Raw genomic sequence first — 56,923 nt, forward strand, 5'->3', positions numbered from 1 at the left:
TAACACTAAGTTTTACAACCTACTTTCTTAAACTAGAAAGAGTTGGCGTCCCATAGGGGGTTCGAACCCCTGTTACCGCCGTGAAAGGGCGGTGTCCTAGGCCTCTAGACGAATGGGACACATCATTTGTTTCCGCAGAAACGCCCTCTTTCGAGGATTTCTCACAAGGAGAAAATGGAGCGGGAAACGAGGCTCGAACTCGCGACCCCAACCTTGGCAAGGTTGTGCTCTACCACTGAGCTATTCCCGCATATTGTCACGTTGTTTTACAACTACGTTAAGTTGGCGTCCCATAGGGGGTTCGAACCCCTGTTACCGCCGTGAAAGGGCGGTGTCCTAGGCCTCTAGACGAATGGGACACATCGTTTGCTTCCGTAGAAGCGCCCTCTTCTGTGAAGAGGAAATGGAGCGGGAAACGAGGCTCGAACTCGCGACCCCAACCTTGGCAAGGTTGTGCTCTACCACTGAGCTATTCCCGCATAACTACTTATGTTTTACACCTGTAAGTTAGGTGGCGTCCCATAGGGGGTTCGAACCCCTGTTACCGCCGTGAAAGGGCGGTGTCCTAGGCCTCTAGACGAATGGGACACATCATTTGTTTCCGTAGAAACGCCCTCTTCTATTAAGAGGAAATGGAGCGGGAAACGAGGCTCGAACTCGCGACCCCAACCTTGGCAAGGTTGTGCTCTACCACTGAGCTATTCCCGCATATTGTCACGTTGTTTTACAACTACGTTAAGTTGGCGTCCCATAGGGGGTTCGAACCCCTGTTACCGCCGTGAAAGGGCGGTGTCCTAGGCCTCTAGACGAATGGGACACATCGTTTGCTTCCGTAGAAGCGCCCTCTTCTGTGAAGAGGAAATGGAGCGGGAAACGAGGCTCGAACTCGCGACCCCAACCTTGGCAAGGTTGTGCTCTACCACTGAGCTATTCCCGCTTTAAGCTTTCACAAACATCAGCTAAGCTACTCTGGTTTTGCCAATCCGTAGATTGGCGTCCCATAGGGGGTTCGAACCCCTGTTACCGCCGTGAAAGGGCGGTGTCCTAGGCCTCTAGACGAATGGGACACTGTAGCGCCTTGCTGTGTAAGCGGGGGCGTATATTACTGTTACCAAACGGAAAATCAACAACTTTTTTTAAATATCTGTATTCTAAGCGAAAAAAAATGGCTTCCAGCACAAAAACCAATCAAGAGACACCCAACATGAGAACATTCTTACTAGGATCGGTTATTTTTGCAGCAGTTGCGCTACAGGGCTGCTCTACTACTCATACTATTAACATCGCCCCAACTGGCATGGCCGCCTCACAACAATATACCAACCAACAGCAAATTAATTACTCAGTTAAGCCTTTTGCCAGCAAAACCATAGGTGAAATTGAAACAGGCTTGCGTGAGCGTGCAAAAATCGTCATTGGCAATGACACTCGCGATGCATTAGACAGCTATATTGGTCAGAAATTGGAAGAATATGGCCTTACCCCAAACCGAGGAAACCAACCAGCAACGATTTTAATGTTCGACCTGACACAATTAAGCTACCAAACCCACACTATTGCTTTAAAGACTGAAGCAAAACTGGTGGCAGAACTTCAAGCAACGGTTGTTAAAGGTGAGCAACGCTACACTGCAAAGTTTAAATCAGAAAAGATCGATCAATATGGCACCCTACCAGATCGGGAAGCTGTTGAGCAGGAGATCAATAAGCTGTTAGGGAAAACGGTGGATCGAGCACTAAATGACGGCAAACTAATTCAGATGCTGAGCCACTAATAAGAAGGTTGAAGCAGCACTGACTATAAAGCTACTTATATAGTCAGTGCTTTACGATGTAGAAGTAAGACTAGTCCTTGGCTTTGAACGCCATTGAAGCTGAGTTAACACAGTAGCGAATCCCCGTTGGCTTAGGACCATCAGGAAACACATGCCCCAGATGGGCTTCACATTGGCTACAAACAATCTCAACGCGCTGCATGCGCCAAGAGTTGTCCTCTACCTCTTTAATGTTGTGTTTGTCGGCATCATAGAAGCTCGGCCAACCAGAACCAGAGTTGTATTTAGCATCTGAATCAAACAAGTGGGCGCCACAGCACACACAATAGTAGCTACCCTCTTCATAAAACTTATCATAACGACCAGTAAATGCTCGCTCAGTGCCTTTCTTGCGCACTATTTGATACACTTCTTCAGGCAGACGTTCTTTCCAATCTTCGTCGGTAAGTGCCTTGTATTGAGAAGTTTTTTGATCATCGCTCATAATGAAGACTCCGAATTAACGTCCCAGAATTATAACTGATTCCATCACTAGATATGAGGAAGCGTGGTGCAAATACGTAAATCTAACAAACTCGCTAATATTTGCTACGAAATTCGCGGGCCAGTTCTTAAAGAAGCCATGCGCATGGAAGATGAAGGCCACCGCATTCTTAAGCTGAACATTGGCAACCCAGCGCCATTTGGCTTTGAAGCACCGGACGAAATCCTTGTAGACGTTATCAAGAACCTACCTAACGCCCAAGGCTACTGCGAATCTAAAGGCTTATTCTCTGCCCGTAAAGCCGTGATGCAAAAATACCAAGCCCTAGGCATTCGCTCTGCTGACGTAGAAAACGTATGGATGGGCAACGGCGTCAGTGAACTAATCGTGATGGCCATGCAGGCACTGTTAAATGACGGTGACGAAATACTCATCCCAGCACCGGATTACCCACTATGGACCGCTGCAGCGACATTATCAGGCGGCTATGTACGTCATTACCTATGTGATGAAGCCGCTGGCTGGCAACCCGACATCGCCGATATCAAGTCTAAGATCACCAACAAAACCAAAGCCTTGGTTATTATCAACCCGAACAACCCAACGGGCGCGGTGTACTCTGAAGCAATCTTGAAAGAGTTGGTCGACCTAGCTGAGAAGCACGGTCTACTGCTTTTCTCTGACGAGATCTACGACAAGATTTTATATGATGGTGCGAAACACATCCCTACAGCGACATTAACAGAAGGTCGCGTGCCTTGTGTGACCTTTGGCGGCCTATCTAAGGTCTACCGTACCGCAGGTTTCCGCTCTGGCTGGATGATCATTACTGGCCCACGCTCTGGCATTGATGACTACATCTCTGGTATCGACATGCTAAGCTCTATGCGTCTGTGTGCCAATGTCCCCGCTCAACATGCCGTACAAACGGCGCTAGGTGGCTATCAAACCATTAATGAGCTGACTGCTCCCGGTGGTCGCCTTTATGAACAACGTAACTTAGCGTGGGAAATTCTGGAAAGCATCCCTGGTGTGTATTGTCACAAGCCTGAGGGCGCCATGTACTTATTCCCGCGCCTAGATCCTAAGATGTACAACATCAAAGACGATGTGGATGTGGCACTGCGCTTCTTAAAAGAAGAAAAGGTACTTCTTGTTCACGGCACTGGCTTTAACTGGCCGACCCCGGATCACTTGCGCATTGTCTTCCTACCCCATGTTGAAGAACTGCAACCCGCCATGGAGCGCTTTGCTAAGTTTTTATCACGCCTACGCAATTAATTCCTACTTGAAAAGGAACTAACTGCCCCTATGATGCTCCATAGTATTTTCACTCTGGAGCATCTCTAACATGCGTATATTGTTATTCCTTTTAACCAACATTGCGGTACTGGTTGTAGCCAGCATCGTGCTGAGCGTTTTAGGCGTTGAGCGCTACATCTCTGGTAGCGGCTTGAACTTAACTTCTCTATTGATCTTCTGTGCGGTATTTGGCTTCACAGGCAGCATCATCTCCCTATTACTCTCAAAGAAAATGGCTAAATGGGGCTCAAAAGCGCAAGTCATTGAGCAACCACGTAACCACAAAGAGCAATGGTTGCTAACAACAGTACAAGAACTCGCAAAAGAAGCCGGCATCAAGATGCCTGAAGTGGCGATCTTCCCGGCCCATGAAGCGAACGCATTCGCCACTGGCTGGAACAAGAATGACGCCCTAGTGGCCGTATCAAGCGGCATGCTAGATCGCTACCCACCGGATGAAATCCGTGCGGTCATGGCACACGAAATCGGTCACGTGGCAAACGGTGACATGGTAACCCTGTCGCTAATCCAAGGCGTTGTGAACACCTTTGTCATGTTCTTTGCCCGTATCGCGGGTTACGCCGTTGATCAATTCCTACGCCGTGATGACGAGGAAGGTGAAGGCTCTGTTGGCTGGGGTTACTACATCGCTACCATGGTGTTTGAAATCCTATTCGGCATCTTGGCAAGCATGATCGTGATGTGGTTCTCCCGTTACCGTGAATTCCGTGCCGACGAAGCCGGTGCACGCCTAGCAGGCAAAGGGGCGATGATTGCCGCTCTAGCACGCATCCAAAGCGAACATGAGATGTCTCATATGCCAGACAGCATGGTGGCATTCGGTATCCGCCGCGGCCGCAAATCAAGCTTTGGTGAGCTGTTCTCAAGCCACCCGCCGATCAATGATCGTATTGCCGCATTGCAGCAGCTGTAATTCGGAAACACTAGTTATTAAAAAAGGCCCGATTGGGCCTTTTTTTTATTGCTGCTAATTTTTGTCTTCTAGCGCTGTTTTTTCGAGATCGTATCGAGAATATAAGCCAACAGAGGAATCCCCTGCTCCTTTTCGACATCATTAAACTTAATGCCGTAGACATACATGTACTCAACCCCCATGCGGGACAAGAAAGCATTATCAGCAATCGTTGATTGCAATTGCTCAAGCATTTGAATCTCTTGATTACGTATCTCACACTCCAGTTTTAGGATGTGCTTGAATTCGCCAATGACAAGATTCAAGGCGATGCGCATGGTTTGATTCACAAAACCAAAATCTTCTTTAGAAACGATTTTACAACCGCCGGTACTCAAGTCGATCACCACACCAGTAGAATGGGCTGCAATGGGCTGCGCACCAGAGGGCTCCAGTGAACAAATCAAGCGCGCTTCAACACGTACTGCCTGACGCACTTCAGAGGTTTCCACGTACTCAGGATAGGCAATGTGCAGATGCCCAGCTGGCTCTAAGTAGCTTTTCGCCACTTTTGAAGAAAAGGCACACACATTGGTCGCCGACATCAAACGCACATTGACCACCTGGCTATCACGCACGATGATATTTTTACCATTCACTCGAGGGCAGGAAACGATCAACGAGCGACCTGGAATGCGCCCTAGCACTTTCACTGTATAACGACCAGGAGGCGAAATAAACTCAACTTGGACGTTCGAGCCCATCGGCACCGACACATCACTGAAATCTATCTGTTTAACTTCCGCCATCTCAACTCCTAGTGGCTGTGCTGAAGAAACCCTAACGCCTCAAATTCATGGGCAAACTTAGTATGCTTTACCATTGTTGTATTGAATTCATCGCGCTCAACGTAATTTTTACGCAACCAGTCAAAGCCCTTATCCGTAACAAAGCTCGACATCACATGCTTGAAGCGCGCACTGTCCCGAGCGACGTCAAAACAAGCTTGAATAGCACGGGCCAGCGTTTCGTCACGATCTAGCCCTGAATTCATTTTTATTTCACAAATACTACCCTGACTGATCGCATCCGCAAAGCTACTTTTTGTCGCAATATCAAAGAATTGACACAAAGACTGGTAAATATACCAAGTGCCCTTCTCGCGCCCCTGCTTACTGTAACCAGCAATGTGCGGTGTGGCGATATCACATAATGCCGCCAGCTCCATATTCGGGTGCGGCTCACCTAACCAAACATCCAAGGCCAAGTTAAGCTGTCCTTCAAGGACATGAAACTGCTTAATCAATGCATGCTCATTGATCACACCGCCACGGCCTGCTGAAACAATGGTTTGACCCGCCTTCAACTTAGCCACGTATTCGTCATTGATCATATCAAAGCTTGGATAAGGGCCAGTTTTGGTCAGCGGCGCATGCAAACAGATCACATCGGAATCCATCACATCTTTTAGCGATGTCAGGGTCACACCCGGCACACTCTTTTGCAAGAATGGGTCGTAGGCAACCACCTCACAGCCAAGCGCCACAAAACGCGCCGCCACACAGCGCCCCACGTTACCCTGTCCAACCACACCAATGCGAGCACCTAACCAGCGCACACCCTTGGTCATATATAAGTAGGACAAAGCACTGAAAACATAATCTGCCACGGCGTCCGCATTACAGCCTGGCGCACTGTTAAAGCCAATTCCTTGAGCCGTCAAATACTCCGTATCAATATGGTCCGTACCAATGGTGGCACTACCAACATACTTGACCGGTGTGCCACTTAGCAATGCCTCGTTCACTTTCGTCACTGAGCGTACCAACAATACATCGGCATCCAGCAACTGTTCCGCACTCAGCGTACGACCATTTACAAGTGTGACCTCCCCTAGATCACTGAACAAATCGACAACATTTGGCATGTTCTCATCGGCAATAATTTTCATGACACTCTCTTAGATGGGATAACAAACTTGCTGCGGGAGCTTGGTAATGATTCACATAAAGCGCTGTAGCGTAGGCCAACACACGCTCAGGTATACCGTTTTCAATTAATTCTAGCGCACGTTGAAGCACAGCGTTTCTAAAGGGCGAGGCATCATAATCGGGCAAAGCCAAATTATCGACACTGACATCAAAGCGCATGCCACAGGACCAATGCAATAAACACTCGTAGGCCTGCGGCTGTACTTCAAATTTCTCAAACTCTTTTTGCTGCTCTAGACTGCGACCGTCTTCAGCATACCAATAACCAAAGTCGTCTTGTTGGCGTCGCTGTGGACCAGCAACGCACCAATGACTCACCTCGTGTAGAGCACTCGAAGGATAATCATAGCGATATTGGATTTGACTGATACCTTGCGGGTCTTGCGCTAAATAGAATGGCTCTTCAAAGCCACCTTTTAAAACGGTGTTATAAGCAGAAAAAAAGACGTCGTGAAACGTCTTTTCTAAAAATCTTGCGTTCACATTCTCTCTCTAAGTCTAAGCCCCCGTACCCATACGACGGCTTAGGCATGGACTATGAATTAGCCACGGTAGTAACGTGATGGGAAGAAAGGCATTTTCGCTGGAGTAAGTGGGATAAGTTTACCACGTAATGAAGCGAAAAGCGGCTGATCCATTGCAGCAGTTTGGACATAGGCCATGACAATGGGTTTTTCCAAAGAAGGTGCAAAACCGCCACTGGTGACCGTACCGACCAATTGACCATCTTCCGTTACAACTTCTACGCCTTCACGTACTGGCGCTTTACCTTCGACGATAAAGCCAACGCGCTTGCGAGATACACCTTCAGCGAAGTTAGCCAGAACGACGTCTGCGCCCACGAAGTTACCTTCGCGCTCACCGCCTGCACGACGAACTTTTTGAATCGCCCATGTGATTGATGCTTCAACTGGCGTTGTCGATTGGTCAAGATCGTGACCGTATAGACACAGACCTGCTTCAAGACGTAGCGAGTCACGCGCACCAAGACCGATCCACTCCACTTCTTCTTGTGCCGTTAGTGCCGTACAGAAGGCTTCCGCTGATTCGTTTGGCACAGAGATTTCGTAACCGTCTTCACCTGTGTAACCAGAACAGCTTACCCATAGCTCAACGCCATTCCATTCAAGCTTGGTAGATTGCATGAATAGCAGATCTTTTAGTTCAGGAAGTAAACGTGCAGCCGCCTCACGTGCTTTAGGACCTTGCAATGCCACCAAGGCACGATCTACGACTTCAACTTTAGACGTCGGCAGGTTTGTTGTTAGGTGGGCAACGTCTTGCTCTTTACAGGCAGCATTCACCACCATGTAGATTTCTTCGTCACCCCAGTTAGTGAACATAAGGTCATCAGAGATGCCGCCGTTCGCGGTGGTAAAAATACCGTAACGCTGATGATTGACTTCCAAGCCTTTAACATCAACTGGTAACAGCTTCTCTAGCTCGTCTTTCACATTTGCGCCAGTTAGAATAACTTGACCCATGTGTGAAACGTCAAATAGACCCGCCGCTTCACGCGTCCATAGGTGCTCTTTTTTCACCCCCATTGGATATTGCACTGGCATCTCGTAGCCAGCAAATTCGACCATGCGCGCGCCGGCATCAACATGTGCTTGGTATAAAGGAGTACGTTTCATGAGCACCTCTGGTTAACATTAAATCAAAATGGGATGTTTCGGGATGTTTCCAATCGGAAACAAAGTATCTTCGTTAATTTAACTCATTGCAACTATATGATGGTGGAAGCCAGAGAATTTGCGCAATGCTTTAGGGTCTATACGATATAGACAAGATAATTGACCGAAGAGTCGATTTTTCCTTTTGCGACATTTTTGTCTAAACTTGATATTTTGTTTTCGTAGACGTGTTTCCAATCGGAAACTTTTTGTTTATGATGCCAGAATCTCATAACAATGCAGATGATTAGTACGAAAGGTGAGATGATCTTTTTTCACGTCATTTAACTGTACAAATGATAGAATTAAGCTCGTTTCTTTGTGTCATCGACATGAATTTCAATCAAGAGGATCTCAAAAATGGCTAACACTGAAGCCTTTTTCAGCCAAGCGCTTAAAGACCGTGATGCTGAGCTATACGCTACAATTACTGAAGAGCAACACCGTCAAGAAACTGGTATCGAGCTTATCGCTTCTGAAAACATCGTTTCTAAAGCAGTAATCGAAGCTCAAGGCTCTGTACTGACTAACAAGTACGCGGAAGGCTACCCAGAAAAACGCTACTACGGTGGCTGTGAAGCAGTTGACGTAACTGAGCAACTAGCAATCGATCGTGCTAAGCAACTTTTCGGTTGTGACTTCGTAAACGTTCAACCACACTCTGGTGCGCAAGCAAACGGTGCTGTATTCCTAGCACTTCTACAACCAGGCGACACTATCATGGGTATGTCACTGTCTTCTGGCGGTCACTTGACTCACGGTGCAGCTCCAGCTCAGTCTGGCAAATGGTTCAACGCTGTTCAGTACGAAGTTAGCCCAGAAACTCTATTGATCGATTACGATGCACTAGAAGCTAAAGCTGTTGAATGCCAACCTAAGCTAATCATCGCTGGTGGTTCTGCAATTCCACGTCAAATCGACTTCGCACGTTTCCGCGAAATCGCTGACAAAGTTGGCGCATACCTAATGGTTGACATGGCGCACATCGCAGGTCTAGTTGCGACTGGCGTTCACCCATCTCCATTCGGTCACGCACACGTTGTAACAACTACAACTCACAAAACTCTACGTGGCCCACGTGGCGGTATGATCCTAACTAACGATGAAGCCATCGCTAAGAAGATCAACTCTGCTGTATTCCCTGGTTACCAAGGTGGCCCACTAATGCACGTTATCGCTGGTAAAGCGGTTGCATTCGGTGAAGCTCTTAAACCAGAATTCAAAGAGTACATCCAACAAGTAGTTGCTAACGCTAAAGCTCTAGCGGAAGTAATGGTTGAGCGTGGTTGTGACATCGTAACTGGTGGTACTGACACTCACCTAATGCTTGTAGACCTACGTCCTAAAGGTCTTAAAGGTAATGCTGCAGACGCTGCTCTAGAGCGCGCTGGCATCACTTGTAACAAGAACGGTATCCCGTTTGACACTGAAAAACCAATGGTAACTTCTGGTATCCGTCTAGGTACTCCAGCAGCGACTTCTCGTGGTTTCGGTGAAGAAGAATTCCGTAAAGTTGGTCACCTAATCAGTGACGTTCTAGACGGTCTAGTAGCAATGCCAGAAGGCAACCCAGAAGTAGAAGCTCGCGTAAAAGCAGAAGTACAAGAGCTTTGCGCACGCTTCCCTCTATACCGCTAATTCGCTCTCGCCCGAGGTGATCCCTCGGGCAACATAAATAGGAAAGATCGCCATGAGCAACATTCCATCAAACTTGAAATATGCAGACTCACACGAATGGGTTCTAGACAACGGTGACGGCACTGTAACAGTGGGCATCACAGATCACGCTCAAGAACTATTGGGTGACGTTGTTTACGTAGAACTTCCAGAAGTGGGTGCTGAAACGACTGCTGCAGAGCAATTCTCACTAGTAGAATCTGTGAAAGCCGCTTCAGATATCTATGCACCAGTATCCGGTGAAGTAGTTGAAGTTAACGAAGCACTGGATGATTCTCCAGAGCTGATTAACGAATCTCCTTTCGGTGATGCATGGATTGCAAAAATCAAGCTTAGCGATCCTAGCGAACTAGACAAGCTATTGGACGCAGACGCGTACGCTAGCTCTATCGAGTAATCGATACCCAACACCCCTCACCCATGAGGGGTGTTTTACTTTCCCCATTTATCTTGCAATTTCTTTTATAGGTGACTTTACCATGACTTCGTGTATCCGCGATTTGCTAGGCAAAGACGAATTCATTGCACGCCACATCGGTCCTGATGTGAACGAACAATCATCGATGCTCAGCGCTCTTGGCTTTGACTCTTTAGACCACTTGATCGAGAACACTATTCCAAACGCCATTCGCTTGGCCAACCTCGACATGTCTAAGCAGCCCGTTAGCGAAAACGAAGCTCTATCGCAACTAAAAGAAATTGCAGGTCGCAACAAGGTAGCACGTAGCTACATCGGTATGGGCTACCACGATACATTCGTGCCAACGCCGATCCTGCGCAACCTGCTAGAAAACCCAGGCTGGTACACTGCGTACACGCCTTACCAACCAGAAATCTCTCAAGGTCGTTTGGAAGCTTTGTTGAACTTCCAACAAGTGATCATTGATTTGACTGGCATGGAAATCTCTAACGCTTCGCTACTAGACGAAGCGACTGCCGCTGCAGAAGCCATGACGCTGATGCAACGTTCAAGCAAGAAAAAAGTTAACAGCGTATTTGTTGCAAGCAACGTACTGCCACAAACCATCGACGTTGTAAAAACTCGTGCTGAACTACTGGAGTTTGAAGTCATCGTAGACGATCTAGAAAACCTAGGTAACTACGACGTATTCGGCGTAATCGTGCAATACCCAGGCATCGACGGCGTTGTAAGCGATCTGACAGACGCCATCGCTCAGGCGCACGAACAAGGTGCATTAGTCACGACTGCGGTTGACCTACTGTCTCTAGTACTACTGAAATCCCCTGCTGATATGGGCGCTGACATCGTTGTCGGTAGCGCACAGCGTTTCGGTGTACCAATGGGCTTTGGTGGTCCACACGCAGCATTCCTTGCAACCAAAGACAAATTCAAACGCTCTATGCCTGGTCGTGTTATCGGTGTGTCAAAAGACAGCCACGGCAAACCAGCACTGCGTATGGCGATGCAAACCCGTGAGCAGCACATCCGTCGCGAGAAAGCGACGTCCAACATCTGTACTGCCCAAGCACTACTAGCGATGATGGCGGGCTTCTACGCGGTTTACCACGGCCCTAAAGGCCTGAAGAAAATTGCTTCTCGTGTAGCTGGCTTCACTAATATCTTCGCCAAAGCCCTACAAGGCTCTTTCTCTTACAACGGCACTTACTTCGACACATTAGTCGTTAAGACGCTAGATAAGACTGAAGAGATCTTCAAGAGTGCTGCAGACAAAGGCATCAACCTTTACCACGTGAGCAGCACTGAGCTATCACTGTCGTTCAGTGAAACTAGCACCATCGAAGATCTGTACAACCTAGCAAGCAGCTTCGGCGTTGAACTGACTGACGACATGCTAGCAGCAGAAGTTGGCTTCGGGATCGAAGACAGCATGCTACGTACTGACGACATCCTAACGCACCCAGTGTTCAACTCGCACCACAGCGAAACTGAACTAATGCGTTACCTACGTCAGCTAGAAGTAAAAGACATTGCACTGAACCAAAGCATGATCCCACTAGGCTCATGTACGATGAAGCTTAACTCTGCATCAGAAATGATCCCTGTCACTTGGGAAGAGTTCGGTCGCATCCACCCATTCGCACCAAAAGCACAAGTAACAGGTTACCAAGCACTGCTTAACGACCTGATTGCCATGCTGTCTAAAGCGACGGGCTACGATACTATTTCTTTGCAGCCAAACTCTGGTGCGCAAGGTGAATACGCAGGCCTAATCGCGATCAAGAAATACCATGAATCTCGTGGCGACGATCAGCGTAACATCTGTCTAATCCCAAGTTCTGCACACGGTACCAACCCTGCTTCTGCAGCGCTAGCGGGCATGAAAGTTGTGATCGTTAAATGTGACGAGAACGGCAACATCGACGTAGCAGACCTAAAAGAGAAGGCTGAGAAGCACTCTGAAAACCTTGGCTGTATCATGGTGACTTACCCATCAACTCACGGTGTGTTCGAAGAGCAAATCCGTGAAGTATGTGACATCGTGCATGACCACGGCGGCCAGGTTTACATCGACGGCGCGAACTTGAACGCACTTGTGGGTATCGCACCTCCAGGCAGCTTCGGCGGTGACGTATCGCACTTGAACCTACACAAAACATTCTGTATCCCACACGGTGGTGGCGGTCCAGGCATGGGTCCTATCGGTGTTAAATCACACCTAGCACCTTTCCTACCAGGTCACGCAGTGTCACCTGTGGTACAGAACGAAACGCAACACGGCGCCGTCTCTGCAGCGCCTTACGGTTCCGCAAGTATCCTTGTGATCACTTGGATGTACATCAAGATGATGGGCGATCGTGGTTTACGTGATGCAACGTTCAACGCAATCCTAAACGCGAACTACATCGCGAAGCGTCTAGGTGAGCACTACCCTGTTCTTTACACTGGCAAAAACGGCACAGTAGCGCACGAATGTATTATCGACATTCGTCCGATCAAAGCAGAATCTGGCGTTTCTGAAGAAGACATCGCTAAGCGTCTAATGGACTTCGGTTTCCACGCGCCAACCATGTCATTCCCAGTAGCCGGCACGCTAATGATCGAGCCGACTGAGTCTGAAAACCGCGAAGAACTAGATCGTTTCTGTGATGCCATGATCCAGATCCGAAACGAAATCGCGAAGGTTCAAGCAGGTGAATGGCCACTAGAGGACAACCCACTAGTGAACGCACCACACACAGCAGCGTCGCTACTAAACGCTGACTGGGCACACGCTTACACTCGTGAAGACGCCGCTTACCCACTACCATGGATTGCTGCTCGCAAATACTGGCCACCAGTGGGCCGTATAGACAACGTTTACGGCGACCGTAACTTGTTCTGTGAGTGTCTACCAGTAGAAAGCTACCAAGACTAATCAACGATTAGTTTAGACATCAAAAAGGCGAATCCTCGGATTCGCCTTTTTTTGTTTCTGCTATGCACAACCAATTGTAGAACCTCGCTGTGCAAGGTAAATGCTCCTATGTAAGAGCGGGTTGTACCTCGGGATTGAAGTATCGCCTCCCCGGACGGAGCCGGGTCGTACGAGCGGACTCCGTTCCGCGACCAGCTTTTGTGAGAGGGGTATTTTCCCCCGATTACTTGTTGTAGGACCTCGCTGCGCGAGGGAAATGCTTCTATGTACGAGTGGGTCGTACCCCGCGATTGAAGTATCGCTTCCCCGGACGGAGCCGGGTCGTACGAGCGGGTTGTATCCCGCGATGAAAGCCATGCTTCCCCAAACGGAGCCGGGTCGTACGAGCGGGTTGTATCCCGCGATGAAAGCCATGCTTCCCCGAACGGAGTCGGGTCGTACAAGCGGGTTGTACCCCGCGATTGAAGTATCGCTTCCCCGGACGGAGCCGGGTCGTACGAGCGGACTCAATTCCGCGACCAGCTTTTGTTGGAGGGGTATTTTACCCCGTGTACGAGCGGGTTACATCCCGCGATGAGAGCACCGCTTCCCCGAACGGAGCCGGGTCGCACGAGCGGACTCCGTTCCGCAATCAACCCTTATGAGAAAGGTATCTCACCCGACTATCTCAGAAACATTAAACCGAGTAGCGTTACTAAGCAGTCACCCTACCTCTCCTCATCACCCACAGATAGCGTATTCTTTAAATACTCCTCAAAAAACGATCCCGACTCTGATTCCGACGTTTTAAACAGCATTTCAAAGAAAGATTCCATGTCCGCTTCTGGCTCCGTTTCGGGTTTACGCCCTTCTGCCTTGGCATAGGCGATATTGCGCACCATTTCATGCCGCCATGAGCCTGGTATCTGAGCCTCTTCAATTGGCGGCAGGTTGTCATAGTGATCCATTATTCCTTGCAGAGCTTCACTGGTATCACCGTTTCTTTGTCGCCATTGCCAAGCTTGCTCAGCAACAGCTTTTGACCGCCAAGCATAATCTTGATCATTTTGTTCCGATAAAGCCGCTCGCCTTTCATTGGTCGTAAAGGTACCGCTTTCATCGTAGATGATTAGCGTAAGATGGTCCGGAGCGAACCCTCTGAAAGGATTCGTTCCTCGGTCATTCAAAAATTGAGTCGCTTGTTCAGCACGCTTGAGATGAGCAGGATCGTTTGTGCTTGGTACTTCTGCATCATACCTAGGCTTATTGCGAACAAGGTTTTGCCCATAAAACTGACTTTTAATGGCTTTTGCTTTATCCGCTAGCTCTTGTTTAGTCAGGCTAGCGTCCCGAACATCTGCCCGAATTTGTGCCTCATGCAGCTGCTGTGCAAGGGTGGAAATTTTACTGCTGGATGAGCTCTGCACTTCTGATGAGGCAACAGTCTCTGTGGCGCTATTGCTCGGCTTGTTCGCTAAACCGGCACCCTTGATAATGCTTTGCGAAATGCGGCTAATTTCATTGATCACAACTCCCTCCATGAAAGTAAACGTTATCCTTAACGAGCAATACTATTTACTCAAGAGGTAGGACAATGTTCACATTGCCCCACCCAATGAAATCGTAAACACCACTATTTCAACGCCGGATCCCAGTGCTCGGCGATCTTGCCATCTTCAATCCGGAACATATCAAACCAAGTCGTGGTGTAGGTCTTACTCGCATCATTTGGATCTTGATGCTCACGGGCAAAGCTTAGAACCACCATATCGCGTTCAGCAACGATGGATACCAGAGGCGCAATAATTTCATCTTGGATCGGTTTTGGTTGGCTAAATTGGCCGAAGAATTCAACAAAGGCGGCACGGCCCGTTGGCACTTTCGGGTTATGTTGGATGTAGCTTTCCGTGAGGTATTGATCGGCTTTGTCTAGGTGTCCACCTTCGAAGACTTCACGCCAGAAGTCGTAAACAAGCTTTTTATTGGCTTCCAGCTGTGGGCTATCGCTGACTAGAAGCGCTTGTTGATCCGGTGCTGGAGTGACCGGTATTTGCGCGTAGGTCAAAGGTAGGGTTAAAGCAGTTAGCGTCAATAATACTTTTACAGTCCGTTTCATCCTAATCTCCTTTTAAGGTATGACTGCATTTTAAGCACAAATGCCTTAATAAAACGACCTTTTGCCATGAAATACCGATTAGTTCCTATAAATGCTTTTAGCTTTAAAACTTTTTTGTCGGGGTAAGATAACCCTCCTACACCCCATCAGATCAAGCATTAATTTACATGAGGCTCAGCTCGACGATCTTATTAGCAATTTGCCATGCGTTTGATTTGCGCTGACGCGTCGAGGTACGAGACATTGCGCAAGCAAATTGAATTGCATGGCAATGTGCATCCTTTATAAGCGAGCCGAAGCTCGCTTTTAAAGGATGTGTGATTAATTAGGATTTACGACACGCCGCAGCAGTGAAGATCACGTCTGTAGAGCTGTTCAACGCTGTCTCGGCAGAGTCCTGCACCACACCGATGATAAAGCCCACTGCCACCACTTGCATGGCAATCTCATTGGGGATATTGAACAGACTACAAGCCAATGGAATCAGTAGCAAAGAGCCACCGGCTACCCCCGAACTACCGCCCGCTGATACCGCAGCGATCACACTCAGTAGGATCGCTGTTGGGAAATCTACAGGGATATTGAGCGTGTTGACCGCTGCTAGAGTGAGCACGGTAATGGTGATCGCTGCACCAGCCATATTGATGGTGGCCCCTAAAGGAATTGAGACAGAATAAGTATCTTCGTCCAACTCCAGCTTTTCACATAAGGCCATGTTGACTGGAATATTCGCCGCAGAACTACGGGTAAAGAAGGCTGTAATACCGCTGGTCTTTAGGCATTGAAACACTAATGGATAAGGGTTTTGCCGTGTTGTTAAGAACACTAACAATGGGTTACTGACTAGCGCGATAAACAGCATTGAGCCAATCAATACCATTAATAAATGTGAGTAGCTGAGTAAGGCGTCAAAACCAGTTGTAGCGATGGTATTCGCGACTAAACCAAAGATACCAAAAGGCGCTAAACGGATGACAAAACCGACCACAGTGGTGATGGCGTCCGCTAGGTTTTGCATCAAGACTTTGGTGGTCTCATTGGCATGGCGTAAACCAATACCGATAAAGGCGGCCCAGGTTAGGATGCCGATGTAATTGCCGGTAACGATGGCGTTTAGAGGATTATCCACCATATTAAACACCAGACTGTGCAGGACTTCACCAATGCCTTTTGGGGCGGAACGGCTAATGTCCGTTGCGATCAAGTTTAGCTCACTGGGAAAAGCAAAACTAAACATCACTGCGGTCACCGCTGCGATAAGCGTACCGATCAGATACAGTACTAGCACAGGCTTGATGTGGGTTTGTTGGTTTTTCTTGTGGTTCGCGATGGATGCCACAACTAAGACAAAGACTAGAACAGGCGCAATTCCTTTTAGAGCCTTTACGAAAAAGTCTCCGAGTATGCCAGCCGATTGACCGACACTGGGCGCTACATAGGAAAGCGCCAAACCGCAGATAATGCCAACAATAATTTGCAACACAAGGCTGCCATTCATGTAACGCTGAAACAGCGTTGGAGTCGTGCTTAAAGCCATGAAGAGTGTCCATCAATTTTTGATGGTGCACCTTAAAACATCAACAGACAGAATTGAACCATTTGGATAAGATTTTAGTAAATAATCCGAGGATTTTAGGGGGAATACTAGTTAAACCCTCTAACAACCCAAATATCTCTAGCATGTACAACTATTGAACAGTTTATTTTTAAACCAATCACATTTCTGTTGGTATAAAAAAAGCCAAACTCAAAGAGTTTGGCTTTTTAAGCTGGTTTGTGCAGTCAGCAAACTAAGCAATGGTAAAGCGCTTATCAAAGCGTGAGATCATCAGGATATTGCGAATAAAGCCATTCGCCCCTTCAATCTTAATCTCTGCGTTGTCACCCAGCGCAGACTTCATGCTTAACAACATACCTAACGCCGCACTGTCTAGGTACTCAACACTTTCTATATTGATGATAAAGTTTTCATACTCACCACCTACATAGGCTTCATAAGCGCTGCGAAAATCGTTGAACAGTGAGAAGTCAAAGCTACCTAGCACCGCTATTTCGACGATTCCTTGGCTTTTATGTTCGGTAACAGAAATACTCATATCTTCCCTGCCTCAGACGTCTAGCGGCTACCACCCATACAATCTGGCGATTGTGGTGCCTCAAAGCGACGTGCTTCCCATTCTTCATCTGTATATAAGTGTAGCGCCAATGCGTGAATTTTCTGCATTTGATCCGTCAAGGCGCCGTACACCAATTGATGACGCTGTACCGGACGCTTACCTTCAAAGGCGTTACTCACCAAGGTCAGCTTAAAATGTGACTCTGGGTTATTACCACTGTGCATGTGGCTTTCGTTTTCCAGCTCGATATGTTGAACATTAAACGCTCGCTGAATGGTGTCTCGAATTTCGTTTTCAATAATCATACTGCCCTCGCGATCGGCGTTTATTCGGTTTCTGCTGTTTCAGTTAAAGTAGGCTGAGGACCATCATTATCTAACTCATGATCGCCACTTAGCAAGGCTTGGCCACGTTGCTGCGGATAAGCTACGTCAATCGACACCGCACCACCCTCACGCCAAACACTGATAATGGTATCCATGTTAGCCGCCATCACCGCTCGCTTATCATCCGGCGCTGCAGCAATGACCTGAAGACCGATATCACGCATGAAGCCCATACAAGTCGATGTTTTCGCCATATCAATTTTGTTGAAGGCTTCGTCAAACATCGCTAACGAGAAACCACCGACAATATCGCCATCCATGGTTTCATGTAGACGGTACGTAGTCGACAAGGCTGCGGCAATCGCTAAGTAGAATGGGATCTGGTGCTCACCACCGGAACCGGTTTGGATACGTTGCGACAGCGTGGTTTTCTTCTCGCCATTCTGATCAAGAATATCGACTTCGAAGTTGTAGAACTTACGGTAATCCGCCAAGTCTTTTTGCTTCTCATCATCCGTGATCAATTCTTGGATCAAGGCAATGGCTTTGGCGTGCTCTGGGTCACCCGTTTGCTCCGGATCAAACAGACCGCCCACATTGGCTTGATCATGCGAGCTAAACTTCGCCACCAAGTCCAAGATGTCTTTCATGTCACCATTCGGATAGAAACGGAACTGGTACACTTCTTGGTTAAATGGGCGACGTTTAAGGCTGTGGTTCAGCTCTTTGATGATCAGCGCCACTTGATCTAAAGAATCTTTAAGCTTGGACACATAGTCGCTGCGGAACGTCTCTTCCGCTTCACGACGCGCCAGCTCAGCACGTTTAGCGTACTTGGCCAGCTCGGTATCACTTAAGACATCGATCTGATGGGTCACATAGTGCTCAAATTCTTCAAACTTAGACTCTAGGTAATCCAACTGGATATCATCGTCTAAGGTGCTGTTATGGTACTTGGCGTAGTGATCTGCCACTTCTTTACGTACTTTCTGGTCAAACATTTTGACCTTTTCCATGGCTTTTTCAGAGCGACTGATGGCTTCTTTGTAGATCGCACCGCCATTGACCATGCTGTTTTCCAAAAGATCGTAACGTTCACTGGCGTATTCAGCATTAAACAGCGGATTTGACGTAATACGGGTACGCTCTTCATCCAACGCAGACAAGGCTTCAGACAATTGGTTTTTCTGGGTATTCAAAGAGCCGTATTGCTCGGCAATTTGCTGACGCTCACGGTCGAGCTTCTTACGCTCCAGTTCGATGGTCGAAATACGCTCTTTCAATCCTTCAATACGCTCTTGAAGATCCGTATCGTCACGCTGTTGTAACGCAGCAATTTGCGCTTCCACATCAGCAAGGTCTTGTGCCACACGCGTGTTGGCAACACCGGCATCTTGCAGAGACTGAGGATCAAACTGATTAGCCGCCATGATGCGAGCCAACATAGAGTCGGCTTGCTCAAGGCGTTGGTCAGTCTTCATGTAATCCATCAACTCGCCGCTTAGCTGCTGTAGCTGTGCTTCGCGATTCTGACGCATGCCGTCAGTATTAATACCCACCATCATGTGTGGCAAGAAACGGATCGTCGAGATGGTACCCGACAATTTCAACATGCCGTCGGCGGTCATAGCACTGTCTTCACGCAACAATTCACGCTCGGTTTCAACCGGCTTGATACCGCCTAAGCGACGGTTCAAGTACGCCTGAGCATGATCATTATTACAACGAATAAAGCGCAGTACTGAGTTATTGTCACCACGGTTCAACCACAAACGGGTTTGCGTGGTATCAATCACTCGACAACCCATTAATTGACGACGGTGCGCACGGAAGATACGAATCGCTTCTTCGGCATCATCCGGCTCAACAATCAAGGCTTCACGTTGACTACCTAGGTAACCCTCGATGGCATCTTGCCACTTGTGATCGGTTACTTCGGCTAAGTGACTTAACGGTGTCGCTTTAATGTTGGCGTGATCTAACAACTCAATCAAACGCTTCACGTTGGTTGAAAGTGGCGTCGTACCACCTTGCAAAGACTTAACGTCTGCTTCCAACTGACGACATTCATCTTTTAAGTTCAAGATGTTGCGGTTTAACTGGGTACGCTGTTGGAACAAGGCCCCCTTGCCTTCATCCAGCAGGTTATTGATGCTGGATAACAAGCGGCTAACCGCTTTTGCGGAACCTAGGATATTACCGGAACTGTCAATACTTCCCGCAAGGCTTTGCGCTTCGGTAATCAAGTTACGAATGTCGGCTGACAACACATCTTCAAAGGCTTGTAACGTACCAAGTAGCTGTAGCACTTGGTGCGCTTGAATGACCAGTTTACGGTCTTCTTGGCCTTCAAGTGTCAAAAGCTTCTTGTTCTGCTCAAGTTGCTGCAGCTTCAAGCCCACATCCGAGTGTTCGTACTGCTGCTCTAGTCGAACTAACTGAGTTTGTAACTGTTTCAGCAGGTTCGCTTGGGCGACGATTTCTTCTTCGATCTCGTCTTCACGCTCTTTGAAGTTTTCGTATTGATCTTGGATTTCGTCTTGCTTGCTACCAAGCTGATCAAAGCGCGCTTCGGTGGCAATCCACTGGTAGTTGACCACGGTTTGCTCTTGCTGGTGCTTTTTCTCACACTCGCCCTGAATCACTTTCAAATCATCAATTCGCTTAGCCACTTCTTGGGTTTTGGCTTCTAGCTGACGATATTCCAAAAGCGATTTCTGGTAAGCACCGACCTGCAAAGGCTGCTCGGCCAATACGAAATCCTGTACGAATCGCGTTGGTGAAGCGATTGGCACGAATTTCAGCGCGTTCTTAAAGTTTTTCAAGAACGAATCGAGGGTAATCAGTTGTTCCGAACTTGGGCTTAGCTCTTCCAAGTAACGGTTCATGTATTGCGTCGCTGAGGCACTGCCTGACTTGATGTAAGGATCAAGACAGACTTTCTTCATAGCTTCGCGCACTTCTTGCCAGGGTTTGGCTTGGTATTGTTTCTCACCTAACACTTCAATGAAGTCTTCACGACGTACACCATAGTTCGAGAGAACAAAACGGCCCAATACATCTTCTTCGGGTGAAGCCAAAGACGCCGACAGACACAAGCCGACGGTCGATTCTTTACCAGTGTTAGAGTCTTCGAACACCAAAGCAAGGTAAGAAATGGCATCCTGACGGGTTTGTACGCCATTCACTTTTTCACTGGCTTGACCAGAGTCGATCATACCTAGGATGTAGGAACGAATGCTGCGCCCTGACGCTTTACCGTCGTTGGCGCTGGCGTTGTAGTTTAGGTGGCGTTTGCTGGCACCGGTTAGTACTGTCTGGATCGCATCCAGCAGCGACGACTTACCCGAACCCGTCGGACCAATGATCGCCGTGTTACCGCGAACATTAATTTCTTCTGCGCCCAATAGGTACCAGTTTACAAGAACGATTCGATTTAACTTTTTCATGCAATTTCCTATTGTGCCGCTTCTTCTTGCGTTTCTACCTCAGGCTCAGCCGATGTTTGGCTGCCATTGTCCGCTGTCTGCGCTCCCTGCTCGATTTGCTCATCGATGACTTCGTCTTCGTCCGGATCCGAGCCGTTGAACGATTCTAGCTGACGCAAGTAAGCTTCGGTCACAATCAAGCGCACCACTGGCGTAATGTTGATCATGATGTTCTTAGCATCTTCGTCGTAGGCTTTACCACGAATGATGACACCTTGCTTACTGAACAAGGTTAAGATGTCTTTGAAACGGGTTTCGGTTGGGATTTCACGTTTTACCAGCTGCACATAACGCTCAAGAATCGCCACACTATTGGTGGCAACAAAGCCATTATCGATCTCGAAGTTTTCTACTTTTTCTTCGTAGATCTGACGTAATACCAACAGGAACAGTGTTTCATCGGTTTTCAAACGCACGAACGCTTCGCGCTCAACCGGTAGCACCCCCGCTAAACGCTCGTTTTCATTGACGTACAATTTCATGCCCAGCGCATCGAACAAGTTACTAAAGTACTGCTGGTACATTTCCACCAACAGATAGTGACGGCGCTGGCCGTGTTTGAAGGCGCTGACAAATTGGTTGGCAAGCACATAGTTCGCAGTCTGCTGAAACTCTTGTGGGTCTTTACCGGACTCTTCTACGACCCTTTTTAATTCTCTAAGCATGAGATTTGCTCCTGCGCACTACATTAAACTCTCGACATTCGACGAATTCGCGAACATTGATATATTGATCAGTGAAAATAACATCAAACGACTTCTCAATGCGTTTAGCATTGACACCCAAAGAACCCACGTAACGAAGGTGGTCGAAGCAAACAAAGTCTTCCACGGATTCGATGGTGAAGTCGAGAATGTGCATGGCGGACTTATCCGACAATTGACGATCCAAATAGCTTTGCAGCTTGGCCACACTCACCTGACGCGCTTCGTGGAAACGACGCTGGCGATCGCGGAAGGCAATCGCCGCTTGCGACACTTCCGCTTGCGTAATCACGCGTGGCGGCGGTGGATCACGGCGTTTTGCTGGCTGGGCACAAGATTCCACCCCAACCGCTTTGACGCTGACCATGTTTTTCAACGTCGGCAAGTTATCAAACTGCGCCACATCGGCAATGATGCCGGCCACCTTGTTCGCCAAGCCAGGACGGGAAGAGTCCATGTAGCGTGCGGTATCCGCGGCACGTTTCTCTAGGCGGTAACGGTATTCATCAATACGATCCAAACGCTGATCAATGGTGGTAAAGGTTTGGATAATATCGCGACAGTCTTTCTCGACCGCGGCCAAGGCCTGATCCACTGAAATGAGCTGCTGATCCGCATAACATTGGGCGATGTTGCCCATCAGGTTAGGCTCCGCCAAGAAGCCTTGGGTCAATTCAAGAATCTGACGACGAAAACGAAACGGGTTATTACTGGTCTTGATGGTTTTGTAGTCGGCAATCAAAATGCCTTCCACAAATAAATCGAAGAAGCCAGCAACGATTTCTTTTGGCTCACGTTTGCTAAATAGATCGCGTTGCAGGCTTCGAATACCTAACAGGATTTGGTTCAGGTGTGCCGAAAAGTCACGGGCTGCTTCCGCCGTTTGACTGAGCGTCACGCCACGTTCTTGTGGGTGATTGGCAACCGATTCAAGGTTACTCAAAATACTCAAAACGGTCGCACCATAGTTGCGCTTACCATGGCGGCTAATTTCCACCAAAGAGCGTAACAGCATCGATACCTGTGGCGACATCAGCACACTGACTCGATACAGCTCTTGTTCTTCGATCAACCATCCTGTGTTGACCAAGCGGTGGTAAATACGCAAAGCGTACTCGTGAATCGTTTTAGGCGAGTCGAAGCCGTCTTTTAAATCATCGTGCCACGCCAGCGTGTCCAGCTTATGCAGCGAGTCTTCGATCGCTTCAATGATGGCAGATTTTTCTTTTATCGGGTCTTCCGCATGGTCGTAAAACACATCCGAAAGGTCGAATAACACGGCTTCTATCAGTGCTTTGTTGGAGCCCGATAGAGCTTGAAAGATCTCATCGGGCAAATGGGTGAATAGCATTCAGAACCAATCCATTCTTTATATTTAAGCTGACTTAATTCAAATCACTCTGACGTCAGCTTAGAAATTATCGCTTTCTCCATGGCAGCGACAACAACGGGGTCATCACCAATTGGGTCCAGGAGCGTCAAAGTACGTTGCTCAGTATTCAATTGTTCTAACTGCTTAGGTACATCCACTCGCAGGTGACGACCTTGTGCAAAAAACAAAGGGTACACCGCAATGTTGGCAGTCTCTGCGGGAAGTTGCTGCAATACGTCTTCTATCGACGGCGTGCACAATTCCATGTAAGCCAACGTTACCTTATCTTCAGATACGACACCAGTGACCCTTGCCAATAACTGCTCGAAAGGCACTTTCCAACGGGGATCACTGCTGCCATGGGCTAACATAATAATATGGTCATAATGCTCTAGATGCATGGGTCTACCTTATATAACTAGGAGGGTATTTTAGCGATTTACCCTTTTAAAAAGAAGGGATTACCGACTTTAAGGTCGATATTAGGGAGTAACTTCTTGATCTATTTTTGAAATTTTGTCGTAAACTTAAAAAACCTTCACGTTTAGGAGTCGGATATGAAAGTTTTAGTGACAGGAGCCAACGGCTTTATTGCAAGCAACCTTTATCCAATGTTGACCGCCGCGGGGCACGAAACCTACGCTTTAGTACACAAACACCAGAACTCCATTCCTCGATACGTGCAAACCCTGCACTTGGATGACCTAGGCCAACACTTTTTTGATGTGGTGGTGAATCTTGCAGGGGCCAATATCGCTGCCAAGCGTTGGACAGCTAAGCGCCAGCAGGAACTGTTCGACAGTCGAGTACAGTTTACCCGTAAGCTATTTGAAGCCCTCAAACACAAACCTGGGGCGTTATTGAACGCCTCTGCAGTGGGCTACTATGGTTTTGACGACTACAAAACCTTTCTCGAAGACACACCACCAAACAGTGGTTTCACCCATCATCTGTGTTCGGCTTGGGAACAGGAAGCTCACCATTTTGAAGAGGCAGGCGTACGAACGGTTATTTTCCGTCTCGGGGTGGTGTTAGGCCATGGTGGTGCACTGGCAAAAATGGAGTGGCCTTTCAAACTAGGCCTAGGCGGCAAGATTGGCAACGGCAAGCAGTTTTTCCCTTGGATTCACATTCATGACGTGTGCCGCTTTCTGCTCGATGCCATGGAACATTCCGAATATCAAGGCACCTACAACTTGGTCGCACCGCAAGCCATCACTCAAGCCGATTTTGCCAAAGCTTATGGTCGGGCTTTAAACCGTCCAACGGTTTTGCCAACCCCTGCGTTTGTATTGGAAAAAGCGCTCGGCGATATGGGCAGCTTGCTCACCAAAGGCCAGCATGTGGTTCCACAGGCATTGATGGATCAAAAGTTTGACTTTGAATATCGTAGCATCGATGAGGCTTTGCAAAGCCTCGCTTAGAGCCTTAGCTCAAGTTTGGCAAGTGAATGCTCACCTGATCAACGCAACTTCCTTGGCACCGGGCAACCTCTGTCGTCTGCCAAGGTGTGCTTGCACTCAGGGTATTTGATACAGCCCCAAAAATAGTCCTTTGGGCCCTTTTTACGGACTAAGTAGTGGCCGCAGGCACGACAGGGATATTTACGTGACGATGAGGGTTCGCCATTGAAGTCTTCTAGGGTTAGCTTACATTCAGGATAGTTACTGCAGCCCCAAAAGGTGTTGTCTTTATGACTTTTCTTACGCAGCTGGCCACCGCACAGCGGGCAAAAATATTTCTTCGCCCGCACCGGACGACCGTCTTCATCATTGGCGCTGTAATCGCAGCTTGGGTAGTTTTCACAGCCCCAAAAGCTACCATTTTTGCCTTTTTTCAGCTGTAAAACACCGTGACACTTCGGACACCGATAGCGCTTACTCGGGGCCCCTATGTACCCAGATGAATCTTGACTTAAAAACTCTTGTTCCCAAGCATCTACTTTTGCCGGTTTCGAGTCTTTTTGATCATCACGGCTCAAACAGCCTTACTCCGCTTTGCAATTGAGCTTGTCATTGTTATCACAAGCGTTGTTGTTAACGTACTCTTTGACCTTATGAGCACCACTGCGAGCCGCTTCAGCGGTAGCATTGCCCACTTCTTTGGTCTTCTTCCAAGCCTGACTGTTCGATATGTCTTGCCCAACTTCTTTGGAACGGTCCGCTGCATCACCTGCCACTTCTCGTGTGCGATCCGCTACATCAACAGCGACTTCACGGGTACGATCGGCAACATTTGCCGCCACTTCACGGGTTTTCTCCACAGCATTGGACGCGGTTTGCTGAATACTCTGCCAAGCACTGGTCTCCTGTGCATGAACAGATACCAAGGCACTTGAAAACATTAGCGCTGTTACAGCCAGCATTTTTTTAATAGACATCACTTAATTTCACCACTTAACTGGAAATTTGCACGAATCCACTGCTCAACTGTCTCAGCCGAGGCAACCGTTGGAATCATCGGATAATTTGCCAATTCAGCGTCAGTCACCTGCTCATGACTCCAGGTCGTGTGGTACGGCACATGCAATGCGTGGGCACCAGCATCGAGAACTGGCAGCACATCAGAGCGCATGGAGTTACCAATCATCAGCACTTCGCTAGGGTTAAGTTGCAAACTCTCAAAGACTTTGTGGTAGTTCTCGGCTTTCTTGTTGCTCACCACTTCATACCAATCAAAGTACTCATTTAAACCCGAGCGTGCCAACTTACCTTCCTGATCTAGGAGGTCTCCTTTGGTAATCACCATCAATCGGCACTTCCCCTGCAGGGATTGCAGCAAAGGTTCAATGCCTGGCAACAGCTGAATCGGCGCCGCCAACATTTGTTTGGCTAATTGGATGATCTCATGAATTTCGTAGCCTGTAATACGCCCTTCTGTAAGCATTATGGCGGATTCAATGAGAGACAGTGTAAATCCTTTAACGCCATAGCCAAAATTTGACAAGTTGTCGATTTGCACCTCATTGAGGCGCTCAAGGATGTATTCGCGGGAATGGTAAGTTTCCAGCATTTCCACAAAGTACTGCTGGGTACTTAGGAACACATCTTCGTTGCGCCAAAGGGTGTCATCTGCGTCAAACGCAATGGTGGTCAGGATAGGTTTTTGCAAATCAATTCATCCAGTGTTGTGTATTCTCTAAAACAAGTTGCTTGTATAAGTTTACATGATCAGGTGAGTCATTTAACGCTGGGATGTAATCAAACTGCTCCCCCCCCGCACCTTCAAATTCTTCACGCAGTTGCATATCGATCTCTTCCAATGTCTCAATACAATCGATAGCAAACGCCGGACTGATCATGTTCAGTGCTTTAATACCCTTGCCTGGCATCGCCCGAATGGTTTCATCGGCATAAGGCTTAAGCCACTCTTCGCGACCAAATCGGGACTGGTAAGCATGGGTATATTCGTCTTCAGTTAGACCTAATTGCTTCACTACTGCCGCGGTGGTTGCTTCACAGCGTCGCTGGTAAGGGTCGCCTTCGCGAACATAGCGTTTCGGTACACCGTGGTATGAGAACATCAAATGGCGCTTACCGCCCTGCTTCTGCCAATGCTCTTCAATCGACTTAACTAGGGCATCGATGTAAACTGGGTGATCGGCGTAATCTTGCATCAAGTTCAGTGCAGGCCAGTGCGGGCAACGTTTTAGAGAAGCCATCAAGCGATCATACGCCGCTGCGGTGGTAGAGCGAGAAAATTGCGGATACATGGGCAATACAAAGATCTGCTCAACCTTATTCTCACGAAAGACTTTGGCCGCTTCTTCCACACTTGGTTTGCCATAGGTCATGGCCATCGTCACCACAAAACGCTTGCCGTCTTGATTCAGGGCTTGATCCACTTTCTTGGTTAAGCGCTGTCCGAGCACCAACAGTGGCGAGCCCTCGTCCATCCACACTTCTTGATACACCTTGGCAACTTTTTTCGGGCGCACATTAAGAATGACGCCGTTTAAAATAGGCTTCCAGATAAGTGGGTTAACATCCACAACACGTGGATCGGAAAGAAATTCTTTTAGGTATTTTTTGACGGCAGCAGGAGTCGGTGCTTCAGGTGTACCAAGGTTCATTAAAAGAACCCCGATCAAACTGTTGTTCTGATTCATAGTCATTCCGTTACGAGGAGAAAACAAGGTGCTTCAATAGCAAGTGTCCCCAGACACTTACGCACATCGCCAGTACGATCCAATCCAGCACTTTGGATTCATATGCACTTAACGTTAGGCGCTGCAATAGCAACACACCGATAAAACCGCCTATTACAGCGGCCAACATACTAGTCACTGAAAGTGCTTGCCAAACGAGGTCGCCCGGTAAAGCCAGTAAACCAATCAAGGCTCCAACTAGGGAAAACGCCCATAGCGCGGAACGGTTGCCAAGAGATTCGGCGGTATAACGCTCTTGCAATAGGGCTAAACCTGCACCTAAGCTGACAAATTGTAGTGCTCCGATCAACATCCCCAGCAACAGCTTTAATCCAGCTGGGATCTTCATCAAAGGCCAGCCTCTAAAGCGCAGCAGCGCAATATTGGCAAACGACAGTACAACCAGCAAGGCCAGTAACCATGCAAAGGTAAATGGCAGCAAGAATATCAGCTGCACACCAATAAAGCCGCCCAATGATAAGCCAGCCCCAAGTCGCGTAATCGCTTCGACTTGTAATGAGGCTCGATGGCGCAACAGGGTCAACACCGCAAACAGCAGCACGACAGGAATTAAGCTGGCAAACAGGCTGCGCAGCGAATCTAAGTCATGAACCACGAGTAACGCGCAGGGCAATATCACGACAAACGGATCAATCCGTAATCGTTTATTCACCACGACCGCACACAAAGATGCTAGCAAGATATAAACAGGTAGTAACATAAGCAAAAACACCTTGAGGTTATCAAGGTGTTTGTCGTTGAGTTATTCGGAATCAATCACAGATCGCATGCGATCCTGAATAATGGTGGCCAACTTGTCAGGCTGGAACTTTGAAAGGAAGTCATCACAGCCGACTTTTTGCACCATGGCTTTGTTGAAACTACCGCTCAAAGACGTATGTAAGACAATGTAGAGATCCTTGAGTCGAGGATCTTCACGAATTTCTCGAGTCAATCGGTAGCCGTCCATTTCCGGCATTTCCGCATCAGTGATCAGCATCAATAGCTTATTTGGAACGTCTTCACCTTCCCCAGCCCACTTCTTCAGTAGATCAAGACCACGCTTACCGTCAGTCGCCGAATGAACGGTGATACCTAGGTGATCTAGGGTCGATTTACACTGAGCCAAGCCCACAGAGGAATCGTCCACCACCAACACTTCCAAACCTTTTGCCATCGACAACAAGTCTTTGTCGATTACCTCATCAGACACGCGAGTATCGTACGGCGAGATTTCCGCCAGCACTTTCTCAACGTCAATGATCTCGACCAAGCGCTCATTCACACGGGTGATCGCCGTCAGGTAATGCTGACGCCCCGTGCCATCTGGTGGCGGCAGGATGTCACTCCAGTTCATGTTAATAATGCGATCGACTTCACCAACCATAAAGCCTTGTACCGTATTGTTGTACTCAGTGACGATCAAATTACACGGCTTGTCTCGATCTATCGGACGCAAACCAATGGATTCAGATAGGTCAATCACAGGAATAGTACGACCACGAAAATGCGTCACACCAGCCACAGAAGGGTGACGGTGAGGCATTAAATTCAATCGCGGTAATTGCACAACTTCTTGTACCTTAAAGACGTTGATAGCAAATAGCTGCATGCCGCCCAGACGAAACATCAACAACTCCAGTCGGTTTTCACCTACCAGCTGCGTTCTCTGGTCTACTGCATCTAACATTCCTGCCATAACACTCTCCGATTGTTTAGTTTCAAACGCTTTGGTTCAATAATCATCATGATAGTTAATTCTGCCAAACATAGCAGTAATTTTTTAGCCAACAAAACCCTTAGGTCATGATCTATAAAGATTTTCATACCTTTCTAGCTCAACGCATCAACAAAGGACTCTGTTTCATATCACGCCACTGTTAAAATATGACGATTCCTTCAATTTCGGAGTCTGCATGTTTGATATTGGCGTTAACCTAGACCACTCCTCTTACCTAGACAATTTGGATCAGTTTCGTGAAGACTATCGGGGCGAAGGCGTGCAGGGCATTCTCTGCATTGCTTCCAATATGGACGAAGCACAAAAGCTGTCGACACTGTGCACTCCCTATGAGGACATGCACTACACCCTAGGCTGCCACCCACACCATGCATCGAGCTGGCAGGAACAAGACAGTGAGGCTTTATTAAACGCCTTTGCCCGTGATCGCAAAGCGGTCGCAGTGGGTGAAATGGGCTTGGACTTTAACCGCAATTATTCTACCCCTACCGAGCAGATACATGCTTTTGAAGCACAGCTGATCGTGGCCGAGCAAGCTCAAAAACCGGTCTATCTGCATGAACGCGATGCTTTTACGGAATTAACCCAGCGTTTGGCGCAAGCGACACTGCCCCAAAGCGGTGTGATTCATTGCTTTACCGGCGACAAAGACCAACTTAGGCGCTATTTGGATCTGGGGTTAAGTGTGGGCATTACCGGCTGGCTCCTAGATGAACGCCGCAATCAGGAATTAATAGAGGCGTTAACGTATCTACCATTGGATAGATTGTTACTGGAAACCGATGCGCCCTACTTGCTGCCACGCAACATTCGCCCGCGCCCGAAACGCAACCACCCTAAGTTTTTGCGCTACATTGCCGCAGCGGTGGCCGAATTAAAAGGCATCAGTCTTGAAGAGGTGCAAGCCGTGACACAGGCCAACACACAACGCTTATTTTTCAGCGCTCGCTAAGCGCAGCACCCGACGTGACTTGGCAGGCTTGATGAATGGCTCTTGCGTCATCTGCTGAGCCAAGTGCTCTGGGTCGGCGTTTTCAATCAGAGCCATAACGGCCGCGACTTGAAACGGCCAATCAAGGCTCTCACGCCCATTAGACAACACTGGGATGCGCAGACCGAATTCTTCGACTAAGCGTTCATCTACGGCGATGTCCACGTGAATTAGCTGCAGCGCTGGAAAAAAGTGCTGCAGCCATGCTTGAGCCTCTTCACACAAATGACACCCTAAGGTGCCGTACAACATCAAATCAGGCATGACCAGCTTGTGCTTTTTCCAGTTCGAAAATGGATTGAGGCAAGGCGGCAATGGGCGTTACTGGACAGACCAAGGCGGACGCCTGTGCCAAGCGATCACCGCTGAGGCCCATGGCCAATAGCGCCAACACCACCATCTGAGTCGCATCCTCTTCCGGCACAGAGGTACCGTTGACATGATATTGTTTCAACAGTGGGAAGAAGCCATTTTCAATGAAGAAGGCCGTGATTTTGGCATTTTGCGAGTGGCCCTTATTAGACAGCATGCCCTCTAACACCAAAGGCTCCAATAGCGCCACTAAACCGCCATCCAAACGTTCTGAAAAGGACTCAGCGCGATAAAAATAATTCGCCCAAGAAGGCTTCGCGTTCAGAATATTGACGAAATACTTGAGCAACAAAGAGATACGACATTCCACTTGGGATTGCGTCACCAATAGGCTATTCAGATCTTTTTTGATCAAAGCGGAGAGACAGGCGCGAACGTCTGCGAGTGCTTCGTCCTTGCTGTCGTAGTAATTATAAAAAGTACCGATACTGACACCCGCATTGCTGGAAACGTCCTGCACCGTGATTTCAGTCCAATCTGTTTCCAACAACAAGTTTTGCACTGCCGTGCGCAATCGGTCTTGGGTTAATACTCGTTTTGGGGGTAACGCCATGCTTTTTTCTCTACCTAACTGTCAATCCATAAAGTTGGGGTAGCCGGAAATCCGGCGCAGCTCATTCTTACGACCCATTCGCACGCGGCGGGTGACATGTAAATTCCAATAACCCTAATTTATAAAAGGTTAAATTGAGGCGTCAGTATATCAACAACGTTCAAATGAAGCATTTGAAAAACGCCTTCCGCGATCGGTAACACTTGCTTATCAATGTAATGTTGATAATCCAAGTGTTCAAGATCACTGTCGGTCAAATACGGTACCACACCTGACAGGGTGTACACATACTGAACGCGCTTACGACCGCGATCGTACTCAGGCGGTAAGCCTTGCTGCTGACGCCACTCATCGGCCATCTTGGCAGCACGCACATGGGGCGGCTGAGTCTTGGTGTATTTCGCCAATGGACGCGTCAATTGCTTCGAATATATCAGCTCTTGGTCAAATTTCCCTAATCGTAAATCGCTGACAAATTCAGAAACGTAACTTTCGAGATCTAAATCAAAGAATAGATGCTCAAACAGCTCCACTTGAAAACGCTTGGCTAACGGCGTCCAGTCACTGCGTGCCGCTTCCAACCCTTTGAAAATGATTGCGCCGTTGCTAAGGCCGGCGTAGCGTTTTTTCGAACCTTCTTCTTGGCCACGAATGGTCGGCATATAGAAACGTGTGTACAGGGTTTCGAACTCAAGCTCTAGGTGTGAATCAATGTCCGCATAATCACCACACCACTCGCTAAGACATTGGTTCACTACCTCGCACAGTTCTTTACCAGCCTGCCACGCTTCGTCTTCGGATAACGAATCTGACAAGGTAATAAACAAGGAGTCCGTGTCACCATAGATCACCTTTGCGCCACGCTCTTCCATCCACTGCTTACTACGACCGAGCAACTCATGACCGCGCATGGTAATTGAACTGGCCAATTCCGCATGATAGAAGCGGCATACCTGCGAACCCAGTACGCCATAAAAAGAGTTCATAATGATTTTAATGGCGTAGCTTAAGATGGCATTGCCGTCGCGCTTGGCGCTCTCTCGAGACTGCGCCAGCTCTGCCACCAGCTCCGGTAGAATCGCAAATTGACGCTGGAACGAGGCGCCACGATAGCCTGGTACCAAGCCTTCATCTTGTGCCAACGCCTGGGCCACTACCCGCGCCAGAGGATCAACGTAAAAAGTGCGAATAATGCTTGGGTATAGGCTTTTGAAGTCGAATACCAAAACGTTTTTATAAAGACCCGGTAGAGAGTTCATCACAAAACCACCTGGGCTTGGCACGAACTTATCGTCACTCCAGGCGGGCGCTACCCATCCTTTACGATGTAAACGCGGCAGGTAAAGGTTTTCAAAGGAAGCCACCGAACCACCAGTTTGCGACAATGGAATCCCCGTCAAATCGACGCGGGTTTGCTGCAATTCAATCAGTTGCAGCTTTTCAAAGATGCGCTCGACTAAGACACAATCTTGCAGGTTGTAGGCGACGAAATTGTCCAGCTCTTCTCGATGCATGCGCTCGATTTCTTGCCAACGATCGCCTCCGGTGAGGAGTTTGCTTTCGTCCAATAATTCACTGCTGACATTGTTCAAGCTGTAGGAGATGAAGTGGTAACCACCTACTTTAAGCATGGTGATACCATCCAACACCACACGCCCAGCGATCGACGCGAACACCTTGCCACTTTCTTTGGCTTCGCGCACGCGCCAGTTTTCACCCTGTACGCCCAGCGCAGGTTTAATACCTAACTGCCGAAAGCGCTGATCCAAGAACATCAAGTCAAAGCCAATGACATTCCAGCCTATGATGATATCTGGGGAGTGCTTGCGAACAAACTTAATGAACGCCATCAACAATTTGCGCTCATCGGCAAAGGTATAGACGTTCTCTAACTGGGTCGGCTCAGGCGATACCACCAACACCACTTTACGCTCACCACTGGTGATACCGATAGACAGTAACTCATTACGAGACACAGACGTTTCGATGTCCAATGACCAGACCTGCCAATGTGGCTGATATTCACCTGCTTTGAGTTTGGCTTGAGTAAAGCTCAAGCCAGCGGCATCGGGCACCCCGACGAAGGTGACCTGGCCGCGAATGTGACGCTCCATCAGGTAGCGGTCTTCGGGCTTGATATCTTCCTCATACACCGCATAGCCCAGCTTTTTCACCATGGCGACCATTTGCTGCTGTAACAGTAGGCTTTGGCAGCGCACCACACTTACCGTGTCATGGGAAAAAGATTTGAGCTGACTTTCTTCACACTGCACGCCCTGAACATCGGTCGCCAAAGCTTCCAGCGGCGCGTTGGTGAAGAATAATGTCTCTGCTTGGGCGATCGAGACTTTGACGGTGGCGACGTCAGTCTTCACGTAGTAATGAATGTCTAAGCGACCATTTACATCACTACTGTGACGACTGACGATGTATCCTTGCTGTGGTTCAAACATGTAATTGTGTACTTAGATGGATCTCAATAAACGAATGGGCGGCACTTTTAGCACAGCTCGGCTCGCAAATACACCTATAATTGTCACAATCCCCCAGCCAGCTAACGGACCAACCAACCATAATAGCGGGTGAATCGTGACCGCCATCTCAAACACAAAATGCTGTAAGCCCACCAAGGCCAGCTCTGCACCGGCGGCACCGATCAAGCCAGCGAACAGTCCCAATGCCCCAAATTCAATTAATAACGCTTGGCGCACAATTTTCTTGGTCGCCCCCAAGGTACGCAATAAGGCGCCTTCCTCTAGGCGCTCATCCAAGGTGGAACGCACACTGGCAATCAGCACTAAGGCTCCGGCCCCCAAGATAAATGCCAATACGATTTTCAAAGCGTTTGCCAGCTGAGCAATGATGTCTTGTACCTGTCTTAACAACTCACCAATATTCAACATGGACACTGTGGGGTAATTGGCCATAAAGCGATAAAACTGAGCGGCATTGTCTTCTTTCAAGAACACACTGCTGACATAGTTCGCTTGATAATCCGACAGAACAGATTGTGGCAAGATCAAATAAAAGTTTGGCTGCATGCTCTGCCAATCCACGGTACGGATTGAGGTGATCGGCAAGGTGTAATCCAGTCCACCAATACTGATGGTCAACTCATCGCCAATGGCTACCCCCGCCTCAATGGCCGCTTCTTGCTCAATCGATACCCCTTCCGCGCTAAAGTCCCCTTCAATCACAGTGGAGCCAGAACCAATGTCGTCCGCCCAAGTGAGATTTAATTCACGTTCGACTATTTCCGGCTCATTGCGTCGATCTGGAAACAGTACTTCTGCATCTTCACCATTAATCGCGATGACACGACCACGGACCATGGGAAACCAATCCGACGACACAATTTGATTGTCCATGGTGTAGGCCTGAATACTGTCCACTTGACGTTCTTGCACATTAAACAAGTAGTGATTGGGCGTGTCTTCAGGGATCTGCGCTTGCCAATCACGGATCAAGTTACTTTGTACCCCCACCAACACCAAACTCAACATTATGATCAAGGTGAACACCAGCAACTGGAATAGGTTGGAGACCAAGCGACGATGCAAGGCCGCTAGGCCCACTTGCCAACCGGTGGTGGATTGCTTTGATAAGCGACGACTGACCGCAAACAGCCCCCACCCCACCAAGAACACTAAACCAGTTACCACGGCCAAACCAAACATCACAGTGCTTGGTAAGCGCCAGCCCCCAGCGTAAATCACCATCAAGCCGTACATGCCCACTAGACCGAAAGTAAACAAAGAGGAGGAACTGACTTGTAAGCCAGCGTTGGGCTGCAACACACGTAAAGGAGGGACATTGACAAGACGCGCCAGCAAGGGCGCACAAAATGCCAAAATGGAAATCACCGCGGTAGCCGCCCCTAGCCATAGCTTAGACAGGCTCGGTTCCGGTAACCTTGAACTCATCAAAGACGCGAGTAAATCGGCAATAAGGCTTTGAATAAGGAGCCCCAACCCAGAGCCTAAGACAATGCCCAATAAGGTGATCAGCGTGACCTGAAACACCATCAGACGTACTAGGCGCTTTGGCGTCGCGCCCATGGTTTTCATCACCGCAAACTGAGTTAAATGACGTTTCACATAGCGTGCAGACGCTAGCGCCATAGCGACACCTGACATCACCACCGCTAACGTCCCCGCCAACAATAGGAAAGATTCTGCACGATTGACCGTATTACCGATGCGCTCGCCTCGTTCGATCGGGGTACGAATGCGCTCGCCCTCCCCCAATTGCGGCGTTAACGCTTGATCGAAACGGGCTAAACGCTCTGCATCTCCGGCGTACAAGAAGGCATAGCGTACCCGTGCGCCGGGAATGATCACTTGCGTAGCAGGAAGATCTTGGGCATTCATAATGGCACGAGGGGCAATGGAAAACGCCGAGGTAGCACTGCCTGGGTCACGCACTAAAAATTGAGTCACCGTCAGCGGCGCTTCCCCCACCCGTACACTTTGACCCAGCTCGACCGACAACAAACTCGCCAAACGCGACGACAACCAAATTTCACCGCGTTCTGGCGCCTGATTGGTCGCTTGACCTGCGCCAAACAGTTGTTGATCGGTAATAAACTCGCCGCGTAGTGGATAGTTGTTCGACACCGCAGTCACCTGGGCCAATTGCAGCCCATCACCGCCGAACACCATGGATGAAAACGATGCCGTTTGCGCGGTTTCAAGCCCTGTATTCTGCGCTTGTTGCAGCCAGTCCTGAGGGATAGGATCGTCACGTCGAACACTGCGATCGGCACCGAGCAAGTTGGCCGACTGCACTTCAAAGGATTGCTGCAACCGATCGACAAACAAACCGATACCAGTGACGGTGGCCACAGACAACACTAATGCCAATAGCAGTGTCAGTACATCACCGGTTTTAAACTCCCGGATTAATAAGCGCCACGCAAACATTAGGACTCCTTCAACTCACCGTCGTGAATTTCAATTTGTCGATCACAACGTGCTGCGAGTTCTGGATTATGGGTGACCACCACTAACGTCGTGCCTTGCTGCTTGTTTAGATCGAATAACAAATCTTCGACTAACACGCCGTTCTTGCCATCCAAGTTGCCCGTCGGTTCGTCGGCAAACAGAATTTTCGGCGCGGAGGCAAACGCCCGCGCAATGGCCACCCGTTGTTGCTCACCACCGGACAGTTGTCGTGGGTAATGTTCGATACGATGAGACAGGCCGACCTTTTCTAGCAACTCTCGAGCGCGATCATCGGCCTTACGATTGCCTTTTAACTCGTTTGGTAGCATCACGTTTTCCAAAGCGGTCAAACTTGGTAGTAGATGGAAGGACTGAAAAATGAAGCCCACATAACGACCACGAAGTATCGCGCGCCCCTCTTCGTCCAGTTGCTCTAATGCTTCACCATACAAACGTATGCTGCCTTCAGTATGTTGATCTAAGCCTGCCATCAGACCCAACAAGGTGGACTTACCCGACCCTGACGCACCAATGATGGCGACTGACTCACCGTCCTTAATGTGTAGATTGATTCCTTTGAGTATGTCCAATTGACCGTTGCTTGTTGTAACGGAATGGTTAAGCTTTTCTATTGTCAAAGCCGACAATGTATCCGTGTCCTGCATAAATAGGTTGCCTATGATTTCTAAAATATGTGTTGCACTACTGTGTTTTGTTTCGCTTCTAACGTCTGCCCACGCCAATACTTTGTTGGTGTTTGGGGACAGCCTGAGCGCGGCCTACAATCTCAGACAACAACAAGGCTGGGTTAGTTTACTGAGTCAACAATTAAACAGCAGCCATCCTGATGTCAACGTGATCAACGCCAGTGTCAGTGGCGAGACGACACAAGGTGGTTTATCCCGTTTACCGAAACTACTGGACACTCATCAGCCAAATTGGGTGGTATTAGAGCTCGGCGCTAACGATGGTCTACGCGGCTACCCTCTGCAGCAAATGAAGCAAAATCTAGCGCAAATGATTGAACAATCTAAACAACAAGGCGCCACTGTACTATTGCTTGGCAATCACTTACCGAGTAACTATGGCCGCACCTACACCACTCAATTCTTCAATATTTACAAAGAGTTAGCCGAGCAACATCAAGTTGCTTATGTGCCCTTTATGCTGGAAAACGTGGCACTCAATAAATCTCTCATGCAAAATGATGGTTTACACCCTAATGCTGAGGGGCAACCTGTGGTGCTAGAAAACATCGCTCCGACCCTTGTACCCATGCTTGATAAACCATAAGGACTTACGATGAAAGCCGTATTTTTGGATCGCGGATCGTTTCCAGAAGACATCAAAATCCCCATGCCGGAAAGCGTCAAAGAAACACAGTTTTTTCATAATTGTAACCATGAGAACGTGCTTGAACGCATCCAAGACGCAGACATTGTCATGTCCAACAAGGTCATCTTATCGCGCCAAACATTAGCGCAGTGTCCAAATCTAAAGCTGGTGCAAGTGATGGCCACCGGTACCAACAACGTCGACCTACAAGCCTGCCAAGACTTGGGCATCGCCGTACAAAATGTCGCGGGCTATTCAACGGTAAGCGTTCCAGAGCACACCTTCGCCATGATGCTAGAGTTGCGCCGTAACCTCACTCGCTACCGTGAAGCCATTAAACAAGGGCGCTGGGCGGAATGTGAGTTCTTTGGCTTTCTTGACTTCCCATTGAACGATCTTGCCAACAGCACCTTGTGTCTACTGGGCAAAGGTTCACTGGGTAATCGTGTGGCAGAAATTGCACGAGCATTCGGCATGAAGGTGATTTTTGCCGAACATCGCGGCGCAGAAACCGTTCGTGATGGCTACATGGACTTTAACGAAGCGATCAAGGCTGCCGATGTGGTCAGCTTGCACTGCCCATTGACTGATAGCACACGCAATGTGATCGACAAAGACGTCTTCGCATTAATGAAACCCACAGCAATCGTCATCAACACCGGTCGTGGCGGCTTAGTCAATGAAGAAGACTTGGTCGAGGCCATCAAAACCGAGCGGATTGCTGGCGCAGGCTTTGATGTCGCTACCGTTGAGCCTATGCCGATGAATCATGTCCTGCAATCCATTGCCCACTTACCGAACTTTATCCTGACACCGCACGTTGCTTGGGCGAGCGAATACTCAATGGCGCGCCTTCTGCAGATCGCTTGTGATAATATGGCTTCTTTTATCGAACAACAGACGCAATGAGCCTAGACATCCTTCATATTGACGACGATCTCGTCGTCGTCAATAAACCCAGCGGCCTGCTGGTACACCGCACTGACCTAGCCAAACATGAACAAGATGCCGTTGTGCAGCGCCTTAATGAGCAGCTGGGGCGCTGGGTTTACCCTGTTCACCGTCTTGATCGCGCCACGTCAGGTGTGCTTGTCATGGCATTAAAAGACGATGTTGCGCGTCACCTAGGTGGGCAATTTATGGAACGCAGCACAGGCAAGAATTACCTGGCGATTGTGCGCGGCCATACTGCTAGTGACGGCGTGATCGACTACCCTCTGGCCAAGTTAAACGAAGAGAAAGGCCGCGCTCGCTTTAAAATCGAAGGCACCGAAAAAGAAGCCATCAGCCACTTTCAAACACTGGAATCTTTTCAAATCCCCGTGCCTGTCAGCCGCTACGAGCAAATGCGCCTAAGCTTGGTCAGCGTTGAACCAGAACAAGGCCGCACCCATCAAATTCGTCGCCATTTTAAGCACATCTTTCACCCTCTACTGGGGGACACACGCTATGGTTGCCGCCATCACAACCAAGCCATGCGCGATCACTGGTCTCAAGATTTACGCTTAATGTTGCACGCAGAGCAACTCAGTTTCACGCACCCTGTCAATCAGCAGCGTATTGCCGTGTCAGCACCTATGCCGGATGACATGAGCGCCCTCCTCGATTCACTCAGAACACAAACTTTCAATTAAGAGTCTATTATGAAAAATAAACTTGTTTACTCGACAGACCAAGGTCGAACCTGCCCTGAATGTGAAAACAGCTTAGATGACTGCACTTGTAATGACGGTTCCAACGTTTTGGGCTCAGGCAATGCCAAAATCCAACTGGAAACCAAAGGCCGCAAAGGAAAAGGTGTAACTTTAGTTAAAGACTTAGCCATGACGGCCGATGAGCTTAAAGTAATGGGTAAAAAATTAAAAAATCACTGTGGTGTGGGTGGCGCTGTTAAAGACGGCACCATTGAAATCCAAGGTGATCAACGTGAGAAAATTAAGGCGTTCCTAGAGAGCCAAAGCATTAAAGCAAAAATTTCTGGCGGATAATTTACACTCCCTTACAAAACCTTTGCTAAGCAACAAAGGCAAAACGCTTTACGCAAGAAAAACTTCGCTATATCAATGATTTTGTTTTGATTTTTTAAACAGTGTTGTTAAATTTATGTGAATATCAATTCACTAAAGAGGTTTGAATGCACTCCGACAGTCCACGCCAAGCTCATGCTTTGCTACACAAGGCAATTCCTCTGATGCGAAAAATGGACATCGCACCAACACCGTACAATTACGGAATATGGTATGAATATGTGCGTCAATCTTCACCTAAGCTGAACCATTTGGTCGATTTGACCATTGGTCGCTTAGGTAGCCTGCCCAGCTTTATCTCGAAAGAACTGTTTCACCAGTTTATCGTTTCAGAGGAAGCACGCTACAACAACGAGCACAAAGACAAACTTGAAGAATTGGTTAATACGGTTTCCAGTGAGACCCATACCATGTCAGCAAGCTTAGCCGAGCTGCAATCTGTGATGGATAAAAGTCGTAAGGTGTTAAATCGAGCAGACCGTCAAAAGCACCTTGATAAGGTGGTGCGCTATCTCGATCACAGCACTAAGAAAGCGATGGCCGATGCCGAACAATTTTCCAGTGCTCTAAATCAAGTTAACGCCGAAGTCTTGCAACTGAAAGCCCAGCTCGATGAAATGAAAAACAACGCTGACCTCGACCCGCTAACACAACTGCTGAATCAAAAAGGCCTTGAACGCCAGCTTTTCACCCTCATTCCAAGCTCAGAAGACGATCTGTCTTTGTTGATGCTAGACATTGATCACCTCAAAGAGATTAACAACCAATATGGCCGCCGTGCAGGAACTGCCCTTATTTGTCATATCGGTCGGATTCTCACTAGCAAGAAGCTCGACAACACCACTCTAGCGCGCCTTGATGGTGGCACCTTTGCGATCATTCTTAATGAAGCTACGCTGGATACAGCAATCGAATATGCTGAAATGTTGCGCAACCATTTAAACCAACAGCGTTTCAAGAGCCGCGCTGGGCAAGGCATTATCGAGCAAATCAAAGTGTCATTTGGGGTAGCCACTGTGATTGGCCAAGAAAGCCCCAACAACCTCATTGCTCGTGCAAGCGGTTATCTGGATAATGCCAAACGTCAGGGTCGCAATCGTACGGCCAGTCGTTAATCTGGATAGACAGTTTTTAATATGGACACCCCGCAACACATTACTTTGATTGAAGTGCGCGATTACGAGTGCGATATGCAAGGCATCGTCAATAACGCGGTTTATCAAAACTACCTAGAACACGCCCGCCATACTTTCATCAAATCCAAAGGCTTGGATTTTGCCGAGATCACCCGTGACGGTATTCACTTAGTGGTGATGCGCGCTGAGATCGATTACAAAATGCCGTTAAAAAGCGGCATGACCGTACGTATCGAAAGTCACTGCGAACCGATAAGTAAATTTAAAAGTAAATTTATTCAATCTATCTTTATAGACGAAACCAACCAATTAAGTGCCAGCGCTGTGTTCACTATCGCTTCGATTAGTGATTCCGGCCGTCCGGCGATCTATAAAGACGTGCAAAAGCTATTCAGTTAATTAGCAGACACTGAAAAAAGGTTATCACCAGACATGATAACCTTTTGCAAAATGGCCATTGGCACTTAACAAACTAGGCCGTGGCATTACCAATATCAAAAGCAGGGACACTGTGCTCGGCAAACCAACCGGTCCGGTAATCCGTCCAACAAAACTTCCACTGCCCATTAGACATCTTACGGGCTCGAAGTTGATAGTGCGCACCATAGAGCTTATTGCCATATTCATCCACTGGCCGCTCTGGAATAATGCGCCCAATAATGACTTTCACATGTCGCCCATCACCCTCTTCTTCCAGTCGCACCACTTCGGCAAAATGCTGCCAAAAGGCCGCCAGATGACGGAAGTTTTTTAGCGTACCAATCACTTGATCCTTACCCGATAGGTTGCCCACTGGGGCAAAGCCACCAGAGATATCGTCTGTATAAGAGCGATCCAGAAGCCCCATATCATTTTGATCCACGGAAAAGGCATAGCGATAATAGAGCTCGGAAATCGCCTCATGAAGATTCTCTGGTGGCTGAGCATTGGGCAATTTAGCCCATGGCGAATGCAATTCACTGACCAGCGCAGGCGCAGCAAAGCCCATCTGCCAGCCATATTGGGTCGGCACATTTTGCCAATGGGACATCAAAGAAGAATCGCCCTTTGACCAATTCACCACTAAACGAATCTCTTCCAAGCGCCAGCGGCTTTCTTGGAAACTTAGGGTCGCTACCACCGCACTACCAAACATAAAGGCGCGCGGATTCTGCTCCACTAAACCGTAAATATAAAAGCTAAAAGCGGCACGGTTCCCCTCTACAGCAACATACAAATTGGACATTTGCCCGATCATGTCTGACGCCTGCGTGTCCTCGGCCAAACATTCTTGTATCTCTTGATAACCCGTTGCTGCACCATGATGGCTACTGTGGAATTGACAGGCTGGCGTTAAATCCACAGCATCAAGACCTACATCCCGAGACATCCAAGCAGCAAGAAAGCGATGTGCCAGCTGCTTAACCGCTTGTCGATCTTGCTGATCTTGCTGATCTTGCTGATCTTGCTGATCTTGCTGATCTTGCTGATCTTGCTGATCTTGCTGATCTTGCTGATCTTGCTGATTACTCATTTGGCCACACCACATCCAACTCAGAGTGCTTAATACGCCATTCGCCGTTCACTTTGACGTATTGATCAATGTAACGGCCCAACAGCAAAAACGGATGCTGCACTTGGGGGCGATCACTAACGAAGTCTAACAAGTAACAAGTGCCGGTCGCATTGTCAGCGTCAATCAAGGTAATTTGGTGATTCGCAATGGCGTGCATAAACGGATAGTGCTGGCGATTTAAAGTATCGAAACTATGGTAAGCGTCTTTGAGGCTTTGCTTGATTTGCGCCAGCCCTTCCATACTACCAACGGTCACTTTGACCACCGCATCATCGGTAAAGACCTCCCCCATTTGCTCTGCCGCCCCCGTATCCAGAAGCTCGCTGTAACGTAATCGTAAATTGCGGATCTCTTCACGATCGATTAGAGCCATTAACTTATTAGTTTGTTCAGTATTCATTATTGTCTTCTCCTAGAACCAAGCCTTAGCAATCACATTATGAGAGTGAATGCGCTTTTCAGGATCATGAATCCATGAGTTCACCATCACCTCATCCGCCCCAGTACGCTCAACCAAACTTGTTAAACGCTCACGAATCACCTCTTCAGTACCCCAAATGGACTCACGTAGCTGATGCTTCACACGTACAGCATCACTCGGGCTCCATAAGGCATTCATGTTTTCAACTGGCTTTGGTAAGTACTGCTCTACCCCTTGGTTCAAGGATAGGAATTTCTGCAACTCCGTGGTAGCTAGGTATTCTGCCTCTTCCTGCGTGTCCGCTCCGACAGCGTTGACACAAACGATAACGTAAGGCTCTGGGAACTGCTCGGATGGCTGATAATTGGCGCGGTAATACTCAATCGCAGCATTCATGGCATCTGGGGCAAAGTGCGCCGCAAAGGCCATTGGCAAACCTTTACGAGCTGCCAGTTGCGCACTGAAGGTACTGGAACCTAACAACCAAGTTGGCACTTTCATTCCAGCACCAGGTACCGCTTTGATGCGCTTATGGGCACTCTCTTGGGAAAAGAAATACAGCAGCTCTTCTAGCATCTCTGGGAACTCAGTCCCCTTGGCGCTGGGATCACGACGTAACGCGCGAGCGGTTTCCATATCCGTGCCAGGCGCCCGACCAAGACCTAAGTCGATACGCCCTGGGTACAAAGACTCAAGCGTAGCAAATTGCTCAGCAATTACTAACGGCGCATGGTTCGGCAACATGATGCCGCCTGATCCAAGGCGAATGGACTCCGTTTTGGCACCGATATGACTAAGGATGACACTGGTCGCGGCACTGGCGATGTCCTTTAGATTATGATGCTCTGCTACCCAGTAACGTTTAAAACCAGCTTTTTCAGCAGCTTGTGCTAAACGCGTACTGTTTTCTAGCGCTTGGGCCACACTAAAGCCTTCACCGATTGGAATAAGATCCAACACTGAGAGTGGAATAGGTTGGTTAGACATGCTTTCTCCAAATAAAAACGTTTATTTGAGACGCATTGTGTTTGATAACTTTAAATCGATAAACCGAGCCAATGTATACTTTAAGGAGAAATTAATTCTACAATTAAGCTGTTATTGTGCGCTTTAACTATTCAAATATCGTTTAAACCGCCACCAAGAGAGCACTTTTATGTCCGATACAGCCATTGCAAGCGCACATCAGCATGCCATAGAGGAGATCATTCATCGTTGGTTCGCGTTCTTTGAGGGCACCACCGTTAGCGCTAAGAAACAATGCGAACTCTTTACCGAGGACGGCCAGATCGTTCACGCAGGACAGTATTTATTGGCCAATGGTCAGCAGGAAATTGAGCGCTGGCTCGACTCCGTTCCTGTCGAAATTAGCTCTCATACCATCGATGGCCTGACTATCGAAAGCCTTGCAGCCAATCAATTTCAGGCGCACTGGCAAACCGCCTATCAGTCACTGCGCGGTGCGGAGCAAGTGGGCGGCGCGCTCATCTCCTACCAAGCCTTGATCGACACGGATACGTCAGGCGCTGCCAAATTTCGTTTCATTCAAAAAACACCGATTGCCAATAATCCCAATCTTGTGTTTCAAGAAAGCTTCTCTGTTCACCGCCTAAAAGCACTGCTATGTCGCCTAGCCAAATTGATAGAATCCTTTGATATATCAGGATTTGATCAACTCAAAGTCGTTAAGGAAAACAAAGACCTATTGCTCAAGCTACTACAGACACCGAACACTCATATTGCCATGCATCACGACAGCTTATCGCTAACCACCCCCACCAAGGCGTACCCACTAGAGATCATAGAGCAACCTGGGACGTTTCCATTTTTAAAACTTTAGAGAAAAGCCATGCGTAAAACCGACCACCTAGGCAATATCACCGCGTTTGTCACCACTGCTCAGGTTGGCAGCTTTACTGCTGCAGCGGATCGACTCGGCCTAACCAAATCGGCCATCGGTAAATCCGTTGCTCGCCTTGAAGAGCGACTTGGACTAACACTGTTCCATCGCACCACTCGTAGTCTAAGCCTAACCCCCGATGGAGAGCGCTATCTGGCCAGCTGTCAAAGCGCTCTGGAAATACTAGAGCACGCCGAGCAAGAGCTGACGTCCCATATAGCCAAACCTGCCGGACGACTGCGCGTCGACCTACCCGCCGCGTTTGGACGACAAAAGATATTGCCCATACTGCTAGACATCACCAAGCAATTCCCTGAGCTTGAATTAACACTGTCTTTTAGTGAACGCTTTGTCGATTTGATCGAAGAAGGCATCGATTTGGTGGTGCGCATTGGTGAACTGGATGACAGCAGCACCTTGGTCGCTAGGCGGCTAACCACCCAGAAATTGGTGGTTTGCGCTTCCCCCAATTACCTGAAGCAATATGGCACGCCGCGCACACCAGGGGAACTCAGCCAACACAAAACCGTTGTCGGCTTTCGCCGTAATCAACCCGTCTCATGGTTACTCAAAAACTACGAAGGAGAGATAGCTAAGTTTACGCCACCTGCGACCCATGAGTTTTCCGATGGTGATGCGATGGTGACGGCCGTACTGAACGATGCTGGGGTTTCACAACTGCCAAGGTGGTTGGTCAGTCGCTACTTAGCCTCTGGAGAGCTCGTCAGCGTGCTGGACGACTTTGCTGGTGGCGAAATGCCCATCAGTGCTGTGTGGCCGAAAGGCCGCCAGCAAGTACCAAAGATTCGCTATGTAATCGATGAGCTCATTCGACATGCCGACATGGCAACCTTTGAATAACCCCAGACGCAAAAAAGCCGTTGCTTGAGACAAGCAACGGCTTTTTATAATGGCGGTGAGCAAGAGATTCGAACTCTTGATGCCTTTCGACATACACGCTTTCCAGGCGTGCTCCTTCGGCCACTCGGACAGCTCACCAAAACTTTTTGTTCGCTTAAGCGCGAAACATGGCGCGTATAATAGAGTTGAAGTTATTGAAATGCAAGCTTTTATTTACTTACAAACGACAATCTCTCATCAATCCCTGTGTCCTCGATCGGTTTCACCTCAGCGGACGCTGTGCCGACATAAATAAGCCCTACCACATGCTGGTTTTCTGACAAACCAAGCTGTTCTTTTGCCGCCTCAGTGAACACCGCAGGCCCAGTCCGCCAGATACCGGCGTAACCCAATGCATTAAGACCGAGCAAAGCTTGTTGTGCCGAGGCGGCCACCGCCATTAACTGCTCGAATTCAGGTACTTTAGGGTGCTCAACAAGGTCAGCGTAGACTAATAATATCGCTGGAGCACGGTAAGCTTTTTTGATGAAGGCGTCGGCCTTATCTTCCGTTAGTTGCTCAACTTCCGACTTTGCATGCTGCCAGTAAACTTGACCGACTTGGCTACGAGCTTCTCCTTCGTACACTTTGAAGCGCCACGGCTTTAAGTTGCCATGATCTGCAGCGCGACTTGCAGCATCAAGAATGTCACGCCATTCAGCGTGGCTTGGAGCGGGCTCGGTCAACTGATTGTTGGATACTCGATCACGCATGAAGTGCAAAAAATCTTTACTCATAGCAATAGAAATTCCGTTAATATCATTGATATACCTAACATAACCAATGTATTAAGCCTTGTAAATCTAAACGACTCTCATTTCTGGAGCAGGCATTATGGAAAAAGGAATACTTTGGCTGTTACTTGAAGCAGCCACCATTATGACAGTTGCCGCGCTGTGGTTCATCTGGCGCGGAGTCGTTTTATACAAAAAAGCCCCCAAGAAAGGTCACGACGGTGACACAGAGAATACTTCCTCTACCTCACCAGCAGCCGCAGCCGCAGCCGCAGATGATAATGAGCCTCCCCCTTTTAAAGCCCTAGCACAAGAGCTCGAGGGGCAAGCCCACCAGACGGCAGACATTTTAAAGTCAAACAGGGACTCGGATGACCTAGACCAAATCACGCGCTTAAAACTTTGGGGCACCCTCGTTAAAGCCGAACGCGCCATATTGCTCAACGAAGAAAGCAAACGCCCCAAACCGATTCTGAATCGCTTTATGGCGAGCATTATCACGTCACTGGAAAAGGTGAAATCTCGCAATTTAAGCCAACACTCACTCAGTAAAACTCTGCAAGATATTGATGAAGAATTCGTCCAGGCCAGTGAGTTACTGATTTCTAAAGAAGAGTTGATGTACAACCAGCGCGAGCTCCATCAGGAACTGCATGAAAGCATTGATCACGCCAAACAAAAGCTCAACAAGCTAAAGGTCAAAGAAAATGAGCTTGAGCGCTTAAAGTTGGAGCTTGAAAAGCAACGACAGCAAATCCACAAGCTAGAGCACCATGACAGCCACTCGGCAGGACCGTTCGCCAGCCATACGCCCCAAGAACAAGATACCGAGCCCCATTACTCGACTCGTCACTTATACCAACTAGAACGTTTATCAAAGCGGCAACAGGCCATTATCGAACACTTGCAGGCGCAATTAAAAGACTCTGAAAGCGAGCTTGGGCAGCAACAGGAACAAGACGCTCAACAGATCGCCCTGAGCCGAATGGAACGTCTATCGCAGGAATCAACCTCCCTGATCACTCAACTACAAACAGAGCTAGACAATGCTAACGTCGATATCGACACCTTAAAACAAGACATTTCTGAGCAAGAACTACAGCTCAAAGCAATGGATGCGCAAATCAAAGCGGCCGAAGGTGGCTTACTAGGTGAATTCCAAACCCTCACCTCAAACAAGCGCGACACACTTGAAGCCTTGCTCGACGACTTCGCCAGCATCAAACCGGACGACAAAGAGCAGGTAGAGCCTTTCTCCCATCAAGAAAAAGAAGTACTCAACCTCGAACAGATCCTGAAGGAGTCCGAAACCTGTGTACAACTGTTGGCGCAGGAGCTTGAAAGTGCTGAAGCAGAAAACAACAGTCTACGCGCACAAATAGAGCAAGAGTTGAAAGGCAAGGGGCGTGCCCAAGCGCAAGAAATGGGCGAACTGAATGCTCTACGGGAAGAAAATCAGGACCTGGTCACAGAAGTGCGAGACCTCAAAGACCAGATAGTCAATCAAGTGTCAGAATCCAATGAAAAAACACTACGTAACGAGTACAACAAAAAAAGCCTTGAGCTCGACCGCTTGCAGTTAGCGTACTCGGATCTAGAAAGGAAGTATTTAGGAACGCTCCGCTAACTATTTAGCGGAGCGTTTGCCAGTTTACTGGCGTGCAAGACGATCGTTCCCCAGAACAATCTCTGACGTGGAGCGGTACGGGTTAATATCCAAACCGCCACGACGCACATAACGTGCGTAAACCACCAAACTCTGTGGCTTACAGCGGGTCATGATGTCGATAAAGATACGCTCCACACATTGCTCATGAAAGTCCGTGTGCTCACGAAAAGAAGCAATGTATTTCAGCAGTCCTGCGTGATCAATTTGACCACCTTGGTAATCGATAAACACCGACCCCCAATCAGGCTGATTGGTCACCGGACAGTTCGATTTCAACAAATGACTCACCAAACGCTCTTCTACTTGCTCAGTGTCTTTCACTGTTAGCAGATCTGCATTTGGATGGTATTCATTGATTTCAACGTCCAGTTCATCAATGCAGTAATCCGGTGTTAACACCACCAAAGACTCCATGGCATCCACATCGCGGATCACCACACTCACTGGAGCACCTGCAGCGGCCGTCAAATCTCTCTCAAGAATTTCCTGCACTTCAAATTGGTCTTGATAACGCATTTGGTTCAATGAGTTTAAGTACAATTTGAATGACTTAGACTCAATGATGTTTGGCGATGAACATGGCAAGCGGAATTCCGCGGTCGCCACGATCGGTTTTCCCTTTTTATTTAACCAAGACAGCTCGTATGCGTTCCAAATATCCTCTCCATGGAAGGGCAAACGCTCAGATTCGATGCCCATATCACGCCACTTATCGACACGTGCAATGGGAAACAACAAACCAGGATCATATTCAGAAACGTAATCCGTTTTCTGTCCTAAGGGTAAAAACCCCATGCTCAACACCTCAACTTCTAATGCCTCTGCCACGATTTAGCAGAGTTAAGCCAATATAAAATAAACCAATAATAAACGCGCAGATGATAACCAATGCCCACGTCACGTCAATGTCTGAGACACCTAAAATACCGTAACGGAACGCATTGACCATGTATAACACGGGGTTAAGCATAGAAACGTTCTGCCAAAGCTCAGGCAATAGACTGATTGAGTAGAATACACCACCTAGGTAGGTTAACGGTGTCAGAATAAAGGTCGGCACAATGGACACATCATCAAAGTTACGCGCAAACAACGCGTTAACAAAGCCACCTAATGCAAACATCACCGACGTGAGCAGTACAATCAGAATGGTTAAAAATAGATTATGTAAGTGTAGATGCGTAAAGAACAGCGACAACACCGTTACCGTTGCACCGACACACAAGCCACGCGCCACTCCCCCCAAGACATAGCCTGTCAGTACTACCCAGTTAGGCGTAGGCGATACCAGAAGCTCTTGCACACTGTGCTGAAACTTGGCCGAGAAAAAAGATGACGCTACGTTTGAGTAGGAGTTGGTGATCACCGACATCATGATCAAACCGGGCACGATGAATTGCATGTAGCTAAAGCCATCCATCTCGCCAATACGACTGCCGATTAGGTTACCAAAAATAGCAAAGTACAGCGTCATTGTGATCGCTGGCGGCAACAGAGTCTGTGGCCAAATACGCATAAAGCGACGAATTTCACGGCGTAGGATGGTGTAAAACGCAATCCAGATTTCACCTGTGGACATGCTACTTACTTCCTTTGATTAATTTAACGAACAGCTCTTCAAGACGATTTGACTTGTTACGCATACTGACCACTTTGGCATTTTGCTGGTTCAGATAGGCAAACACATCGTTCAGATTTTGCCCTTTCATCACCGCTACCTCCACCGACGAGCCATCCCCGATCAGCTTAATGTCATAGCCCTCAAGCGCCACTTGGTCAATTGATTCATCAAGGTCCAAGACAAAGGTTTCGCTGCTAAGGGTCTTTAGTAGCGCTTTAACACTGGTGTTTTCAACGATTTCACCACTGTTTATGATGGCGATATTACGACACAACTGCTCTGCTTCTTCTAGGTAGTGTGTGGTCAGGATAATGGTTGTGCCCTGCTCATTCAGTTCTTTGATGAATTCCCACATGGAGCGACGAAGCTCGATATCCACACCCGCCGTTGGCTCATCCAAAATCAGAACTTTAGGTTCGTGAATGAGTGCTCGAGCAATCATCAGACGACGCTTCATACCACCAGAAAGCATGCGTGATTGGGTGTCTTTTTTATCCCATAAATCGAGTTTCTTGAGGTACTTCTCGGCTCGCTCTTCAGCCAAGTGAGTTGGGATACCGTAAAAGCCCGCTTGCGTCACGACAACGTTAAACACGGTTTCAAATACGTTGAAGTTAAACTCTTGTGGTACCACACCTAGGTAACGCTTAGCCCCAGCAAAATCTTTATCAATGTCGACACCAAAGATGTTGACACTGCCTGAGGATTTATTGACCAAAGAACACAAAATACCGATTGTGGTCGACTTACCGGCACCGTTTGGTCCTAATAACGCAAAGAAATCACCCTGCTCTACCGTCAGGTCAATACCTTTCAGCGCTTCAAAGCCATTGCCGTAACGCTTTTTTAGGTCCTTTATTTCAATAGCATATGCCATAATAACCTTCTTTATTCATACAACTTAAACCCACCAAAATAGGTTTCGTTTCTCGTGAGTTCTAGAATCCAATTTATTATTAGCCGCCTACAAGTTCTTCAGCAACGTATTCAAGAGCACGATCCGTTTGATCGTGCTGAGCTGGCCGAAGAGGAGCAAGATTTCATTAATAAGTGGGGAGAACTACTGTCTGCTGGCGACCAAGCTCAACCTGAGTTTCTGTTTGACGCTCAAGAGCTTTTAAGTCGCTTTATCCGCTGCTACCCAAACCTGGTTCCTCTGATGCATCGCGAGCTATTATATTTTGTTGGTGGCGAATGCTTACATTTCTTAGGTGATGAAGAGCTTGCCTACTACCAACAGATTGACGAGCAACTTTACGATGCCGAGCAAGCCGGAGAGAGCGTCGATATTAGCGAAATGATAGAAGCTAATCGCCCTGCGGCTCAAGGGGAAACCTTGCAATAAAATTTAAGTTTATAAAAAAAAGCGGCTAATGCCGCTTTTTTTTATACTTTTCGAAACACTAAGGTGCCGTTTGTACCACCAAAGCCGAAAGAGTTGTTGAGCACCAAGTCGACTTTTCGCTTTTGTGCAATCATCGAAACATAGTTCAAATCACAACCTTCATTAGGCTCGTCCAAGTTGATCGTTGGCGGTGCCAACTGATCTCGGATCGCCAATACTGAGAATATTGACTCAACCGCTCCGGCTGCCCCTAGCAAGTGTCCAGTCATCGACTTCGTCGAGCTGATCGCCACATCGGAAGCATCAGCTCCCATAAGTGCTTTCACCGCTTCAGTCTCAGCCAAATCACCAATCGGTGTTGAAGTACCATGAGCATTGATGTAATCAATTTCATGGGCCTCTGCACCGGCATCTTTCAATGCCGCAGCCATAGCAGACAATGCGCCCTCACCTTTCTCTGGCGGCGCCGTCATATGATGAGCATCGTCACTCATACCAAAGCCAGCAAGCTCAGCATAAATCGTCGCACCACGGGCAATTGCATGCTCATATTCTTCTAGCACTAGAATCCCAGCACCATCCCCCATAACAAAACCATCACGATCCTTATCCCAAGGACGGCTGGCAGTTTTAGGATCATCATTACGGGTTGATAACGCACGTGCCGCACCAAAGCCACCAATACCCAGCGGTGTAATCGCCATTTCCGCACCACCGGCGATCATCACATCCGCATCACCGTACGAAATCATACGGCCGGCCATACCGATATTATGGGTGCCGGTTGTACAGGCGGTGACAATCGAAATGTTTGGCCCTTGGAAACCAAAACGAATCGCAACATGACCTGAGATCATGTTAATAATCGCACCCGGAACAAAAAACGGTGAAATGCGCTTTGGTCCCGATGCGTTGAGTAATTCTACGTTCTTTTCAATCATTGGCAGACCACCAATGCCTGAACCAATGGCACACCCAATGCGTTTGTAATCCACGCCATCAGGAGTTAATCCAGCATCTTCTATCGCTTGGACGGCAGCAGCTATGCCATATTGAATAAACACGTCCATTTTACGAGCTTCTTTCACGCTCATATATTGCGATGCATCGAAGTCTTTTACTTGCGCAGCAAAACGAGTTGAGAACTGAGAGGCATCAAAGTGTTCAATATCTGACACACCACTTTTGCCTTCAATAATATTGTCCCAAGTGTCTTTTACGTTATTGCCAAGGGGGCTCACCATTCCCATACCGGTGACTACGACCCGACGACGAGACATATGATTCCTCCGAAAACTCCCTTTACTACAGGGGGTAAGAATAAGAAAAGCCGCTGTACATATAATACGAGCGGCTTTTCGGAAACTCAGTGCACCAGAGAATTACAAGTTAGCGTTGATGTAATCAATAGCTGCTTGTACAGTGGTGATTTTTTCAGCTTCTTCATCAGGAATCTCTGTGTCGAATTCCTCTTCAAGAGCCATTACAAGCTCAACTGTGTCTAGGGAATCAGCACCTAGATCATCTACGAAAGACGCTGCTGGTACAACTTCTTCCTCTTTAACGCCTAGTTGTTCGCAAACGATTTTTTTAACGCGTTCTTCAATGCTACTCATTAGAAGTTCCTACTCTACTCGTTAATAGCTCACTTTGAGCCTATTATAAAAATTAGTGACACCCAAATTGGGCGTGATTCTCATCATGAACCGGAGACGTATTTTCGTTGAATTTATTACAAAATTCAACTCAAATTACGCCATGTACATGCCACCATTGACATGCAATGTTTCACCAGTAATGTAACCTGCCGCATCGGAGGTCAAGAAAGCAACAGCGGCTGCAATTTCTTCAGGCTCACCCAAACGTGCAGCAGGTACTTTTGATACCAAATTCGCTTTGTGATCTTCTGGTAGATCTTTGGTCATGTCTGTCGCAATAAAGCCAGGCGCAACACAGTTAACCGTGATACCACGCGAGCCAATCTCTGCCGCCAATGAACGACTGAAACCTTCTAGACCCGCTTTAGCCGCTGAGTAGTTCGCTTGACCAGCGTTACCCATAGAGCCCACCACAGAACTGATCGTTACGATACGACCAAATTTTGCTTTTGTCATACCGCGAAGACATGCTTTCGTAACACGGAAAACAGATGTTAGGTTAGTGTTGATCACTTGCTCCCACTCATCCATCTTCATACGCATCATTAGGTTATCACGCGTAATACCAGCGTTGTTAACCAAAACCGTCGGCGCACCAAACTCTTCGTTGATTTGCTTGATAACAGCATCGACTGATTCGTCATTAGAAACGTCCAGTACAATACCCTTACCATTATCGCCTAAGTATTCGCTAATGCTTGTAGCACCCGCTTCACTTGTTGCGGTACCCACTACAGTCATACCATTAGCGACTAGCGCTTGCGCGATGGCTTTACCAATACCACGCGTCGCACCAGTTACTAGCGCAATCTTGCTCATCAAGTTATCTCCAGTCTTTTTTAATTTGCTGTCGCAGCGTCAAAGCCTGCCACATCTCCAATTGCTACAGCATCTAAACCTTTCACAATTCGCTTGTTTAGACCTGTCAGAACTTTACCCGGACCACATTCAACAGTCTTTTCTACACCAAGCTCATTCAACAAAGCAATAGATTGAGTCCATAAAACAGGCTCGCTTAGTTGAGAGACAAGGTTTGCCTTGATCTGAACCGCATCCGATACCGCTTGCGCAGACACATTTTGCACCAATTTAATGGCAGGCTCTTTGAATTCAATCGCATTTAGACGCTCAGCCAATTTCGCACCTGCAGGCACCATTAGCTTACAGTGAGAAGGCACACTTACAGGCAGCGGCAAAGCACGTTTCGCGCCCACTTCTTTAGCGTTCGCCATCGCAACTTCGACTGCTGCCGTTTCGCCTGCGATCACCACTTGGCCAGGTGAGTTAAAGTTCACCGCACTCACCACACCTTCAGACACCGCTTCACAGGCAGCAACTACTTGCTCATCAGACAGTCCGATGATCGCTGCCATCGCGCCAGAGCCAGCCGGAACCGCTTGCTGCATGTATTCGCCACGCAGCTTAACCAGCTCAACCGCGTCAGCAAACTCAATCACACCCGCACATACCAGTGCTGAGTATTCACCCAAACTGTGGCCCGCAACGTAAGCTGGCTTGTCACCACCTTGCTGCTCCCATAGGCGCCACAATGCCACACTGCTAGTCAGCAATGCTGGCTGCGTTTTATCGGTTTGATTCAGCGCTTCAGCATCGTTCTGCACCAAATCCCATAGGTCATAACCTAGTACCTGAGATGCTTCGTCGAACGTCGCTTTGATAATGTCGTATTTTTCAGCCAAGTCAGCCAGCATACCTTGCTGCTGTGAACCCTGACCAGGAAACACGAATGCTAATGAAGAATTCATAACACCCCCTGTTGAGTTAATTTTGATTCAATTCGTTTATACAAATTGGTGCGAGCAATATCGATACCGTACTCAATCGCACCGATCATCGCCTTCAAATCAGAACGACCATGACCTTTTACTAAATTCCCTTTGATTCCAACCAAGCAAGCGCCATGACGACTCTCTGCTTGCACCAGTCTCTCGATCGCAGACGTATCCACTGAGTGCTTGGGCAGCTGTGATAGCAAGAACACAAACAACCCCTCAGAGGCTTTTAACACAGCGTTACCGACCATACCATCGCAAACGATGACATTCTTCTCACCGGTAAACAATTCAAACCCCTCGGCGAAGCCAGAGAACTTGGGCCAAGACTGCTCCGATAACATGCGGTAGCACTCTTTAATGACCGAGCTTCCTTTACTGGTTTCAACACCGACGTTAAGCAAGGCCACATTGGCCTCACTGTCACTGCGCGCTTCCACATAAGAAGCACCTAGCAGAGCAAAGCCATTCAACATTTCTGCTGGACAATGAACATTCGCACCCAAATCCACCAAACAACGCAATGGATTAGGTCGCATCTCTCGAATTAAAGCTGGATATAGCTTTGGTCGTAACAAACCAACGATATGACGTGCCAGTGCCACCATCGCAGCCGTATTGCCAAAGGTGACCACCACATCGGCTTGCGCCTTAGACATGTCTGACAAAGCACGGTAAATGGTTGCGTCTACTCGCTTAAACAACGAGCGATCGACGGCTTCCATACTGGTGATGGAGTCGTGACAAGCGACAGGAATAATTCGAGAAGAAGGCGATTCAGCAGGAAATTGAAATTCCTCTGGATCAAAGTAGAAATGCGCCTCGACATCTGTAAAGGCGGCAACAATTTGGACTGTTGCTTGGAATGCAATGCGGGGACCTAAGTCCCCGCCCATAGCGTCAATAGCTACCCTAATCATTGGGGTATCTAATTACTCACCTTTAGGAGTAACGACTTGACGGCCACGGTAAAAACCGTCTGCAGATACGTGGTGACGACGGTGTAGTTCACCAGTAGTCTGTTCTACAGATAGAGTTGGGTTAGATAGTGCATCGTGTGAACGGCGCTGGCCGCGACGTGAACGAGTCACTTTACTTTTTTGTACTGCCATTTTTGGAGCTCCTAATTTTTCTTAGCCTTTAATTCGGCCAATATACTAAATGGATTCGGTTTAATTTCGTCATCCGGTGCGTCATCGGTAGACGAGGCATACTTTAGAGCTACTGGGTTGCAACCACTTTCATCGTGATAGGCAACAATTGGTAAAGCGAGAATTAATTCTTGCTCAACCATATCAGCGAGAACGACCTCACCATCGGTCATGACAACGGGATCATAGTCGCCAGGTATATTCTTAGCATGGTCTTCGTCATAAACGAAGCACACACACAGATCAACCTCTAGCTCAACTGGGGCAGCCTCCAAGCATCGTTGACACTCAACTTGTACGGTAGCTTTAATTGAACCAGTCGCAATGTAGCGCCTATCTTCATCCACTCTAAAGTCTAGATGAACGAACGCATCCCCTTCATTTGACGCTAAAGCAGCGCTCAACTCCGGAAATTGACTGAGTGATAAACGCCCCTCTAACGTTACTTCATGAGTAGCATGTTTACGAGGGTCAAAGTATTTGGGTAATGTGTCATTCAACATGGCGGGGAATAATATTGCCAAGTCCCATTCTTGTCAAAGAATACTGAGGCTTAAATGGCATTTTTTACGTATTATTTCGTGTCTCAATAAGAATTAGCTATTTTTTCGACAAAACAAGACTCTAGAAAGGCCGTATGACAGCAAATATGATGCAAAAATTGATCTTAGGCTCTTCCTCTATATACCGTCAGAATCTTCTAAAACGGTTAGGAATCCCCTTCAGCACCCTATCTCCAGACATCGACGAGAGCCGCTTAGATGGCGAACATGCGGAATCCTACATTGAGCGAATAACGAAAGCAAAAGCCGCTGCCCTAGTCACACAACTAGAAGATGACTGCATTTTAATCACTTCTGACCAGTGCGCCACCTTTGCCGAAGACATCATTGGCAAGCCACACAGTGCAGACAAAGCCATCGCGCAACTAAAGCGTTTTAGCGGCCAGACCGTGACCTTTTTAACCGGCTTATACCTATTAAATACGCGCACACAGCAAGAACGTTATATATTGAGTCGCTATAAAGTCACTTTCCGAGAGCTGTCTGACGCGGAAATCCAACGCTATGTGGCGATTGAGGCACCTCTTGATTGCGCCGGCAGTTTTAAATGCGAAGGCTTAGGCGTGGCATTATTTGCCAAGATGGAAGGGAATGATCCCACCTCACTAGAAGGCTTGCCACTGATTGAAACCAGCAAAAGTTTACGTCAACTGGGCCTTGACCCACTCGCTTAACGCCACCCTTAACCAAGTCATAAAAAACGGAGGCATTTGCCTCCGTTTTTTATGGCTATCGATGAACTCAACTTAAGAGTTTAGCGTAACCCATATAGCCAAGACTTTACGCTCGCAGCAAACTCTACCCCTAACTGCTTAGCTACTCTTTCCCAAGGCTCTTGATAAGGTGAGTAATACGCTGGCGTCAATCCGGAAAAGTCATTATTTAATAGTTGCTGCGCGTAACCAACTTCGTCAGCTAAACCGTTTTGCACCGCTTGAGCTCCGGTAAACACCATCCCACTAAACAGCTGCGGATCATTCTGCAGACGATCACCGCGCCCATCTTTCACCGCATCGATAAACTGCTGATGCGTTTCATCTAATACCGCTTGCCAACTTTGCTGAGCTTGCTCTGTCATCGGTGAAAATGGATCTAAAAAGGCTTTATTATC

At 48.0% G+C, this 56,923-nt stretch carries 59 protein-coding genes and 10 tRNA genes (1 of these 69 cut by a window edge); 19 read left to right on the forward strand and 50 right to left on the reverse strand.

Going from position 1 to position 56,923, the window contains the following annotated elements:
* Positions 1-43: 43 nt before the first annotated feature.
* The 9 genes from MAQ5080_RS09900 to MAQ5080_RS09940 form a co-directional block, all read right to left on the reverse strand.
* Positions 44-119 (reverse strand) — tRNA-Glu (locus MAQ5080_RS09900).
* Positions 120-175: 56 nt separating this feature from the next.
* Positions 176-250: transfer RNA gene (locus tag MAQ5080_RS09905), tRNA-Gly, on the reverse strand.
* 33 nt (positions 251-283) lie between these two features.
* Positions 284-359, reverse strand: a tRNA-Glu gene (locus MAQ5080_RS09910).
* Between the two features lie 45 nt (positions 360-404).
* A tRNA-Gly gene (locus MAQ5080_RS09915) sits at positions 405-479 on the reverse strand.
* Positions 480-512: 33 nt separating this feature from the next.
* Positions 513-588, reverse strand: a tRNA-Glu gene (locus MAQ5080_RS09920).
* 45 nt (positions 589-633) lie between these two features.
* Positions 634-708: transfer RNA gene (locus tag MAQ5080_RS09925), tRNA-Gly, on the reverse strand.
* A 33-nt stretch (positions 709-741) separates the two neighbouring features.
* Positions 742-817: transfer RNA gene (locus tag MAQ5080_RS09930), tRNA-Glu, on the reverse strand.
* Between the two features lie 45 nt (positions 818-862).
* A tRNA-Gly gene (locus MAQ5080_RS09935) sits at positions 863-937 on the reverse strand.
* 54 nt (positions 938-991) lie between these two features.
* Positions 992-1,067 (reverse strand) — tRNA-Glu (locus tag MAQ5080_RS09940).
* Positions 1,068-1,204: 137 nt separating this feature from the next.
* Between MAQ5080_RS09940 and MAQ5080_RS09945 the strand changes: the two genes are divergently transcribed.
* Positions 1,205-1,774: a YajG family lipoprotein gene (locus MAQ5080_RS09945; RefSeq protein WP_197464601.1), complete on the forward strand. Its 570-nt coding sequence runs from the start codon at positions 1,205-1,207 to the stop codon at positions 1,772-1,774.
* 70 nt (positions 1,775-1,844) lie between these two features.
* Here the strand turns inward: MAQ5080_RS09945 and msrB are convergent, their stop codons facing one another.
* Positions 1,845-2,258, reverse strand: a complete 414-nt coding sequence (gene msrB / locus MAQ5080_RS09950) for a peptide-methionine (R)-S-oxide reductase MsrB (protein WP_067209382.1) — start codon at positions 2,256-2,258, stop codon at positions 1,845-1,847.
* A 66-nt stretch (positions 2,259-2,324) separates the two neighbouring features.
* Here msrB and MAQ5080_RS09955 point away from each other — a divergent pair, with 66 nt between their 5' ends.
* Both MAQ5080_RS09955 and htpX read left to right on the forward strand, forming a co-directional pair.
* A complete protein-coding gene (locus tag MAQ5080_RS09955) occupies positions 2,325-3,539 on the forward strand; it encodes a pyridoxal phosphate-dependent aminotransferase (RefSeq protein ID WP_156496560.1) in 1,215 nt (404 codons plus the stop codon).
* A 70-nt stretch (positions 3,540-3,609) separates the two neighbouring features.
* Positions 3,610-4,494: a protease HtpX gene (gene htpX / locus MAQ5080_RS09960; protein ID WP_067209389.1), complete on the forward strand. Its 885-nt coding sequence runs from the start codon at positions 3,610-3,612 to the stop codon at positions 4,492-4,494.
* Positions 4,495-4,562: 68 nt separating this feature from the next.
* On the opposite strand, the gene MAQ5080_RS09965 is transcribed toward htpX, so the two are convergent.
* From MAQ5080_RS09965 to gcvT, 4 genes are read right to left on the reverse strand one after another with little or no spacing between them, the layout of a single operon-like run.
* Positions 4,563-5,282, reverse strand: a complete 720-nt coding sequence (locus tag MAQ5080_RS09965) for a flagellar brake protein (protein WP_067209393.1) — start codon at positions 5,280-5,282, stop codon at positions 4,563-4,565.
* An 8-nt stretch (positions 5,283-5,290) separates the two neighbouring features.
* Complete coding sequence (locus tag MAQ5080_RS09970; RefSeq protein ID WP_067209396.1) at positions 5,291-6,424, reverse strand: 4-phosphoerythronate dehydrogenase; 1,134 nt, start codon at positions 6,422-6,424, stop codon at positions 5,291-5,293.
* On the reverse strand, positions 6,405-6,947 hold the full coding sequence (locus MAQ5080_RS09975; RefSeq protein WP_067209399.1) for an elongation factor P hydroxylase: 543 nt from the start codon (positions 6,945-6,947) through the stop codon (positions 6,405-6,407). The genes MAQ5080_RS09970 and MAQ5080_RS09975 overlap by 20 nt, the downstream gene beginning before the upstream one ends.
* Positions 6,948-7,006: 59 nt before the next feature.
* On the reverse strand, positions 7,007-8,101 hold the full coding sequence (gene gcvT, locus MAQ5080_RS09980) for a glycine cleavage system aminomethyltransferase GcvT (RefSeq protein ID WP_067209401.1): 1,095 nt from the start codon (positions 8,099-8,101) through the stop codon (positions 7,007-7,009).
* 399 nt (positions 8,102-8,500) lie between these two features.
* Between gcvT and glyA the strand changes: the two genes are divergently transcribed.
* The 3 genes from glyA (at position 8,501) to gcvP (ending at position 13,155) form a co-directional block, all read left to right on the forward strand.
* Positions 8,501-9,778 (forward strand): serine hydroxymethyltransferase, encoded by a 1,278-nt coding sequence (glyA, locus tag MAQ5080_RS09985; protein ID WP_067209404.1) that lies wholly within the window; start codon positions 8,501-8,503, stop codon positions 9,776-9,778.
* 52 nt (positions 9,779-9,830) lie between these two features.
* Complete coding sequence (gcvH, locus tag MAQ5080_RS09990; RefSeq protein WP_067209407.1) at positions 9,831-10,214, forward strand: glycine cleavage system protein GcvH; 384 nt, start codon at positions 9,831-9,833, stop codon at positions 10,212-10,214.
* Between the two features lie 82 nt (positions 10,215-10,296).
* A complete protein-coding gene (gene gcvP, locus MAQ5080_RS09995) occupies positions 10,297-13,155 on the forward strand; it encodes an aminomethyl-transferring glycine dehydrogenase (RefSeq protein ID WP_067209408.1) in 2,859 nt (952 codons plus the stop codon).
* 707 nt (positions 13,156-13,862) lie between these two features.
* Here the strand turns inward: gcvP and MAQ5080_RS10000 are convergent.
* The 9 genes from MAQ5080_RS10000 to MAQ5080_RS10040 all read right to left on the reverse strand — a co-directional run bounded on the left by MAQ5080_RS10000 (position 13,863) and on the right by MAQ5080_RS10040 (position 23,658).
* Positions 13,863-14,663 (reverse strand): hypothetical protein, encoded by an 801-nt coding sequence (locus MAQ5080_RS10000; protein WP_156496561.1) that lies wholly within the window; start codon positions 14,661-14,663, stop codon positions 13,863-13,865.
* Positions 14,664-14,767: 104 nt separating this feature from the next.
* On the reverse strand, positions 14,768-15,250 hold the full coding sequence (locus tag MAQ5080_RS10005; RefSeq protein WP_156496562.1) for a nuclear transport factor 2 family protein: 483 nt from the start codon (positions 15,248-15,250) through the stop codon (positions 14,768-14,770).
* Between the two features lie 325 nt (positions 15,251-15,575).
* On the reverse strand, positions 15,576-16,787 hold the full coding sequence (gene sstT, locus MAQ5080_RS10010) for a serine/threonine transporter SstT (protein ID WP_067209420.1): 1,212 nt from the start codon (positions 16,785-16,787) through the stop codon (positions 15,576-15,578).
* 253 nt (positions 16,788-17,040) lie between these two features.
* Entirely contained in the window at positions 17,041-17,346 is a 306-nt protein-coding gene (locus MAQ5080_RS10015) for an STAS domain-containing protein (protein ID WP_067209423.1), read from the reverse strand.
* Between the two features lie 20 nt (positions 17,347-17,366).
* A complete protein-coding gene (locus MAQ5080_RS10020; protein WP_067209425.1) occupies positions 17,367-17,672 on the reverse strand; it encodes a BolA family protein in 306 nt (101 codons plus the stop codon).
* Positions 17,673-17,692: 20 nt separating this feature from the next.
* Complete coding sequence (locus tag MAQ5080_RS10025) at positions 17,693-21,142, reverse strand: SbcC/MukB-like Walker B domain-containing protein (RefSeq protein ID WP_067209428.1); 3,450 nt, start codon at positions 21,140-21,142, stop codon at positions 17,693-17,695.
* A gap of 8 nt (positions 21,143-21,150) precedes the next feature.
* Positions 21,151-21,846, reverse strand: coding sequence for a DUF4194 domain-containing protein (locus tag MAQ5080_RS10030; protein WP_067209431.1), 696 nt, complete (start codon positions 21,844-21,846; stop codon positions 21,151-21,153).
* On the reverse strand, positions 21,839-23,236 hold the full coding sequence (locus MAQ5080_RS10035; protein ID WP_067209435.1) for a Wadjet anti-phage system protein JetA family protein: 1,398 nt from the start codon (positions 23,234-23,236) through the stop codon (positions 21,839-21,841). The genes MAQ5080_RS10030 and MAQ5080_RS10035 overlap by 8 nt, the downstream gene beginning before the upstream one ends.
* A gap of 44 nt (positions 23,237-23,280) precedes the next feature.
* Complete coding sequence (locus MAQ5080_RS10040; RefSeq protein ID WP_067209438.1) at positions 23,281-23,658, reverse strand: sirohydrochlorin chelatase; 378 nt, start codon at positions 23,656-23,658, stop codon at positions 23,281-23,283.
* 156 nt (positions 23,659-23,814) lie between these two features.
* Here MAQ5080_RS10040 and MAQ5080_RS10045 point away from each other — a divergent pair, with 156 nt between their 5' ends.
* Entirely contained in the window at positions 23,815-24,681 is an 867-nt protein-coding gene (locus MAQ5080_RS10045; RefSeq protein WP_067209441.1) for a TIGR01777 family oxidoreductase, read from the forward strand.
* A gap of 38 nt (positions 24,682-24,719) precedes the next feature.
* On the opposite strand, the gene MAQ5080_RS10050 is transcribed toward MAQ5080_RS10045, so the two are convergent.
* From MAQ5080_RS10050 to MAQ5080_RS10075, 6 genes are read right to left on the reverse strand one after another with little or no spacing between them, the layout of a single operon-like run.
* Positions 24,720-25,238, reverse strand: a complete 519-nt coding sequence (locus MAQ5080_RS10050; protein WP_067209444.1) for a DNA topoisomerase family protein — start codon at positions 25,236-25,238, stop codon at positions 24,720-24,722.
* 6 nt (positions 25,239-25,244) lie between these two features.
* Positions 25,245-25,637, reverse strand: a complete 393-nt coding sequence (locus tag MAQ5080_RS10055) for a hypothetical protein (protein WP_067209446.1) — start codon at positions 25,635-25,637, stop codon at positions 25,245-25,247.
* Positions 25,637-26,368 (reverse strand): HAD family hydrolase, encoded by a 732-nt coding sequence (locus MAQ5080_RS10060; RefSeq protein ID WP_197464602.1) that lies wholly within the window; start codon positions 26,366-26,368, stop codon positions 25,637-25,639. The genes MAQ5080_RS10055 and MAQ5080_RS10060 overlap by 1 nt, the downstream gene beginning before the upstream one ends.
* Position 26,369: 1 nt before the next feature.
* On the reverse strand, positions 26,370-27,365 hold the full coding sequence (hemH, locus tag MAQ5080_RS10065) for a ferrochelatase (protein ID WP_067209449.1): 996 nt from the start codon (positions 27,363-27,365) through the stop codon (positions 26,370-26,372).
* 10 nt (positions 27,366-27,375) lie between these two features.
* A complete protein-coding gene (locus MAQ5080_RS10070; protein WP_067209451.1) occupies positions 27,376-28,125 on the reverse strand; it encodes a hypothetical protein in 750 nt (249 codons plus the stop codon).
* A gap of 42 nt (positions 28,126-28,167) precedes the next feature.
* Positions 28,168-29,103 (reverse strand): chemotaxis protein CheV, encoded by a 936-nt coding sequence (locus MAQ5080_RS10075; RefSeq protein ID WP_067209454.1) that lies wholly within the window; start codon positions 29,101-29,103, stop codon positions 28,168-28,170.
* A gap of 217 nt (positions 29,104-29,320) precedes the next feature.
* On the opposite strand from MAQ5080_RS10075, the gene MAQ5080_RS10080 reads away from it, so the two are divergent.
* Positions 29,321-30,097, forward strand: a complete 777-nt coding sequence (locus tag MAQ5080_RS10080) for a TatD family hydrolase (RefSeq protein ID WP_067209457.1) — start codon at positions 29,321-29,323, stop codon at positions 30,095-30,097.
* Here the strand turns inward: MAQ5080_RS10080 and MAQ5080_RS10085 are convergent.
* The 5 genes from MAQ5080_RS10085 to MAQ5080_RS10105 form a co-directional block, all read right to left on the reverse strand.
* A complete protein-coding gene (locus MAQ5080_RS10085; protein ID WP_067209461.1) occupies positions 30,077-30,400 on the reverse strand; it encodes a glutaredoxin family protein in 324 nt (107 codons plus the stop codon). The genes MAQ5080_RS10080 and MAQ5080_RS10085 overlap by 21 nt on opposite strands.
* Positions 30,393-31,061 (reverse strand): TetR/AcrR family transcriptional regulator, encoded by a 669-nt coding sequence (locus tag MAQ5080_RS10090; RefSeq protein ID WP_067209464.1) that lies wholly within the window; start codon positions 31,059-31,061, stop codon positions 30,393-30,395. Before MAQ5080_RS10090 ends, MAQ5080_RS10085 begins: the two co-directional genes overlap by 8 nt.
* Before the next feature lie 119 nt (positions 31,062-31,180).
* Entirely contained in the window at positions 31,181-33,514 is a 2,334-nt protein-coding gene (locus MAQ5080_RS10095; protein ID WP_067209468.1) for a DNA polymerase II, read from the reverse strand.
* Positions 33,515-33,526: 12 nt separating this feature from the next.
* Entirely contained in the window at positions 33,527-35,983 is a 2,457-nt protein-coding gene (locus MAQ5080_RS10100; RefSeq protein WP_067209472.1) for an ABC transporter permease, read from the reverse strand.
* Positions 35,983-36,669 (reverse strand): ABC transporter ATP-binding protein, encoded by a 687-nt coding sequence (locus MAQ5080_RS10105; RefSeq protein ID WP_067209476.1) that lies wholly within the window; start codon positions 36,667-36,669, stop codon positions 35,983-35,985. The genes MAQ5080_RS10100 and MAQ5080_RS10105 overlap by 1 nt, the downstream gene beginning before the upstream one ends.
* Before the next feature lie 13 nt (positions 36,670-36,682).
* Between MAQ5080_RS10105 and MAQ5080_RS10110 the strand changes: the two genes are divergently transcribed.
* The 6 genes from MAQ5080_RS10110 to MAQ5080_RS10135 all read left to right on the forward strand — a co-directional run bounded on the left by MAQ5080_RS10110 (position 36,683) and on the right by MAQ5080_RS10135 (position 40,901).
* Positions 36,683-37,297, forward strand: coding sequence for an arylesterase (locus MAQ5080_RS10110; RefSeq protein ID WP_067209479.1), 615 nt, complete (start codon positions 36,683-36,685; stop codon positions 37,295-37,297).
* 9 nt (positions 37,298-37,306) lie between these two features.
* Complete coding sequence (locus MAQ5080_RS10115; protein WP_067209483.1) at positions 37,307-38,248, forward strand: D-2-hydroxyacid dehydrogenase; 942 nt, start codon at positions 37,307-37,309, stop codon at positions 38,246-38,248.
* Entirely contained in the window at positions 38,245-38,973 is a 729-nt protein-coding gene (locus MAQ5080_RS10120) for an RluA family pseudouridine synthase (protein ID WP_067209486.1), read from the forward strand. Before MAQ5080_RS10115 ends, MAQ5080_RS10120 begins: the two co-directional genes overlap by 4 nt.
* Before the next feature lie 9 nt (positions 38,974-38,982).
* Positions 38,983-39,327 (forward strand): translation initiation factor, encoded by a 345-nt coding sequence (locus MAQ5080_RS10125; protein WP_067209490.1) that lies wholly within the window; start codon positions 38,983-38,985, stop codon positions 39,325-39,327.
* 146 nt (positions 39,328-39,473) lie between these two features.
* A complete protein-coding gene (locus tag MAQ5080_RS10130) occupies positions 39,474-40,481 on the forward strand; it encodes a GGDEF domain-containing protein (RefSeq protein WP_067209493.1) in 1,008 nt (335 codons plus the stop codon).
* Between the two features lie 21 nt (positions 40,482-40,502).
* The gene (locus MAQ5080_RS10135; RefSeq protein ID WP_067209497.1) at positions 40,503-40,901 is read left to right on the forward strand and encodes an acyl-CoA thioesterase; all 399 of its coding nucleotides are present in this window, start codon (positions 40,503-40,505) and stop codon (positions 40,899-40,901) included.
* A gap of 73 nt (positions 40,902-40,974) precedes the next feature.
* On the opposite strand, the gene MAQ5080_RS10140 is transcribed toward MAQ5080_RS10135, so the two are convergent.
* From MAQ5080_RS10140 to MAQ5080_RS10150, 3 genes are read right to left on the reverse strand one after another with little or no spacing between them, the layout of a single operon-like run.
* On the reverse strand, positions 40,975-42,015 hold the full coding sequence (locus tag MAQ5080_RS10140; RefSeq protein WP_067332966.1) for a nuclear transport factor 2 family protein: 1,041 nt from the start codon (positions 42,013-42,015) through the stop codon (positions 40,975-40,977).
* A complete protein-coding gene (locus tag MAQ5080_RS10145; RefSeq protein WP_067209502.1) occupies positions 42,008-42,457 on the reverse strand; it encodes a nuclear transport factor 2 family protein in 450 nt (149 codons plus the stop codon). The genes MAQ5080_RS10140 and MAQ5080_RS10145 overlap by 8 nt, the downstream gene beginning before the upstream one ends.
* A gap of 12 nt (positions 42,458-42,469) precedes the next feature.
* On the reverse strand, positions 42,470-43,465 hold the full coding sequence (locus MAQ5080_RS10150) for an LLM class flavin-dependent oxidoreductase (RefSeq protein ID WP_067209506.1): 996 nt from the start codon (positions 43,463-43,465) through the stop codon (positions 42,470-42,472).
* 169 nt (positions 43,466-43,634) lie between these two features.
* Here MAQ5080_RS10150 and MAQ5080_RS10155 point away from each other — a divergent pair, with 169 nt between their 5' ends.
* A complete protein-coding gene (locus tag MAQ5080_RS10155) occupies positions 43,635-44,318 on the forward strand; it encodes a hypothetical protein (RefSeq protein WP_067209510.1) in 684 nt (227 codons plus the stop codon).
* 9 nt (positions 44,319-44,327) lie between these two features.
* On the forward strand, positions 44,328-45,239 hold the full coding sequence (locus tag MAQ5080_RS10160; protein WP_067209513.1) for a LysR family transcriptional regulator: 912 nt from the start codon (positions 44,328-44,330) through the stop codon (positions 45,237-45,239).
* Positions 45,240-45,289: 50 nt separating this feature from the next.
* Here the strand turns inward: MAQ5080_RS10160 and MAQ5080_RS10165 are convergent.
* Both MAQ5080_RS10165 and MAQ5080_RS10170 read right to left on the reverse strand, forming a co-directional pair.
* Positions 45,290-45,377 (reverse strand) — tRNA-Ser (locus MAQ5080_RS10165).
* 71 nt (positions 45,378-45,448) lie between these two features.
* Positions 45,449-46,015, reverse strand: a complete 567-nt coding sequence (locus MAQ5080_RS10170) for a nitroreductase family protein (RefSeq protein ID WP_067209517.1) — start codon at positions 46,013-46,015, stop codon at positions 45,449-45,451.
* Between the two features lie 97 nt (positions 46,016-46,112).
* Here MAQ5080_RS10170 and MAQ5080_RS10175 point away from each other — a divergent pair, with 97 nt between their 5' ends.
* Positions 46,113-47,639, forward strand: a complete 1,527-nt coding sequence (locus tag MAQ5080_RS10175) for a coiled-coil domain-containing protein (protein WP_067209520.1) — start codon at positions 46,113-46,115, stop codon at positions 47,637-47,639.
* A 24-nt stretch (positions 47,640-47,663) separates the two neighbouring features.
* On the opposite strand, the gene queF is transcribed toward MAQ5080_RS10175, so the two are convergent.
* From queF to MAQ5080_RS10190, 3 genes are read right to left on the reverse strand one after another with little or no spacing between them, the layout of a single operon-like run.
* On the reverse strand, positions 47,664-48,476 hold the full coding sequence (queF, locus tag MAQ5080_RS10180) for an NADPH-dependent 7-cyano-7-deazaguanine reductase QueF (RefSeq protein WP_067209813.1): 813 nt from the start codon (positions 48,474-48,476) through the stop codon (positions 47,664-47,666).
* 10 nt (positions 48,477-48,486) lie between these two features.
* Positions 48,487-49,260: an ABC transporter permease gene (locus MAQ5080_RS10185; protein ID WP_067209524.1), complete on the reverse strand. Its 774-nt coding sequence runs from the start codon at positions 49,258-49,260 to the stop codon at positions 48,487-48,489.
* A 1-nt stretch (position 49,261) separates the two neighbouring features.
* Positions 49,262-50,179: an ABC transporter ATP-binding protein gene (locus MAQ5080_RS10190; protein WP_067209529.1), complete on the reverse strand. Its 918-nt coding sequence runs from the start codon at positions 50,177-50,179 to the stop codon at positions 49,262-49,264.
* Between the two features lie 54 nt (positions 50,180-50,233).
* On the opposite strand from MAQ5080_RS10190, the gene MAQ5080_RS10195 reads away from it, so the two are divergent.
* Entirely contained in the window at positions 50,234-50,647 is a 414-nt protein-coding gene (locus MAQ5080_RS10195) for a PA2817 family protein (RefSeq protein ID WP_067209532.1), read from the forward strand.
* 41 nt (positions 50,648-50,688) lie between these two features.
* Here MAQ5080_RS10195 and fabF read toward each other — a convergent pair whose 3' ends face one another.
* The 7 genes from fabF to MAQ5080_RS10230 form a co-directional block, all read right to left on the reverse strand.
* On the reverse strand, positions 50,689-51,927 hold the full coding sequence (gene fabF, locus MAQ5080_RS10200) for a beta-ketoacyl-ACP synthase II (RefSeq protein WP_067209535.1): 1,239 nt from the start codon (positions 51,925-51,927) through the stop codon (positions 50,689-50,691).
* Between the two features lie 102 nt (positions 51,928-52,029).
* Positions 52,030-52,263, reverse strand: a complete 234-nt coding sequence (gene acpP, locus MAQ5080_RS10205) for an acyl carrier protein (RefSeq protein WP_055462884.1) — start codon at positions 52,261-52,263, stop codon at positions 52,030-52,032.
* 135 nt (positions 52,264-52,398) lie between these two features.
* On the reverse strand, positions 52,399-53,124 hold the full coding sequence (fabG, locus tag MAQ5080_RS10210; RefSeq protein ID WP_067209538.1) for a 3-oxoacyl-ACP reductase FabG: 726 nt from the start codon (positions 53,122-53,124) through the stop codon (positions 52,399-52,401).
* A gap of 20 nt (positions 53,125-53,144) precedes the next feature.
* Positions 53,145-54,071 (reverse strand): ACP S-malonyltransferase, encoded by a 927-nt coding sequence (gene fabD / locus MAQ5080_RS10215; RefSeq protein ID WP_067209541.1) that lies wholly within the window; start codon positions 54,069-54,071, stop codon positions 53,145-53,147.
* Positions 54,068-55,018, reverse strand: a complete 951-nt coding sequence (locus tag MAQ5080_RS10220; protein ID WP_067209544.1) for a fatty acid synthesis protein — start codon at positions 55,016-55,018, stop codon at positions 54,068-54,070. Before MAQ5080_RS10220 ends, fabD begins: the two co-directional genes overlap by 4 nt.
* 12 nt (positions 55,019-55,030) lie before the next feature.
* On the reverse strand, positions 55,031-55,210 hold the full coding sequence (rpmF, locus tag MAQ5080_RS10225) for a 50S ribosomal protein L32 (protein WP_067209547.1): 180 nt from the start codon (positions 55,208-55,210) through the stop codon (positions 55,031-55,033).
* A gap of 11 nt (positions 55,211-55,221) precedes the next feature.
* A complete protein-coding gene (locus MAQ5080_RS10230; RefSeq protein WP_231870817.1) occupies positions 55,222-55,773 on the reverse strand; it encodes a YceD family protein in 552 nt (183 codons plus the stop codon).
* 113 nt (positions 55,774-55,886) lie between these two features.
* Between MAQ5080_RS10230 and MAQ5080_RS10235 the strand changes: the two genes are divergently transcribed.
* Positions 55,887-56,486 (forward strand): Maf family protein, encoded by a 600-nt coding sequence (locus tag MAQ5080_RS10235; RefSeq protein WP_231870818.1) that lies wholly within the window; start codon positions 55,887-55,889, stop codon positions 56,484-56,486.
* Positions 56,487-56,566: 80 nt separating this feature from the next.
* Here the strand turns inward: MAQ5080_RS10235 and MAQ5080_RS10240 are convergent, their stop codons facing one another.
* Positions 56,567-56,923: the end of a S49 family peptidase gene (locus tag MAQ5080_RS10240; RefSeq protein WP_067209551.1), read on the reverse strand. Its footprint extends 651 nt past the window's final position; only the last 357 of its 1,008 coding nucleotides appear in the window; the start codon falls outside the window, past its right edge; its stop codon occupies positions 56,567-56,569.

It is taken from the genome of Marinomonas aquimarina, from assembly GCF_900089755.1.
GTDB classification, from domain to species: domain Bacteria; phylum Pseudomonadota; class Gammaproteobacteria; order Pseudomonadales; family Marinomonadaceae; genus Marinomonas; species Marinomonas aquimarina.

Coding starts and splice junctions, on each gene's coding strand:
- sstT (WP_067209420.1), bottom strand. CDS start 16,787: ATGGCTTTAAGCACGACTCCAACGCTGTTTCAGCGTTACATGAATGGC.
- MAQ5080_RS10005 (WP_156496562.1), bottom strand. CDS start 15,250: ATGAAACGGACTGTAAAAGTATTATTGACGCTAACTGCTTTAACCCTA.
- gcvT (WP_067209401.1), bottom strand. CDS start 8,101: ATGAAACGTACTCCTTTATACCAAGCACATGTTGATGCCGGCGCGCGC.
- MAQ5080_RS10020 (WP_067209425.1), bottom strand. CDS start 17,672: ATGATTATTGAAAACGAAATTCGAGACACCATTCAGCGAGCGTTTAAT.
- MAQ5080_RS10175 (WP_067209520.1), top strand. CDS start 46,113: ATGGAAAAAGGAATACTTTGGCTGTTACTTGAAGCAGCCACCATTATG.
- MAQ5080_RS10150 (WP_067209506.1), bottom strand. CDS start 43,465: ATGTCTAACCAACCTATTCCACTCTCAGTGTTGGATCTTATTCCAATC.
- MAQ5080_RS10125 (WP_067209490.1), top strand. CDS start 38,983: ATGAAAAATAAACTTGTTTACTCGACAGACCAAGGTCGAACCTGCCCT.
- MAQ5080_RS10130 (WP_067209493.1), top strand. CDS start 39,474: ATGCACTCCGACAGTCCACGCCAAGCTCATGCTTTGCTACACAAGGCA.
- msrB (WP_067209382.1), bottom strand. CDS start 2,258: ATGAGCGATGATCAAAAAACTTCTCAATACAAGGCACTTACCGACGAA.
- MAQ5080_RS10025 (WP_067209428.1), bottom strand. CDS start 21,142: ATGAAAAAGTTAAATCGAATCGTTCTTGTAAACTGGTACCTATTGGGC.
- MAQ5080_RS09965 (WP_067209393.1), bottom strand. CDS start 5,282: ATGGCGGAAGTTAAACAGATAGATTTCAGTGATGTGTCGGTGCCGATG.
- MAQ5080_RS10110 (WP_067209479.1), top strand. CDS start 36,683: ATGATTTCTAAAATATGTGTTGCACTACTGTGTTTTGTTTCGCTTCTA.
- MAQ5080_RS10040 (WP_067209438.1), bottom strand. CDS start 23,658: ATGCATCTAGAGCATTATGACCATATTATTATGTTAGCCCATGGCAGC.
- MAQ5080_RS10045 (WP_067209441.1), top strand. CDS start 23,815: ATGAAAGTTTTAGTGACAGGAGCCAACGGCTTTATTGCAAGCAACCTT.
- MAQ5080_RS10105 (WP_067209476.1), bottom strand. CDS start 36,669: ATGCAGGACACGGATACATTGTCGGCTTTGACAATAGAAAAGCTTAAC.
- glyA (WP_067209404.1), top strand. CDS start 8,501: ATGGCTAACACTGAAGCCTTTTTCAGCCAAGCGCTTAAAGACCGTGAT.
- MAQ5080_RS10120 (WP_067209486.1), top strand. CDS start 38,245: ATGAGCCTAGACATCCTTCATATTGACGACGATCTCGTCGTCGTCAAT.
- MAQ5080_RS10220 (WP_067209544.1), bottom strand. CDS start 55,018: ATGATTAGGGTAGCTATTGACGCTATGGGCGGGGACTTAGGTCCCCGC.
- htpX (WP_067209389.1), top strand. CDS start 3,610: ATGCGTATATTGTTATTCCTTTTAACCAACATTGCGGTACTGGTTGTA.
- MAQ5080_RS10170 (WP_067209517.1), bottom strand. CDS start 46,015: ATGAGTAAAGATTTTTTGCACTTCATGCGTGATCGAGTATCCAACAAT.
- fabG (WP_067209538.1), bottom strand. CDS start 53,124: ATGAGCAAGATTGCGCTAGTAACTGGTGCGACGCGTGGTATTGGTAAA.
- hemH (WP_067209449.1), bottom strand. CDS start 27,365: ATGAATCAGAACAACAGTTTGATCGGGGTTCTTTTAATGAACCTTGGT.
- MAQ5080_RS10055 (WP_067209446.1), bottom strand. CDS start 25,637: ATGTCTATTAAAAAAATGCTGGCTGTAACAGCGCTAATGTTTTCAAGT.
- MAQ5080_RS10135 (WP_067209497.1), top strand. CDS start 40,503: ATGGACACCCCGCAACACATTACTTTGATTGAAGTGCGCGATTACGAG.
- fabD (WP_067209541.1), bottom strand. CDS start 54,071: ATGAATTCTTCATTAGCATTCGTGTTTCCTGGTCAGGGTTCACAGCAG.
- MAQ5080_RS10145 (WP_067209502.1), bottom strand. CDS start 42,457: ATGAATACTGAACAAACTAATAAGTTAATGGCTCTAATCGATCGTGAA.
- MAQ5080_RS10035 (WP_067209435.1), bottom strand. CDS start 23,236: ATGCTATTCACCCATTTGCCCGATGAGATCTTTCAAGCTCTATCGGGC.
- gcvH (WP_067209407.1), top strand. CDS start 9,831: ATGAGCAACATTCCATCAAACTTGAAATATGCAGACTCACACGAATGG.
- MAQ5080_RS09970 (WP_067209396.1), bottom strand. CDS start 6,424: ATGAAAATTATTGCCGATGAGAACATGCCAAATGTTGTCGATTTGTTC.
- rpmF (WP_067209547.1), bottom strand. CDS start 55,210: ATGGCAGTACAAAAAAGTAAAGTGACTCGTTCACGTCGCGGCCAGCGC.
- MAQ5080_RS10115 (WP_067209483.1), top strand. CDS start 37,307: ATGAAAGCCGTATTTTTGGATCGCGGATCGTTTCCAGAAGACATCAAA.
- MAQ5080_RS10095 (WP_067209468.1), bottom strand. CDS start 33,514: ATGTTTGAACCACAGCAAGGATACATCGTCAGTCGTCACAGTAGTGAT.
- MAQ5080_RS10185 (WP_067209524.1), bottom strand. CDS start 49,260: ATGTCCACAGGTGAAATCTGGATTGCGTTTTACACCATCCTACGCCGT.
- MAQ5080_RS09945 (WP_197464601.1), top strand. CDS start 1,205: ATGAGAACATTCTTACTAGGATCGGTTATTTTTGCAGCAGTTGCGCTA.
- fabF (WP_067209535.1), bottom strand. CDS start 51,927: ATGTCTCGTCGTCGGGTCGTAGTCACCGGTATGGGAATGGTGAGCCCC.
- gcvP (WP_067209408.1), top strand. CDS start 10,297: ATGACTTCGTGTATCCGCGATTTGCTAGGCAAAGACGAATTCATTGCA.
- MAQ5080_RS10075 (WP_067209454.1), bottom strand. CDS start 29,103: ATGGCAGGAATGTTAGATGCAGTAGACCAGAGAACGCAGCTGGTAGGT.
- MAQ5080_RS10160 (WP_067209513.1), top strand. CDS start 44,328: ATGCGTAAAACCGACCACCTAGGCAATATCACCGCGTTTGTCACCACT.
- MAQ5080_RS10070 (WP_067209451.1), bottom strand. CDS start 28,125: ATGTTACTACCTGTTTATATCTTGCTAGCATCTTTGTGTGCGGTCGTG.
- MAQ5080_RS10155 (WP_067209510.1), top strand. CDS start 43,635: ATGTCCGATACAGCCATTGCAAGCGCACATCAGCATGCCATAGAGGAG.
- MAQ5080_RS10080 (WP_067209457.1), top strand. CDS start 29,321: ATGTTTGATATTGGCGTTAACCTAGACCACTCCTCTTACCTAGACAAT.
- queF (WP_067209813.1), bottom strand. CDS start 48,476: ATGGGGTTTTTACCCTTAGGACAGAAAACGGATTACGTTTCTGAATAT.
- MAQ5080_RS10085 (WP_067209461.1), bottom strand. CDS start 30,400: ATGCCTGATTTGATGTTGTACGGCACCTTAGGGTGTCATTTGTGTGAA.
- MAQ5080_RS10140 (WP_067332966.1), bottom strand. CDS start 42,015: ATGAGTAATCAGCAAGATCAGCAAGATCAGCAAGATCAGCAAGATCAG.
- MAQ5080_RS10100 (WP_067209472.1), bottom strand. CDS start 35,983: ATGTTTGCGTGGCGCTTATTAATCCGGGAGTTTAAAACCGGTGATGTA.
- MAQ5080_RS10015 (WP_067209423.1), bottom strand. CDS start 17,346: ATGAGTATTTCTGTTACCGAACATAAAAGCCAAGGAATCGTCGAAATA.
- MAQ5080_RS10190 (WP_067209529.1), bottom strand. CDS start 50,179: ATGGCATATGCTATTGAAATAAAGGACCTAAAAAAGCGTTACGGCAAT.
- MAQ5080_RS10235 (WP_231870818.1), top strand. CDS start 55,887: ATGACAGCAAATATGATGCAAAAATTGATCTTAGGCTCTTCCTCTATA.
- MAQ5080_RS10030 (WP_067209431.1), bottom strand. CDS start 21,846: ATGCTTAGAGAATTAAAAAGGGTCGTAGAAGAGTCCGGTAAAGACCCA.
- MAQ5080_RS10090 (WP_067209464.1), bottom strand. CDS start 31,061: ATGGCGTTACCCCCAAAACGAGTATTAACCCAAGACCGATTGCGCACG.
- acpP (WP_055462884.1), bottom strand. CDS start 52,263: ATGAGTAGCATTGAAGAACGCGTTAAAAAAATCGTTTGCGAACAACTA.